This window comes from Mycoplasma sp. CSL10137 (assembly GCF_017116845.1).
Taxonomy (GTDB): Bacteria; Bacillota_I; Bacilli_A; order Mycoplasmatales; family Metamycoplasmataceae; genus Mycoplasmopsis.
Map to the genome: position 1 here is coordinate 57,672 of NZ_JAFIRE010000001.1, position 57,671 is coordinate 115,342.

Here is a 57,671-nt window from a genome sequence, read left to right on the forward strand (position 1 = left end):
ATCAGAATCTTATTTAAAAAATTATAAAAAAATTGAATTCCCACTTGCTACAAAAGGAAATTACGATTGAAGTAAATTAGATCAAATATTTGCGTTAGGTTATCCCAAATCAATTAGCAGCGGGTTTCAAGATTATTTCTTAAAGCCGTATATAGACGATGATCAACGCGCTAGAGCTGAGTGAAGTCATTCTCTTTGAACAAATGCGGACCATAAATTTTATGATTTACAAGCAACTGAAGATGGACCGCAAGGAAATCCTGAATTACTTAAAAGAGGTAATTTCTTATCTTACAATATTGGATTTAGGTCATTTGCGTATAAACCAGGATTGACCGATGCGTTTTTAGCCGCTCCTTTAGTTGGTGATAAACCTGATCCTAAGAAAAATATATATGTTTCTACCGATGACAATAAAAAATATATTAATTTCGGTTTAGAATATCTGCCACGTTGATTTACTCCTGGTGTTGGGGCTAGTGGTTCGAGTTTAAGAACCCAAAATAATGAAGTAGTTGCTATTTATCATGCCACAAACGCTAGTTCAAATACTGGTTTAGCAGCCGCATTTAGATCTGAAGGGTTCGATTACGGAGGAATGTTTGGAAAATATACATTACCTCAATATGATTTAATTTATGGCGGTGGTAAGGATCAAAAGAATTCTTATCGTGAAGCTATGAAAAAGTTATTTGAAAAAGGAGAGATCAAAAATACTCATTTATTTAAAAATGGTTTTGATAATATTCCTAAAGGGTTTGAATTTAAGGAAACTAATGGCTTTATTAAATCAACAGATTTAGAAAAAGAGGAAGGAAAAAATGAATAATACTACATTTGAAAATAAAAGAATTTATTCAGATTACAAATCTCACTTAACCTCTGATTCAAGAAGTAAATGAAGTTTATTTTACAAGAGTATTTTGATATTGTTTTTTGCAACAAGTATTCTTGTTATGCTATTCATGGCAAAATCTTCTATATTTCCTGAAGTTTACATAGGTAACGATGGTGATGGTTGAGTTAATTTGTTTAAGTTTGACGATCAGTATAGAGAAGGAAATGCGGTTATATTAATACGTTTTAGTACGTTATTCTTTGTATTTTTATTCTCGATATTTAAAAATTATAAGAACATTAGCAAGCAAAAAGAAAAAATTAAGCATTATATATTTTTCTATATATCTTATTTATTATTATCAATAGCATCTGTTGCGTTAATGTTTTTTTATACATATTGAAATAATCCAATTGAAACAGAAGAGGGGACTTATGTTCAAAAAGTACCTTATCACTGAAATGAAATTTTATCATTAACTTTTCTATTGATACCATTATTAGTTATCAATATTTCATTTGAAGTATATAACTATATTTATAAGAGAAAATCAGAACCATTACTTTATTCATCTGTTATTAGTTTTATAATACAAATAATTTCACAATTTTTATTAGTTGTGGCGATTATAGCAATTGCACAAGCGTGAATTAATCCTGCACCAGTTGATGCTGGAAGTATAGAATTAAAAAATAATGTTTCAGGTGAAACAGAAATAAGAAGCTTCACAAAACAGATATTAATGTTTAAAGATAATCAAACATGAGAAAGTATTGAATCATTATTTACAGTTAAAAAGGCAACAAATTTAATTATTATAATTGCATTATTTATAGCTTTTGGTTTTTTAATTGTAGGTTCAAATATTAGAAGTTTATCAAGATTATCTGAAAAAAATCTTTTAACTCATAATAACAAGGATAAATATATGTTATCAATAACATTATTTATTTCGGTATTACTTTATTTAATATATGTTGCAACAACTTCAGATATAAATAAAGTTTTTCGTATTATCGGAGATGATACAACATATAATTTTGCTTATTTAACAATAATTGGTATTGGTATATTTATATTTGCACTATACTTTATTGTTTTAGAATCAAGCAAAAGAAAATTTAAAAGTTATATAACAAATACAATTGTTTTAGCTTTGACACAAACATTACTATGAATATTGTTAGTTATTTCATCAATTTTATTAGATGATAAAACTGATTGAAATATATATAACATAATAGTTATTGCTGTTTTATCAATAATTATTTATATTCATTATTTAGTAAAAAATAAAACACTTTCAAAAACAACTTCAAACCTAATTTTTATAGCAATATTTGTTCAAACAATTTTAATGTTTATTTTTGGATTAAATGAATTATTACTTGCTGATAGAAACTTTACTTTAATTTCAGTACCAACAGTTTTACCATTATTTAAATTAGCGTCAATAATTAATTTTATTATTATTTTCTCATTCTTAATGTATATTGTTGGGTATTCATTATATACACTTGTAAAGATTGAAAAAGATAAGATCAAAGACAAACAAGAAGAGGTATTAAAACATGTGAAAAAATAAGAAAAAAATAACACCTGAACAGAAACAACTTTTTGATTTATATGCAAATTACAAAGAAAAAATTAAAAGTGATAAATATTTATCAAACAGTAAAATTATGGCTACAATTTTACTTAAAAATAGTTTAGGTTTTAATTCAAAAGAATATAAAGAATTTGTTGCTAATTTAGATTTAGCTATTAAAAACAGAAATGATATTATTTTTAGAAAATTTATTATTAATTTTAATGTTAATTTAAAATTTAGTGCTAATGTCTTAGTTCCAAATATTGTTGATAAAGAGTCTTCAAATGATTATTCACTTAACTTAACTAAAAGTGCTCAACCAAATTTACAGAAATTATATGATTCCTTAAATAGTGAAATAGAAACGCTTTTAAATAATGGATTTGTTTTAGAAATATTACCTAATACCGCTTTCTTCATAGATAGCACATCACAAAAATTAAAAGTTTTCTTTGATAAGAAATTTGTAGTAGAGATTTAAAATGCATTTAAAAGATATTGTACAAAAGAAAAATAACCTTGAACATATTAAATTAAAGGTTAATAATGATAAAAATATTCTTTTAATTAATATTATGAAATTAACTAAAACACTAAGTTTTTATGTTGAAAATTCGGTTTTAAATATTCAATTAATTGAAGCTTTAAAAAATAAATATAACATTAAAAATAGTTTTATCGAAAATGTGTCTTTAGTTAAGAATAACAATTTCTTAAAATCAATGAAATCAAAATTTATCAAAGAAAAAGAACTTTACATATATTTAACAGAAGAACAAAAATATGGTACAGATTCATATTCTAGATATGAAAGAAATATATTAGAAAATATCAAGAATAAAGAAACTGATTTTATTACTATTGGTAATCGTGCCTCGCAATTTGCGAAACAAAACAATTTAAGTGTTATTAAGTCATTTGAAAATTCTTCTGTAAACAAATTAGCTAAAACGCTCACTCAAATGACGAAAATTTTATTTATCGATAATAATTATTCTAGAGTACATTTTGTAATTAATTCTAATAAGAATTTTAAAAAGCCATTCACAATATTGCCTTTAGAAAATTTTGATATTGATAAAATTTTAGGTGTTAAAAATAAAAATAGATTTGATGAAACTATTAAAGATTATAAAATATTCCCTAATATCGAAACTTTTATCGAAAACCAAATAAATATATTTTTAGAAAACTCAATAAATTCATTAATCACTGAATCATCATTTTATAGTGCTAAAAATGCTTTAGTTGCTACAAACCAAAAAAGTAAGCAATTAGATGATGAATTACTTAAAATATCTAAGCGTATCAATCGTGTAAAACAAGAAAAACAAATTGAAGAAATAGTTTTATTAACAAAGAAAAAGAAAACTGTTTTTGAAGAAGGGGGTAGTGATGAATTTTAAAACTATCCACATATCTTTTATAGATAACAAACATTTAACACTTAAAGGATACTTTTTATCAATTAATCATAATGATGAAGACGATTGAATTAAATTAGAGAAAAATTCAATAAGTGCATATCCGCAAATATTAGTTAAATTTACATCCGAAAAAGAAAATGAATTTTATTTATTTTTAAAAAATGCAAATATAGTTATCGAAGAGGATGAAACTATTATTAAAACTTTTTCATCAATGAAATTTTATAAAAGATCGAAAAATAAACAAAACCACAAAGAAAAAATTAATACCTTAAACGAAAGAATCAATTATTTAAAATTTAAGCAAAATATTGGTTTAACAATTGATGAAACAATAAAATTAGATGAATTAAGAGAAGATTTATATGAATATAAATTGATGCAACAGTTAAAAATTAAAGAAAGGGATGATTATGAGTAAAAAACGTAAATTTTGAAAATTTGCTTCATTAGTTACTTCAACAGTTTTACCAATTTCTTTAATTTCTGCTGGTAATGAAACTACTACAACCACCCCATCTACTCCAACTTCAGGTTCAAACTCTAATTCAAATACAAATAATGCTAATCCCGAAAAAGAAAAGCCAAGATTAAGCAATGAATTTCCTGAGTACGACAAAATAGCAAAAGAAGAAATTAAAAAAATTCTTGAAAGTGCATTAGGAGCGGCAAATAGTTATATTGATAATGAAATTGCCAAATTAGAAGCTAGACCTAGTGAAGACCAAGGAACAGAAGGTTCTTCAAACGATAGTAAGTCTGATGAATTAGATTATAAACAAAGACTAAGTAGACTTACTTATTTACATATCTTAAAAAATTATTTAGAATCTAATAAAGCAAAAATGTTAGAAAAACCGGATGATTACGAATTTACTATTATTTTTCCTTATGTTTTATCTCAAAACGAAAAATTTGATAAAGGTAATGTTACTTATAACGGGAAAGAATATACAGGTGTAACTTTAGGGAAAAGCGCAACAACAAACTACGTCGAAGCTATTAAGAAAAAATATGAAGTAAAAGAAGATGGTGTTATATCAATTGAAACTAAAGACGAAGTTAACGGTCTTCAAAAAGGTAAATTTCAAGAAAGCATTAAACAGTATGGTGATAAATTATTAACATCAATAGGTTCAATAATTTATAATGAAAAAGATGCGCTCGAAATTGAAAAAGATATTAATTTAGAATTTAACACAATCGGAGATAAACAAGGTTATACAATTACTGTTCCTAAAAATTATGGATCTTGAGAAGAGTATTTCAAATCTAGAATCAGACCTCGTTTTATTGATTTTGACTTAACAGCAAATCAAGAAACAGAAATCGAAGAGGAAACAGAACAAGATCAAGAACAACCCACCGAAAATCCTACAAATCCAAATAGACCTCCAAAGGGACAACCAACCGAGCCATTACCTGCAGAACCAGTTGATCCTGAAGAACAAATTTTAGCTATTCCTGCTTTACTACCAAATGTTAAAGCTTCTTTAGGGTATATAACAAAAGAACAATTAAAAAACATTTTCCAACAATATAAAAATCAATATCAAAGTTCTTTAACATCAACTTCAAATACAACAAATAACAATTCTAACGGTGAAGTTGCAAATTCAGAACAACCAACATCTAAAGAACAAATTGATGCTAAAGAAGAGCAAGATTATAATTTAAGACGTGAAAATTCTCCTTTTTACTTTGATAATCCATATAATACAAGGTATAGTTATGATGTAATTGATATTGCAGAAAATAGTGGTAAAATGTTAGCTACCGTAATGATTAGCGATAGAAATGATAAAACTAAAAATATAAAAAGAGAATATAAAATTGAAATTCAATTAGATACATCCGAAGAAGCTCTATCAAAAAATTATTTACATGAGGCAGAAATTGACCAAATAAAAGATCAATTTGGTAGGTTATATCATGCTTTAGGCATTGATTCAAAAATTAATTATACAGATTTAAAAAGTGGTAGACTTTCAAGAGCTCTTTTCTCAATGATTGCAAAAGCTGTTGATTTAAATAATAGCAAAGATTTTGATGATAAAAGAAATGAAATTAACGAATCTTATAATAATGACTTTAATAGTTGAGAAGCAACCTCAAAAGATTTATGAATTTGAACATTAAATGAATTAAAAAATTCAAAAGTAAATAGTTTACCATACTATGAATTAATGTTGAATGCCTACGAAGAACAAATTATTGGATTTTGAGGTGTAGCAATTGAAGATCAAAGCGAACCTTATCGTGCCCAAATTATTAAAGATTGAGAATCTCAAAACTTTAATTTAAATGTTTTAAATGATTTATATAATTTAGTTCGTTTTGATTTATACAAACTTAATTCAATAGTCAAAACTAGTTCTTTTAGTTTAACAATTTGATACGATTCATTTATTGATTCGCTTACATCTCTTTCGAAACATGAAAGAATCTTAAATGAATTAACTAAATCAAAAGATTTAAATAACGAAACAACAAAACAAGATTTTCAAAAATATTATGAAGAAGCAATTGAAATATTAAATAGCCAGTCTGATGAAAAATCCAATTTCTTAAGAGATTTTGGTATATTCTTATTGGTAATTGGTGGTTTAAGTTCATTAATCAACTTAATGGTTGCTTTAATCAAATTTAATAAAAAAACAACACAAATTAAAAAACTTTATCTACTTATTGGTATAACAATGGCCATCGTTTTAATAGCTGGTATTGTATTATTAGCTGTAGGTTTAGGAGTGAAAGGAATTTAATATGATAAATAATCCAAAAATTACATCAATATTTGACTATATTGTTGAAGTAAGCGGTGAATTTCCTTATAAACAGAGACAATTTTATTCATTAAAAGAAAATTCAGAAGTTAAGCTTATGTTAATTAGCGCAACTAAAAATAAGGCGTTTTTAATTGCAAACACAAAAAATACACAATTAAGAATTAATGCCGAGATTGTTTTAGAAAATAACGAAGCAAGTGTATATACATATCACAGTTACTTTGGAAAAGTTATTGATATTGAAGGGAATATTATTTTACCTACAAAACAAAAAAATAATTTAGTTCCAAATGAAGGTCAATCAACTGCTAAAATATTTGAATTAGCACACGATTTGATGACTGTTAAAACCTTAAATGAACAATTATTCACTGGTATTATTCCAATCGATCTTTTGATACCAATTGGTAAAGGTCAAAGAGAATTAATTATTGGTGACCGCCAAACCGGTAAAACACATATAGCATTAAATACAATAATTAATCAAGCAAGAAATGGTGTTAAATGTATTTATGTTGCTATTGGTCAAAAACGTGAAGCTATTTCAAAAATATACAACACACTTAGTGAAAATCAAGCTTTATCAAATACAATTATTATTGATGCACCTTCTACAAGTGCATACGAACAATATTTAGCACCATATATTGGTATGGCTCATGCTGAAAATTTATCAAAAACACATGATGTTTTAATTGTGTTTGATGATTTAACTAAACATGCAAATATAATTCGTGAAATTGCTTTACTAACTGATAGACCAGTCGGAAAAGAAGCCATGCCAGGAGATACTTTCTTCTCACACTCTCAATTATTAGAGCGTTCAGGTTCGTTTGTTGGACGTAAAACAATTACTGCATTACCTATTTTACAAACAGTTGATGGAGATATAACTTCATTAATTGCATCAAATATTATTTCTATTACTGATGGTCAAGTTGTAACCAGCGCAGATTTATTCTCACAAGGTGTATTGCCGGCTATTAATATTAATTTATCTGTTTCTCGTACAGGTTCTAGCGTGCAAAGTCGTCAAGTTACAAAAATTGCTGCCGAAGTTGGTAAAATTTATAAACAATATAAACGTCATCTAAAATTGGCTATGTTAGATTACGATTTTAATAAAGAAACATCTATGTTGATTTACAAAGGTAAAACTATTGATAAAATGTTTCAACAAAGAGGATTTACATTATATAAGCAAGAATTAATTTTATTCACTTCTAAATTAGTTTCATGAACAATTCTTAAAGGTATTAGTAATGAAGATTTAGCTATGAAATTCTTAAATAAATTTATTGTTGAAAATCAACAAGCAAAAGAAAACTACAATAGAATTATTAATGGATTAAGTTATGATGATAATTTAGTTAAATCATTTTTCGCTAGTGCGTTAAAACAATTTTCGGATTACAATAGTTTGGAATGAGATATTGATAATGAATATGATTTCATTGGTTTAGATGAAGCATATTTAGAAAAAGTATCTAGAGAATTAAAAGTTAAAGAAACAAACGGAGGTAAATAATGTTAGGTAAAATCTTAAATTTATGATCAGATATTATTGAAATTAAGTTTGATAAAGAAAATTTACCAAAAGTTAATACATTATTAACTTTACACAATGGTAAAACATATTTATTAGTTAAAAGAGTTTTAAATGATACAACAGTTAGAGCTATAATTATTTATGCTTCTGACGAAATTTCCATTGATGATAGTGTTACAAACACAGGAAGAAGTTTTTATGTTCCAGTTGGTAAAGGATCAAGAAATAATATTTATTCATTCCGTGGAGAACCTCTTTTAGAAGGAAGAGGTACAAAACCTTTATACATTGAAATGAATTCTATTATTAATAATGATAGATATTTAACAAATGAAGTAACTCTTGTAGAAACAGGTATTAAGGCGATAGATTTCTTTATTCCAATTATTAAAGGATATAAATTAGGTATTTTTGGTGGTGCCGGAGTTGGTAAAACAGTTTTAATGAAAGAAATTATTTTTAATGTTAATCGTAAAAATCAAAAAACATCTAATGTTTTTATTGGTTCTGGAGAACGTTCAAGAGAAGCTATTGAACTATTCAATGAGTTAGAACAATCTAAATTAATGGATAAATCAGTAATGTATATTTCTAAAATGAACGAATCACCTGGAGCACGTATGTCAATTGTACCAATTGGTGTAACAGCTGCTGAATATTTAAGAGATAGAGAAAAAGAAGATGTTTTATTATTTATTGATAACATATACCGTTTTGTTCAAGCTGAAAATGAAACAAGTGCTACATTAGGTAAAAAACCTTCTGTTGGTGGTTATCAATCAACACTTGATAGTGACGTTGCTAATATTGAGGATCGTTTATATAGAAACCAAAACGGATCAATTACTTCATTCCAAACTATGTTTTTACCAATGGATGACTTATCGGACCCTTCTGCAGTTGCGGTGTTTAATCACCTTGATGGAAGTTTGGTCTTATCAAGAGCCCAATCTGCTAAAAATATTTTCCCTGCTTTTGATCCACTTGCATCAAATTCTAACTCAGTAGATGAAAAAATTATTGGAAAAAAACATTTTGAAGCAATAAGAAGAGCAAAAAGTATTTTAAAAGCTTATAAAGATTTAGAAGATGTTATTTTAATTCTTGGATTCGATGAACTTGATGAAGAAAGTAAAGTCATTGTTAAAAAAGCTTTACAACTAGAAAACTTCTTTACACAAAATTTCTTTATGACAGAGCATTTTACAAAGGCGCCTGGTCAATATGTTAAATTAGAAGACACGGTCGAAAGTGTTATTAGAATTTTAGATGGTAAATATATTAAGCAATCACCAGAAATTTTTCAATACGTTGGTGATAACTTAAGTATTCCAACTGACGAAGAATTAGGATTATAATTTTAAAAACTCCTCATTAAAAGAGTGAGTTTTTTTTACAAAAACTTATTTTTTGCTAAAAAAATGATTAAAATATTAACTTTTTAATAAAAAAATAAGTTTATAGTGATATAATATTATAAGAAAAATATAATGAATATTACACGGAGGAATTATGTCAAATCCAAAAGTAAAATTAGATCAATCATTTATTGAAGAACTTAAAAAAACAACTAAAGCTTATAGTAATTCACTATCTATAGCCATTAGGAATAATATTAAAAACGAAAATAAAAAATAATAAAAAAACATAAGAAATTAGAAATTTTCTTATGTTTTTTTATTAAATTCAGAATTATTTATTATGCTTAACATTTAAAAAATACATTTTTAATAATTGAATATTTAATTCTAAAAAAGGAGTAAATCGTTTTTTTTAAATTATTTAAAAATTAAAATAAAAATATTTTATGCATAAAAGTTGCCTCTATATATAGAAATGTACAATTTAATTTGTATAAAAGAATACTTATATACGAACGTTTTGAGGTAAATTATGAAAATAAATAAGAAATTTTTAAATAAAATTACTCTTTTAGGAGTGACTTCAAGTTTATTTGGTTTGGTTTCGCTTAATAGCAGTAACCAAACATTAAACGAAACTGAATTAAATGACTCTGAAAAAGAAGTTTCTAAAATAGAATATACAATTAATCCTAATCCACATAATTTAAAGTATTTTGATAATTTAAGTTTTATTTCATCAAAATATACACTAGTTCGTGGATCATCAATTTTGTCGGATAAATATTTAGATCATCATATTAAATCTGTTTTAAATCTTAAATCTACTCTAGAATCAGAGAACACTTTAGATTATTTATTAGACAAAAATAATTTAAATACTAGAGTATTAATCGGAATAAAAGGTTCTGATGATGAAGTGTCTAAATATATTGAGTCTAAATATGAATCAGAAATTGATAATGATTTCAATAAGTTTGATGCTTATTCTCTAGTTGTTAAAAATAATAATATCGTAATAATTGCTAAAGATAAAGAAGGTGTTTTCGCTGCTTTTAATACATTGAGTTGAATATTTGAAGAAATGAACGGTCAATTTATTAGAGATTTAGTAATTAATGATTATGCTGATACTAAAATTCGCGGTTTTATAGAAGGGTATTATGGAGTACCTTGGTCTTGAGATGATAGAAGTTCAATGATGACATTAGCTGGTAAATATAAAGCTAATTCATATATATTTGCTCCAAAAGATGATCCGTATCATAGTGTAAAATGAGATGAATTATATCCTTCTGAAGAAATTGAAAAAATGAAAAAAACAGTTGAAGCAGGGCATTATGCTGGTGTTGAATTTACATGAACCGTGCATCCATGAATTAACAAATCACATGCTATTGATTTGCAAAACAATTATGATTCTGAAGTTACAAAATTGAAAGCGAAATTTAAGCAAATGTATGATGAAGTCGGTATTAGGCAATTTGGTTTATTAGCAGATGATATTGATGGTCAACCATTTAATCTTGTAAAAAAATTAATCGAAGATTTAGTTGCATGAGGTTCTGAAGAGGGTAGAGAAGTAAAAGGTTTTGTGTTTGTTCCAACAAAATATGAAGGAATGTCAAATACATGATCAGGAACAGTGGCCCAATTGCAACAGTACCAAAGAGAACTACCTGATAATTCTAAAGTATGGATTGTTTATACAGGTGCTAATGTTTTTGGTAGTGTAGAAACAAGATCTATAAATTGATGAGTTAATACTTCTGGAACAAATAGGTCACCTTTATTTTGGTTAAATTGACCTGTAAATGATCCAGATTATACAGCCCTTAATTTAGGGCCCGGAACAATGTTAAATAACGATGTTGAACCAAGTAAATTATTAGGTGTTGTAACAAACCCAATGCAAGAAGGTGAATTATCTAAAATTGCAATTAGTGCAATAAGCTCGTATACATGAAATATTAAAGACTTTGACGCTTGAAAAGAATGAAAAGAATCATTTTATAAAATAGCCCCTGAAGCCCCTGAAGCCCTTATGAAATTAGCTAGTCACATGACTTCTACATCTAAAGATGGAACTAGATGAGGGGTTAATATTGATGATGAATCTAAGGATATAAGACCATTAATCAATTCGATTACAAATTCGTTGAATTCAAATAATAATTTAAATGAATCAGATAGAGAACAATTATTAAGTGAAATGGAATCCATAATTGATGCTTATGATGAATTTATGCATTATTCAACTAATGAAAAAATGAAGCAAGAAATGGAATTATTTGGATTATCATTATCTAAAATAGCCGAAACAATTAAGAATGGTTTAGTAGCAATGAAATTGTTTGATGAATTAAATTCATATGATTTTAACATTAGATTAAAACAAGCTAAATTATTTGAAGCATATCAATACGCTGATAAAGCTAGAGAGGCATTTAATTTTGCTAAACATTTAATTAGAGAAGATTTAAAAGAAGGCTCAAAACCAAGAGATAAAGAAAAAATTGTTAGACCAGGTAATCAATATTTAGAACCTCTTGCAAAACTCATTTTAAATAAAATTAATTTTATTAAATCAAAGTCAGGAAATATAAATTTAGATAATTTATATGTTTCAAAAGAAAATAAAAGTCAAATTGCAAATCCAGAATTGTATAAGCAAACTGTTGAAAATGAAAGTGCAAATTCTCAAATTATTTCAAATATAGATCCTAATAACCGTGAAAATGTGGGTGCAGCATATATTGGTGCATCAAAAATAGAATACTTAAGTCCTAAAGATGAAACAAAACAAACTTTAACTTTAAAAGGTGGTCAATATATTGCGTTTGATTTAAATGTTGTCTCACAAATAACATCATATAATTTAGTTCTAGATGGAAAAGATAAAGATAACAAGAAACTAAAGAGATATTATTCAACAACATTTGATAAAATTAACTCAGTACCTAAAGATGTATCAGATGAAAAACCTTTTATTGCTAGATATATTATTTTATTCAACGATTCAGAAGAAGAATTAGAGTTTAGTATTACTGATTTTAGCTTAGTAAGAAGTTCACATGTTGAACAAATAACCAATGGTGCCAATAAGCAAAATGTCGAAAAAGTAAATAATTATAGAGTTCATTCATCGGATTATAACGAAGAAATGAATATGTATAAATATTTATTCCAAGATTCTGATTTTATCTTTACTTCGCACTCTGATAACGGAGAATTAGTTATCGAAAGTGAATCAGATGAAAATGCTTTATTTAATGAATTTTACATTAAGCAAGACCCTCTTTATATTTCGCATGCTTTAGTTTATGCGACAGTTTACAATAAAACAACCGGAGTCACCCAAAACAAAAAAATGGGTAATCTAGACCAAGTGGAAAACTTTTTTAGAGCACCTCTCGATAAAGATGAAATTGTTCTTAAACTAAATATTCAATATAGAAATTCTAAATTGCATCTTGATAAAATTGATGTTTTAAGTAATTTTAATCGTTTAGATTATTCAGAAGTTAAAACTGCATTAGAAGATTTAAAAGAATCTCGAAAAAAACACGAAAATATTACATTTACATCAAACCAAAATATTGATACATTAATTTTTAAAGCAGAAGAATTGTTAAAAAACAAATTAGGATATTCACAAATTGCAATTAATAGATTGAGAAACGAACTTATAAAATCTAAGTATGTTTATGATGTTGTAGCAAATCAAGATAATATTAACAAACTTGATTCCTTAGTTGCGGAATTAGAAAAATATAGTTCAGAAGATTTAACTAAAAAAACATTTGTTATGCTTAATAATAATTTATTAACATTCAAATCATTTAAAAATACTAGAAATAATAGTTTAACTAACGATGAAGTTTTAAAATGAATTGACAAATTAACTAAAATCAAAAGTAAATTAGTATTTGATAAATCTAAATCTGATCGTTATTTAGAATTATATACTTTAAGAAAAGATTTATTGAGTTTATCTACAAGTAATGATTATCCAAATCATGTGTTTGAAAAAATGAATGATTTGATTAATAATTTAGATAAATATTACGATAATAATGAAAGTATTCATTCTAATAGTGAATTATCTTCCATCGGAGAAAAACTATCTGAACTAAAAGTAGTACCTTTAGAAAAAGCACAAATAAATGATGAATCCTTAAAGGAAATAAATATTCTAGAAAATTCTATTGATCTAATTACTAAAAATAATATTTTAAAATTAGATTTAACTTTAGAATATAAATTATTAGACGTGACACGTAAAAACTTAGATTTTTATTCTAAAGAAGCTTTAAATAAGAGAAACCAACAAATTAAAGAGATTAACGCAGCTTATTTTGAAAAAGTATCAAAAATAGTTAAATCGCAATTAACTAAATTTAAAGATAAGTTAGATTTATTAAAACCTTCAAATAAATATATAAATTCAAAATTATTCCAAAAATTTGTAAAAGATTTAGAAGTATCTATAGACGACTTAAATTTAAATAAAAATAATTTAAATCTCGATAAATATTTAGAAGAATATTTAAGAATAAAAGATAGTGTTAATGATAAATTAAATTCTTTATCTAATAATATTTCAACAACAATGTATTTACAAAACCTTTATGATATAGATGATAATTTAAATGATATTTTTGTTCAATGAAAAAGAAATATTAAATATCAAGCGGAAAAATTATTAAGTTTAGAGGAATATGATCCAAAAACCTATTCTGATAAAGTCGAAGAATTGTACCAAAAAGGTAGAGATTTAGAAACATTAGAGTTAAAAAAAGATACTTTAAATAAAATGTACCAAGATTTTTTAACTAAAAAACAGGTTTTAAGTGATTTATTAGAAAAATCTAGAGAAGCAAAAGACAATTCTAAACCTTTTGAAATTTATTCTTCAACAACAAAATTGGTTAATAATATCGAAACTTCTCTAAAAGAAAATCCACAAAACGAAATTGAATTTGCAAAATTATTAGATCAAACTGATGATTTAATTAATACTGCTCATAAGTATTCATTAATCGAATCAAATATAGGAACTAAACCTGAGAATAATGTTGTGGTAATTGAAAAAGAGTCGCCATCTAAAAATACAAAAAAAGAAAATAATGTTTCAAGTTCATTAGTTTTATTAATTGTATTAAATGCGATTGTTACATTTGGTATGGCCCTTTATCTTGCATTTAAAAAAATTAAAAAGAATAAAAATAATTAAGGAGAATTATGAAAAAATATAAATCATTAATTATATTAGGATCATTAGTCAGTTTTGCATCAATTGCAACCGTTGTTTCTTGTTTTGCACCAAACACTAAAAAAGAGAGTGAAAAAGAAAAAAATGATAATCAATCTACAGAAGAAAATAAAGCAAATAGCAAAATAAACATTGCACTAATTGATAAATTATTAGAAAATAAATATATTACAGATTTTAACCAATTGAATAATAAAACAGAATTATTGTCTCAATTTAATAGTCAAAATTTAAATGTTAATAATGTTGAAATTATAAATTATGATTATGTAAACAATAAAATGAGCGCCAAGTTTACTTTTGAAAATCTGTCAACTAAAGAAGTTTTTAGTGTAGATAGAGAAATTAGCGGTTATAAAGATATTAATTTCGAAAACGAAATTCAAGATGTAAAAGAAAAAAATGATACCGAAATTGGAACTGATAACCAAAGAGTTATTAATATAAATGATAATTGAAGATTTGCTAAAATAAATGATGTCAACTCAGTTGAAGTTAAAAAAACTAATTTTGATGATTCGCATATGCTAAACGTTAATTTACCTCATGATTGATCAATTTATAATGATTTTAGTTCAACTATTTCAAATGAATGAGGTTCTTTAGAGGGCGGAAGTGCTTGATATAGAAAAGAATTAGATGTAAAACCAGAATGAAAGGATAAAGAAATAGAGATTCATTTTGGTGGTGTTTACATGGAATCTGAAGTTTATGTAAACGGACAATATATATCTACTTATCCTTCAGGATATCAAGAATTTAATTATAACATTGGTAAATATTTAGATTACTCTAAAGGTGCTAAGAATGTTATAACAGTAAAAGTAACAAACAAATCCGAATCATCAAGATGATATTCAGGTTCAGGTATTTATAGGGATGTCTCATTAAAAGTTACTGATAAATTACATTTACAAACATATGGTACACAAATTATCAATAATGATTTCGATGTTAACGACTTATCAAATGTTACAAGTAAAGCTATTTATACAATTAAAAATGACGATTCAAAAACAAGAACATTTAAAATTAAAAAAACTGTTTATAAATTCGGTGATGAAAAAACTATATTATTCACAAATCAAACTGAAGATGTCAACATAGACCCTAGCAGTTCAATTAAGTTAGAGACAGAGTTTAACGTTAATAATGTTCAATTGTGAGATACTAAAAATCCAAATTTATATTTATTAAAAACAGAAATTATTGAAAATGTAGATGGAAACGATATTGTTGTAGATCAAGAAACACAAAGATATGGATATAGAAAAATAGATTGAACATCTAATGATGGATTTAGTTTAAACGGAAAATGATTAAAATTCCATGGTGTTTCTATGCACCATGATCAAGGTGCGTTGGGTGCTGTTGCTAGTTATGACGCCATTTATCGTCAAATGAAAATTATGAAAGAAATGGGTGTTAATGCAATTCGTTCAACACATAACCCTGCAGATCAAAAATTAGTTCAAATTGCCGAAGAGTTAGGGTTATTATTTATTGATGAAGCATTTGATACTTGATATGGTGGTAAAAAAACAAATGACTATCATAGATTCTTCGAGCAACAAGCATTACATCCTGATGCAATTGAAGGTGAAACATGAGCAGAATTCGATGTTAAACAAATGGTGCGTTCAAAAATTAATTCACCTGCAATAATAATGTGGTCAATTGGTAATGAAATTGCTGAAGGTACACAAGCAAAAGGTGTTACAGTTGCAACCAATTTAGTTAAATGAATTAAAGAAGTAGATCAAACAAGATATGTAACATGAGGTTCAGATAGATATCGTTATGGTAACGGGCAAGATGCTAATATTGCTGCAGCTTCTGAAAAACTTGATGTTGTCGGAATGAACTATTCTGAAGCAAATGCTCCGACATTGCATAATCTCCATCCAAATTGAAAAATATATGGTTCTGAAACATCTTCAGCCGTACGTTCACGTGGTGTTTGATATGCACCTAACAGTTATGATAACGGAACCAACGCAAACAATTATTATGGAAAACAACAATCAGATTACGGAAATAACCGTGTAGGTTGAGGAAAAACAGCTACACAATCATGAAAATTTGATAGAGATAACAAATGATATGCCGGTCAATTTATTTGAACTGGATTTGATTATATTGGTGAACCTACTCCATGATGAGGTCAAAAAGGAGATGATAAACCAAAATCATCATATTTTGGTATTGTAGATACAGCTGGATTTCCTAAAAATGATTACTATTTATATCAATCACAATGATTAGATGTTAAAGAACATCCTATGGTTAAAATAGCTCCCCATTTAAATTTTGATAAACCAGAAATGAGAAATTTAGTTGTTAACCAAGATGGAACTTTAGATTTAAGAGTTTATTCTAATGCTAAAAAAGTTATTTTAAAAGCAGATGGTCAAGAAATAGCTACCAAAGAATTTGCTACATTACAAACAAACTACACTGACGAAAAAGGAAATCCGATTACTTATCAACAAGGTGCAAACGAAAATGAGTTATATTTAAAATTCCCTATTAAATACGATGAATTTAAAAACAAAACAATTACAGCTGAAGCATACGACTCAGAAAATAATTTAGTAGCAACAGACACTATTAAAAGAGCTTCTGCTCCGGTTAGAGTACAATTAAAACCTGAGAAAAATATTATTTTATCAAACGGCTATTCTTTATCTTATGTTCATGTTTCTGTAGTTGATGAAAATGGAATTGAAGATCCGAATGCTGATAATTTAATTAATTTTACAGTTGAAGGTGATGGTGAAATAGTCGGAGTTGATAATGGTGACGCTCTTACACGCGAAAGATATAAAGCGTATGAAGACGGAACTTGAAAAAGACATTTATTCAATGGTAAAGCGCTTGTTATTGTTAGATCTACAAATAAATCTGGTGAAATTACTTTAAATGCAAATTCAGAAAATCTAGAATCAACCCAAACAACAATTTTAACAGTTGAGTCTTTACCTAATACTGATACCATTATTCCACTTGCTCTAGATAAGAGAAAAATAACAATTAATTTATTTGAACAACCAAATTTAAATGATATTAATCTAATCTTATCTAACGGTACAAAAGTTAATGATAATATTGAGTGAGATATAACAAAACTAGATAACTCAAATACTGGCGAATACACAGTAACAGCTAATTATCAAGAAAAAACTTTTGATCTTAATGTTGAAGTTGTTGATTTATCTACATTATATAGACCAACAAAAACATATTTATCATATGTAAAAGGCGAAAAATTAGTTTTATCTAATTCTGTTTTAGTATTAAATAACTCAAATGAATTAGAACATAAAGAAGTGGTGTGAAATACCGAAAATATAAATGTAAACGAATTTGAACCAGGTCAAGAAATTGAAATTAATGGATATTTAAAAGATAATCCTCAAATTTTAACAAAAGCTTATTTAAGTGTATTGCCTGCTTTAACCGATGAAGTAGATACAGTAAAATCAAATAATAACACTGTAGAAATGGTTTATATTGGTACAAAATTATTAGACAATTTTGACAATGATACTAAAGAGTATACACTTGAATCGGAATATAAAAATGGATATCCTTTGATTGAAGTTATTCCTACTGATAAAAATGCAAAAGTTGAGCAATTAATAGTTGATATTGATGAATTTAATAGAGAATATATTATTTTAGTAACTGCACAAGATGGTAGTGTAAATATATTTAAGTATAAATATCATTTAAACTTAAATGATTATACTGAAGCATATTTAGATGTTTTACCAGTCATTGAAGGTCGTGGTAGATATGCAAAAATAGAATTAAGACTATCAAACGGTTCAATTATTACACAGGATCAATTAAGTAATATTCAAATTAAAACATTGGATCCAGAAGATAATAAATACTTTAGTTCTAAATCAAATGAAATTTATGCTTCAATTGCAAAAAATAATATATCAGTTTATGCCGAATTTACATATAAAGGTCAAAAAGTTAGAACACAAACAACTAATTTAATGATTTTAAAATCAAAAGAATCATCAAATATTGATTCATATAGTTCATTCAACTTAACTGTACAACGTGGTCAAGAAATAAGTCTACCAAATTACATAGAGAAAATGTATCAAGGTGATAAATTCCCAAGAAGACAAATTGTTGAATGAGATAATATTCCAAATACAGATCAAATGGGTGTATATTTAATTACTGGAACTATTGTCGAAACACAAGAACCGGTTTATGCTACAGTATCTATTTATGATTACGTAAAAGTTGAAGAAATTACACTAAATACTATTAAAGGTTTTGAACCATATCAATTACCAGACATTGTGCTTGTAACAGATAATTTAGGCAATAAAGTAACTAAAACAGTTACATGAGATAAATTTACTCAATCTAATCTAGAATCTTCTGAAGATTACTCAATTTTTGGAACAATTGATGGTGTTGAAGATTTAAAAGCTAAATTAAACATAAATGTTGTTCCGGAAAAAGAAGGAGATTATTTAAATATTTCTAAACAAGTAACTGGATTTGATTATCCTGCCGCAATTGCAAGTTTTACCAATGATATTGATCCTACTTCACAAGATAGAATCGAAAAAATAAACGATGGAATAGTAGAACCTAGAAACAATACTTCAAATAAATGATCTGATTGACAAAGAAACTCAACTAGAACATCTGATTGAGTAGGTACTATATTTGCACGTGGTGGAATTATTGGACCTGAAATGTTTGATCAACTTCAAGTTTGATTCGGTGAAGATGGTGGAGCCAAAGCACCTACAAATTATAAAATTCAAGTATTTGATCAACCAATAACAAATTTACCAAATGCTAATGGATTATCACATATTAGCGGATCAAATAGTAATTTAGCAGACGATTCATTATGAAAAGATGTTGAACTAAAAGAAAGTTCAACTATTACACCAAATAATGCTGCAGGTACAATATTTAATTTTGCAAAACCAGTTAAAGGTTATGCTTTAAGAATTAAAATGGATATTGTAAGAGGAAAACAAGGGTTATTAGTGTACGAATTCCAAGTAAATCGTAAAATACCAAAAGATAATAAACAAGGAGTTATTTTAACCAGAAATCTTTCGGCAAGAGTTTCGGATCAAAAAACTCCTATTGCAATTGCCGGCTTTACAAACGATGGAGCCGGATCAAATGATAGAGTACAATATTTAAATGATAATATTATTGAAACTCAACCTACAAGCATAAATAAATGATCTAATTGACAAAGAAATAAGAGAAATGAAGATTGAGTTGGTATTCTTCTTTCTGAAAATCAAACTAAAAGCGTAGACTCTCTTAGAGTATTCTTTGGTGTTGATGGTGGTTCAGGATTACCAAAAGAATATCATATAGAATACTTTGATCAACCAATAACTAATTTACCAAACGGTAACCAAGTTGGTCACATCGACGAACATAGAGATTCGAATTTATCAGATAGTTCGCTTTGAAAAGAAGTAGTATTAAAAAATAAACCTGAAGTAGCTTCTCTACCTTCAAACGATACTGAAGGAGCCTTATTCGAATTTGCAACTCCTGTAAATGCAACCGCAATTAGAATAAGAATGAAAACACCTGACAATAAAAATGGAGTTGTTGTCAGGGAATTAAGAGCGTTTAGAACAAGTTCTTTAGAAAGCGAAGCACAATTGCTCGATGTAAAAATTAAAGGAAAATATGTGGATGGTATTAATCTTGAACAAAAAGATTACTACATCGATGATAATGTTGATTTAAATGATATTATCATTCAAGTTAGTGAAGGTGCTAAGGTTATTAAATATATGGATCAATATTCTGTTGAATTTACAATAATTTCCGAAGATCTTTCTAAAACAAATACATACAAATTCACTAAACGTTCATTTGAAGTAAGAAACGAATTAATAAGAAGATATGAAAAATTAGTTCAAACATTGGAATCTAGAATTACACCTAATTTAAGTGTGACTAAATATACAATGGCTAAGTCATTAGTAGCTAAATTTAGATATCTTTCTAAAATACTAGAAACACCAATAAATGATTTAAGACAAATAATTTTAGATTTAGATCAAAATACACAAAAATAATTGAAAGGACTTTAAATTATGAGTAAAAAATATAGAAAAATTTTTACAAACCTAATGGCAGGTTCGATGCTTTTAGGTTCAGTTGCAACTATGGCAATGAGTTGCGGTAGTTCAACTAGCAAAGAAAAAGAAAAACCTAGTCCGGTTGCTCCTGAACAACCTTCTAATCCTGCTAAACCGGATACAAAAAATGACACACCTTCAGATTCTACAAATAATGATTCTAAAAACGAACTAAAATTAAGTTTAGATAAAGTTACTGAATATTTAAAAACTTTATCAGATGTTAAATATGTAGAATTGAGACAAGAATTAGAACAAGAATACCAAAGAGCAAATTCTATTTACTCTTCAAATAGCGTAGAAAATGATGTGTATGTATCTGCTAAAATAAATTTAGATAAAGCATATGAAAAAACTGTTGAAAATAAAAAATTAATCGATGATAAACCTACCAATGTTCCACCTGTAGAAGAAGATACAAAACAAGGTAAAGATGAAGAAGAAAAACCTGGAGGTGAAACAACAACTGAATCTGAAGATAAAACAAAAAACGAAAGCGCCGAGTCTGGTGAACAAACACCTAACAACGAAGACGAAACTAGTGCAAAAACAGACGAGGAATCTTCAAAAGAAAATCAAAAAGATAAAACAGAAGATAAAGGTTCTGAAAATGGTAAAACAAACACTGGATCTGAAGGCGAAAGTACTACCGGTGAATCTGAAGATAAAACAAAAGACGATGGTGATAAAACTGGAAAAGAAGCGTCCGATAATCAAGATGAAGATACATCAAAATCAGAAGATGAAACTACCACAGACGCAAATGTAGATTCAAATAAAGAAGGAACTTCAAAAGAAAAACAAGACGATAAAACAGAGGGTTCTGAAACTGGTAAAGCAGATACTGAATCTGAGGGTGAAGGTACTACCGGCGAATCTGAAGATAAAACAAAAGACGATAAAGGTGGCGAACAAACATCTAACAATAAAGATGAAACCACTGCAAAAACAGACAATGAATCTTCAAAAGAAAATCAAGGTGATAAAACAGAAAGTTCTGAAACTGGTAACGATCAAACAGGACCAGAAGATGCTAACATAGAAAAAACAACAGAAGATTCAATGAAAGAGTTGAATTATGAATATGTTGAAGTTAAAAAACTTTTATCAAATTCTAATGTTAATGAATATTTAAAAACTGCATATCCAGATTATACATTCAAAAAGTATGATGGTACTGATTTAGAAGAAAACAGACTGATCCAACACGGTGAATTAATAAAATTATTCGGTACAAAAGTAGAAGATAATAATAAAAAATATGCTTTAGTATCAATTCAATCTTCAGGTTTTGTTCCTGTTGATTTAAATAGCAATGAAAACTCGAATGTTTTATCTGGCAATACAAATATTGAACTAAACGTTGAAAAGTCATATTACGACTATACCGACAGTGTTCATCCAAATCAAAAAAGATCAACAGAATTACCTAAAATCTTTGATGGTATTAAAGTAGAATCATCAAGATGAGATAACTGAATTGATTATGGTTTAGACCAAAGTCATAATGTTTTCTATTTTAATAGAAAAAACGGTTCAAATGAGTCAAAAATTTTTGGTTTAAGAGCTTGAACTAGAGTTAGTGGTTTTAACCCTAGAAGAGGATGGGATGATTTTGATAAATATAATCATAACCAAAAGGTTGAACTACAAAACGGAAAAAGTATGTCACCTGAATGAATTAAAATTTATTCATCAAGCACAGGCGAAGAAGGTAGTTATAAATTAGTAACCGGGCAAAATAAAGTTAACGATTCTGAACTTTTCAAAATTAAAGTTGTTGATGGCTTTAGGTTAATTGACGAAACCGTAAATGTAGGAAATCTTAAAGAAACTAATAATATATATGGTGTAATAATAAACTTCCAACCTACAACTGATAAATACTTTAAATTTGAATTTGAAGCACCGACAATACCTAATTTAAAAGATCCTGAAGACCAAGAAAATCGTGTTTTTACAACAGATAAAGGATTTATAGGATTCTCAGAAATTGAGTTTATTGAATTGAAAAATGATATTAAATCAATTAATGATAAAGTACAGGCTAGCGAAAATGCATCAACATCATTTACTGCATTAGAACATTTTGGTGATTCATTTAAATTAAATATAGATAATAAAGAAGTTGAATTAAATGGTAACGAACAAACACTTTCAATACAAGTTCCAGAAGGTAAAACTTTTGAAGAAGTTTTCAAAACATTATTTGATCAATCAACTATTAAAAATAGTGACAATTCAAATTTACAAGAAGGAATATATACATTTGGTTATATAAGTGAAGTTACAACAAATGCTAAAACACAAAACGAAACTGGCGCAAAAGCAAAAATAGTTGTAACAGATGGTACTACAGAACACAAAAAAGAATTTACAATTAATTTGACTAAAGCAGAAGTTTCTACTCCTACAGAAGAAACAAATCAATAATTAAAAAATAACACTCCCATTTAAGGTGTGTTATTTTTATACAATAAAAATATCAAGCTCAAATAATAGCTTGATATTTATTTTATTTAATTACTTGAAGACAATCAACCTTGCTTAATTGCTTTTCGTAATGTTTCTTTATTTTTATAACCTTGATTGTGTCTATCGTTGTCTTTATTTCAATAAATGTATGCAAGTAGTTGATCGTTTCAATAATTACCTAATGATGTTCTATCTGATCTATTACCTGTAATGAATTCACGATTATATGCAAATCCACCGCCACTTCATCAGCTTTTTTTGTAAGCACCACTTTTTATTTTTTGGTTATCACTGAATTTATTTCAAAGGGTTGCTTTTGCGTTTTTTGCGCTTTCTCAAGCTTTTTCTAAACCACCAACAAATGTACCTTCAACATCTAAACCTGTGAAGTTTCAAAATTTACCACCAGTTGCACCTTTTTCAAATATTGCTCATAACATAATTGATGTTAGTCTAAAAATAGCTTTGTATTCTGGGTTATTTTTACTTTGGGTTAAATTATAATTATTTTGTGAAATTTTAGTAAACATTGATTTGAAAATTGGTTCAAAAATAGCTTTAATTAATTCTTCGGTTCTACCAACTACATTAAATATGTTTTCATCAAATGAAAAACCATATGTTTTAGATTGATCATTATTTTGGTTATTGTTTGTGTTTGTGTTGCTTGATCCGTTGTTTTGTTTATCTTTAAATAAGAAACCAAGCATATTATAAATACCTGTAGTGTTTTCAAAGTCACTACTTTCAAATAATCTATTTATAAATTCAACATAAATTGATTCATTAAATGAGCTTGTTAATAATCTAATTTTACTTGCTTGGTTTAAAATCTTTTTAAATGATATTGAATTCATATCGTCTGTAAGAATAAATGATAAAGCGCCATCCATAATTTTTTGTTTTACTTGTTGTGGAGTTGCCTTTGTAAAATCTAAATTTCTTAAGTTATCATATATTTTATCTATTATTGTGTTAAATAAAGTATCATTTGATATTCATGCTAAAGTTTTTTGTATTATATGTTCTATTACAACTTCATCTCTATTTTGGTTTAAATTAAATCCTGATTCTTTAAATTTTATTATTGCCAATTTAGTTATACCTTTTATAAAGTCAACATTACCATTTTGTGAAACACTTGCTTTGAATCAATTTTTAAACTTTTGCTTCATTTGCTCAGCATTGTTAGAATGTAATAAAACATTAACCGCTTCTAATCATGTTGTTTTATTTTCGTATTTTTTTGCATTATCAATAATATTATCAAGAATTAAAGTCAATAAATCTCTTAAATCCGGATTTTTAATAAATGTTATTATAGTATTGTTTATTAATTTATTTAATTCTTCATCATTTCTACCGGTAATTAAAGCTGATAGATTTATATCATTTATTGTTTTTCTAATTTTTTCTTCATTATTTAAGAAGTTTGTTAGTAATTGTTTAACTAAACTTTTTAGACCTTCTTTGTTTTCTTGCATTAATGAATCGTTTAATATTTTAGAAACTAGACCAAACGAAGTTGGGTTAACCTTAGCTATCATTTTGTCTTTAATTTTTTGACTTAATTGGCCTAAATTTTCGGATTCTTCGAATGCTTCAGTTGTCGCATCAATTAATTTAGAATTAATTTCTATTCGTTTAAAGAAATCTCCTAAACCATTTGTGAAGTTTTCTATAAATGTGTTAATAGGTTCATCAGCTTTAACTTCTAAATAATTCATAGCTTTATTTATTATTTTTTTAATAGGTTCTCTTAAATTATTTGAACTTAAAGCGTTTTCGAATATCTTTTGTATTTTTTCTTTAAATTTAGTTTTTCTTTGCTCATCCTTTAAGTATTCTTTTGTTATATTTACAAATGAAGTATTATTGATATCATTATTACTTTCAAAAAAGAATTTAACTATATCATTTACAACTTCTTTTAGATTGTTAGTTTTAACTGTATTATTTATTAATCTTATAAAGTCTTCTTCAGAAATAAAGTTTTCCGAGATGAATGAAGCTTTATTAGTTCCTTCTAATGCACCTCAAATAATAGAACCTATATCGATTTTATCTACGGCCAAGTTAAATATGTTATTAATAATTTGTATTTTATTTTCTTTATTGCTTCCTATTTGTACTTTTAAAGTATTTAATACAGAAAGAATTTTAGCTTCGATATTTTTGTAATTTGTGAATTTTTTAATGTTTTCAATTGCATCAGATATAAATTCACTTACGTTAAATTGAATAGTTCCGTTAGTTCCTAGCTGTTTAATTCCTGATTCAATAAATGAATTAAATATATTGAAATTATTGTTTGATTCTTTAATTATTGTTAGTAATCACCCGATTGAATTTATTTTATCGTTATCTGTTGTTATGTTTTCAAATAATTTAGTTTTAATGTCATCAGGTAATTTTTTATCAAGAATATTTTTTACTATAGTTTTAAAATTTTCATTTTCTAATAGTTTTTTAGTTAATTTATCAAATAAATCTTTAATAGGTGTTTTTAAGTTTTCATTTGAGAAAATAGATTTTATTAAATCTTGATAATTGTCAGCGTTTTTAAATATAAATAAATTTGTTAAACTTCCCCTAATAATAGAAGTTAAACTAGTTTTTATGCTTTCTTCTTTTAAAACTTCTTTAATAATTGTTTTAAGTTTTTCTTCGTTATTTGTATTTACAAGAACTTGATCTTTGTTAACAAGAGAAATTATAGTACTTATTCAAGAATCATTTTCTTTAAATTTATCATATATTTTTTCGAATATCTCTACTACTATTTCTTTGTTATTTTCGATAGAACTAAAGTTATTAAATAATGCTTTAACAAACTTGTAATCAGCTAAATCGAACTTAGAAATAATATTTGTTTTAATTGATTCAACAAATTGTTTTAAAGTTGCGCTTGAAGACAATTGATTAATAATTGTCTCTATAATATTATTATATAAATCAACTTCTTTTAGATACGGAACAATATTGCTTGCAATATTGTAAACAAAACTATTTGATTCACTACCTTGTATAGTTATTTGATTATTCTTTAATACATTATTTAATAAAGAATTAATAAAGTTTGTTGTTGTACTATTTTTTGAAATTCTTTCTAAAGCACCAGGTAAGTTATTTTTAAAATGATTTTTAATTGTTTCTTTATTAAACAATTCTTGAATTAGTTTAAATGGATTATTTAAATTGTTTAGTCAGGAAGTATCATTTAATAATTCAGGAACTACCACGTTTAGTGTATCGTTTATAAAATCATCTTTTAATACTGTTCCTACCATTTTCTTAAACAAATTAAGGTCTAAGTATTTAGTAACGCTAGGATCATTTATTTTATCAATTTGAGAGTTTACTATTAATTCAATAACACCTTTTTTATTTAGGCCAATAAATAATTGCTTAACAATTTTAATTATAGCTTCTTTGTGTGGTTGAATATTTGAAGAATTTAAAATTCCATCAACAAACGATTTAGGTTGTTGTGTAATTTTTGATTTTATTAGTTCGACAATATCGTTTGGTAATTTAGTTAGTTTTTCTATTGTATTTTCACTATTTTGACTAAATACTTCTTTGATTTTATCGAATATTTCACTTGATAAATTATTAAGTATATCTGAAGATTTGAAGAAATCTTTTAGATTGTTTGAAACATAATCTATAAATGAATTAATACCTTCATCGGTTGTTTCAACTCCATTTTTATTCAATAAACTAATTAATAATTGTTTTAGTGCGTCTTTGAAACTTACTTCATTTGAAAGGTCACTAAACATTAGGTTTAGTTCTGATTTTATTTCATTGAAGTTCACTAATTCGAAAAGTTTTGAAATTAATCCTTGATATGATTTTACTGATTCAAATTGATTGATATTATTTACTAATTTTGTAATTGAATTATTAATTATGTTGTGTAAATGTTGATTTCTAAGTATCAATTTTAAAATGTTACTTAAATCATTAATGTTTACATAATTTTCTATTTTTTCTCTTGTTGAAGAAGATATATTATTGAATAAATCATCTATAAATGTTCCTTTTGAGAATTTAATTATTAGATTTTTAATTATTGTTTTTATATCTTCTTTATGATTTTTGAATAAAGAAGAAGAAACGAGCGCTTTAATTAAATCGACAGCTTTTGTTTCGCCGTTATTACCGCTAAAAATATTTTTAAGACTAGATACAAATGTATTTAAAAGTGAAGTTACATTAAAGTTAATTCCATTTGTTTGAAGTTGATTGTAAATCAATTCAAAACTTAAATCGCTTAATTTTATTTTTTCATCGATTATATCTAATATATCTACAACGCTCTTTGCTAATTCTGCTTTATTATTAACCCCGTTTAAATATGGAGCTATAAAATCTTTTTCAAATATTTTTTTCAGTGCTTCTGTTAATACTCGTTTAATAGAATCTTTTTGGATTATTGAAGATAATATAGCATTAGTTTCTTCTTTTATTTCATCTTTTAAACCGTTTATAGAAAATACTTTTTTAATTAAGTCATTTATATTTGTTGAATTTTTAATTGAATCAATATTGTCTAATATTTTTTCTATTACTTTTTTAATTACTTCTTTTGTGTTTGTGTTATTTACTATTTCTTTTATTGTGGAAACTATTAAATCTTTATCAATACCTATTGAACTAGATATTTTGTTTAGATTAATAGAATTTAAAAACGCAATACTTTTTTCATCTGTTAGATAGTTATTTAGGGCATTCTCTAATACTTTTTTAATTCATTCTTTTTGATTTTGTACAAATTTAGAATTTAAAATTGATTTTATTATTGTGAAATAGTTATTTTTAACTGCATTTGTTAAGTTATTTATTAATACTTCTTTTAATGAATTGAAATTATTAATTAAACTAGCTTGTTCTTGAGTTATATTTAGTAATTGATCTAATATCGAATTATTAACGTTAGAATTATTTATATCAAACAACAATTCTTTAAATTCATTTAATTTTTCTTCATTTAATTTCTGTGAATCATCAATTAATTTTGCATCTTTTAAAGCATCATTTATTATATCTTTGAAAATTTGTATGTTGTCTAGTAATGTGGTTGAAATAAATTTGAATACTTGGATTGAATAATTAAAATCAGAATTAATTGTATTTGATTTAAATAATCTTGATATTAATTCATCTAAATGGTTATTAACTAATGTATTTAAATTATTTTTTAAATTATTTGTTAATGTTTGGATTCTTTGTTCGAAATTAAATTCATTATTACCTTCTGATTTAGTGAATGTAATCAAACTATCTAAAACGTTTTCTACAAGACCTAAATCTTTAAATATTGTAAATCCATCAGTTATTAAATTGGAAATGAATATATTTGTTTTATTTTGATCATAAATTTTTGGATAATTAAGTTGAACATATTTTGAAATAGTATTTGCGATTATTGTTTTGATTTCATTTTGATTTGTAGCACTTGTTAAAAAATTGATTATATTTTGTTTGAGGTTACTATCTGTTGCTAAACTATTCAATGCAATAGAGATAATGTTATTAATATCATTTGCATTTTGTAACTGATCAGTACTATCAATCACTTTATTAAATGAATTAATAATAATTTCCTTGAAAGTATCATTATTAATTAATAAGTTAACAAACAATTTTAAGTCTTGGTCTGAAATATATTTATTTAGAGTATTTTTATATTCACTCGGAAGATTGTTTAATATAAAATCTACATATGTATTATTTTCTTTTAAATAGTTATATATATTATTAAAAATAATTTTTATATCTTCTTTATTTTTGCTTGCAAAATCTTTTGAAATATCTTTTATGAAATTAAATAATGTTGTACTTATATTTTCTTTATTGAACTTATCTTTAAGTTTATTAATTAATATTTCAATAATATCATTTATATTTTCTTTATTTTGATTTTTATATTCATTTAAAGAATCGAACAATAATGTTATTAGATTGAATTTATCAATTTGTGTAATTAAAGAAGAACTTAAATCTGTTAGTAATTGTTTTTTGTTTTTTACATTTTTAAATAATCAAGAAATTTCTTGGTTACTAATTTGAGAATCTATAATATTAGAAATTAATTTTTTAAATACATCATCTTTTTTTATAGTTTTGAAAAGATTTTCGAAACTATCTTTGATATTATTAACTTCTAATTTCTTAACTGCGATATTAAATATATCGTAAAAATTATGAATATTTGAAATTTCTTTTGAATTATTAAATATAAGATCTAATGATTTTTCGTATATATTTTTAAAGTTTTGATCTTTTGCTACTTTTAGTATAAATTGTTTTAACTCTGTTTTTTGAATCCCTAAAGCACTTTCTGGAAGTACAAATTCTAATGTTGAATCTAAATCATTTGTAATGAATGTCTTTATTAATGATTTAACAAGTTCCAAAGAAAGAGTTCCGTTTTCGTTTGAAAATAGATTGGTTTTTAATATTGTTTTATATAATTCCACATCACTAAAGTTAAAACTATTTTTAATTGTAGTTAAAATGCCATTTGTAACTTCATTTAAGTCGTTTGACTGTGTAAGTAATTTAATGAAATTATCTATTAAAGAGTCAAAAGTATTAGTTGCTTCGAGAGTGTCTAAAATACTTGGAACAATATTTTTTATTACTGGTTTGTATTTTTCATCAATGTTATATTTTGTATTTTTGCTTAATTCAATTATTACTTTTGTTATTGTTTTATTATAATCACCAGATTTAATAATTTCTTTAATTAAAGGTTTTGCATCTTGGTTGAGCAAAGTTTTAAATGTAGCATCCTTTAACAGAGCGTTGGCTAAGCTTGTGATTGAACTGAAGTTATTGATTTGATTACTATTAGAAATATAGATTTTAACTAAATCTTGAATTATTAAACTAAAGTTTGCTGAAGAAAATACTTTTGATATTATTTTACTTATCTCATCTTTTTCAACATATTTTGAAATTTCAGGTTTAACTAAATATGTTTCTAATAAATTATTTATAAGATTTTGTAATGTTCCGTTTTTTGTTAATTTATTAACAATAACGCTAACTATTAACGAAACACCTTCTTTATTATTTGTTACATAGTCTTTTTGAATTACTTCTTTAAATATTTCAAAACCTTTTTCATTTAGTATTTTATTAATCTCTATTGAAATTAAATTTGGCAACTCATTTAATTTTTCGATTGTGTTTGCGTTTTGTTCTTTAGCTTTTTTAATTTGATCAAAGATAACGTCTATTAAACTTTCGATGAGTTGTGTTTGTTTGAGGATGTTTCCGAAATCACTAGAAAATCCTTGAATGAAGTTTATTACACTAGGACTAGAATCTATGTTTTCGACGTGTGCAAAATCAGTTAATATTTGTTTAATTGTTTGTGCTAGTTCAGGATCATTTCATAAGTTAGTGAAAGTTGCTTTTAATTCTTTTTTAAACTTGTCTTCGTTAACGTTTTGTAATATTTGAACAACTAGTTCATTATAATTTTTTACGGTTTCAAAATTGTTAGAATTATCAATCAATGAATTTAATGTATCCTTAACTAAATTATTGAATGAATCTTGCTTGAAGAATAAGTTCACTATCTTACTAAATGATTGATCTGATATATATTCGCCTATCATTGTTTGAGATATTAACGGATACATTAAGTTAGAAGCATTCTTCAATTTAGACTTATCTAAAATATTGTTAATCAAGTTTTTAGATAAATCTTTATGGTTTTTCACTAAATTAGATTTAAATATTTGGTTAATTAGGGTTATTATTGATTTTTCTTGATTATTATCATCAGAAATTTTTGAAACGGCCCCTAAAAATGAATTAGATAATAATTCCTGAATTTTATCAAATCCATAGCTAGGGAATGAATTAAGAGATATTGATACAAAATTTTCAATTATTTTATGTTGAGTATCAATTTCGTTTATCAAATCAATTAAGTCTGTTGTAACTGAAATAATTTCACTTTTAGTTATATTTGTTGTTAATTCATTTTTTTCAAGAATGTTAAAAATTAAACTACTAAATAAAGAATTTAATGCAGGATTTTTTAATAATTCTTTAAAAATATTTGAAATTTTAGAAGCAATTTTAGTATTTGTATTTTCGTCAGAGATGAATGCTAGTATTAATTGGTTTATATTTTCAAGGTTACTAAATTTTTCGGGGTGATTTGCAAATAAATCTATAGCATCATTTAAAATTTCATTAAAATCATTCGATTTAAATATTGAATTAATTATTTGTGTGATTTGTTCTTTTGAAATATTATAAGTTGATAAAAATTTATCAAATGAACCAGTTAGAGCTGAAAAAATATCATTACCATATCTATTTAAAAGATTTTTTACGATATATTTTAAAGTTGCTCCGAATTCAGTTCTTTGTTCTTGGGTTAAATCTGTTTTTGCAATTATTGAAATAATTTTAGGAATATTATTAACATTTAATACCACTTCCATAAAAGTATGACCAAGATTTTCTAAATTTAATTCATTTTTGTCTCTTAGTATTGCTAGAGAATTTTCTAAATCTGTAACTATACTAGAAATTAATTGAGAATTAATAATATTATTAACAATATTATCTAAAATAGTTTGGTTGTTAGAATTTGTAGAATTTAAAAAGTTGCTTAATCTATGTTCAGGATCTAATTCGTTATATAAGGTATTATTGGAAATAAATTCTATAATTTCTTTAGCAATAAAACTAAATTCTTGTGTTAATACACCTATTTTTACTCCAAAGTTTCTTGGGTTTCTATTTAAATCATTTTCCAATTCTTCTTGATTTTTGTTATCTAAATAACTTTCAGAGGAATTTCCAAATACTTCTTGATCGGATTGAACCGCTTCAATTTGATAGTTTGTTGTCTTAGCATCTTTTTCTAAATAATCATTGTCAAAATTGTAATTTTGATAATCTTCTGTATTTAAAGTAGGATGAGTGATTTTTAAGTATAAATCCATTGCCATTTTTTTGTATCCATAATTATTTGGGTGGATATCTAAAAATAATGAATTTAATTTAGATTTATTTACTGTTCAATAATTGTTATTAAACACATCCACATAATTAACTCCATTAGAATCAGCGACACTCTTAATAGCGTCATTTATTAGTGAGGTTAATAAACTAATAGGTGATATGTCTAAATTTTGTCCGATTGATTTTGTTATGAAATCAGTAATTATTTGATCTAACTGTAAAAATGGTGAAGGGTATGAAACGATATTAATATTAGCCTTTGGTGCCATTACTTTTAAGTTGGCTAAGAAAGTTGTTAATCTTTTTTTAAGTTCAGGAATTGAATCTTTAAAGATGTTATTGAAAAATACTAATGAATCTCCGATAATTGGTTTTTTATCAATAAAACTTTTAATAATTTTTGTTATATCATATTTAGTTGCTGATTTAAATAATAAATAAAACAAATCATTAGCACCTAAGGTTAAAGTAATCAAGTTAGCATTCTCTAATTTATTTTTAATTTCTTCTTTATTACCTAATTTAATATTTGATTGATAAGTTGAATCAAATTCTATATCGAAAAATTTAATTCAATCAATTATTTGTGAACCTGAGTGTGCAAAATTATCAAAACTTTCAACACGACCATTAAAATTTAATAAACGAGCTAAATAAGCAGGGTATGATAATCCTTCTATATTTCCGTTTTGATAATTTCCTTTTAATATTTCTGGTGTAGAAGCATCAAACCCTTCTGTAACAGAGTCACCAATTGCAACATATTTAATTTTTTGGTTTTTATCAATAAAGTTTTTTGAAACTTTACGTAGTATTTTTGTGCTTTCTGAAATTGATTTATTACCATTTTGAGAATTACTTTCTTCATTTGGTTTTGGTAAGTATGGCTCTATAACCAAAGGTTCTTTTGAAGAAATATTGTTCTTTTCTTTAATTTTCTCATATAAGTCTTTACCACCACTTTGCAATTCTTTATCAGAACCAGGCGCTTTACATGCAACAACTACTCCTGCACTTAATACTAAAGCCATAGCTGTACCGAAAATTAATTTCTTATTTTTTTTCATAATTATCCTTTCAGATTGTTTATTATATTATATATAATAAAGCGAAATAATTAACTTCATAAATAATAACACATTTTTAAATATTTACAAATACGATAATTGTATACTAAACTAAGGTTAATTTTTTAGTAATTTTTTATAAAATTTTTCAGTTTTTTTTAAATAAAAATCAATTTTTTGGCACTAACCAAATGTGAAAACTTTCCCACAAAAAGCTTAAAAAATCAATTTTTTATAAAACGAATATAAAAAATGAGTAAAATAATATGAGATATATAGTAAATATATCTTTATTTACAAAAAATACAATACAAAATAAATAAAAACATTAATAAGAGGTTAAATATTATGAGGTTTAAAACAATATGATTTAAAGGATTAGCAATATCTTTACCATTAGTTGCAATAGCAACTACAGTTATAAGTTGTGGCGCTAATACTAATGGTACAAATAAAAATAAGGAAAATGTAGATAACAGTTTAAATACCGAAGATAAATTAGATAGCAAAGATACTCCTGCAGAAGGTGGTGCGACAACTGATACTGAAAATCCAAAACAAGAATCGGGAGAAGAAACTCCACCAACAACCGGTAACGACAATCCAAAACAAGATTCTGAAGGAACAGAAACTTCTGGCGGGAAAAATACTAAAACTCCATCAACAATTGATACTGAAAATCCAAAACAAGATTCTAAAGAAACAAAACAAGAATCGGGAGAAGAAACTCCACCAACAACCGGTACCGACAATCCAAAACAAGGTTCTGAAGGAACAAAACAAGAATCGGGAGAAGTAACTCCACCAACAACCGGTACCGACAATCCAAAACAAGATTCTGAAGAAACAGAAACTTCTGGTGGGAAAAATACTAAAACTCCACCAACAACCGGTACCGACAATCCAAAACAAGGTTCTGAAGGGGAACAAAACAAGAATCGGGAGAAGAAACTCCACCAACAACCGGTACCGACAATCCAAAACAAGATTCTGAAGGAACAAAACAAGAATCGGGAGAAGAAACTCCACCAACAACCGGTACCGACAATCCAAAACAAGATTCTGAAGGAACAGAAACTTCTGGCGGGAAAAATACTAAAACTCCATTAACAACTGATACTGAAAATCCAAAACAAGATTCTGAAGAAACAAAACATGAACCAGAAACAGATGATAAAAAAGATGAAACTAATGTGGAACAACCTGAAGAAGATCTTAAAAATGAAATTAATGAAATTAAAAATTACATAAATAGCGAAAATCAAAAATTAGACGAAATATTTCAAACTCAAAAAGAGAGGGTAACTTCTAAATTAAATGATTTTAATTTAGAAGGTGATAAAACAAGAGAAGAATTGACAACTATGAGAGACGAAATTTCAACATTTAAAACAAATTTTGTCGAATTCATTAAAAAAACAACTTCTATAAAAGAAATTATCGCATCTAGTGATGAATATCAAACATTAAGTCTTGATGAGTTATCAAATAAATTTAAAGATGAATCTAGTGCAATTACTATTAAAATTGATGAATTAGATAAAAAAACAGATTATATTAATGATAAAAAAGATACATTTTTTAATTGAGAATTAAATGAAGGTACATATAGTAAAAATTCAAATAAGGAAAGATATACAAATAATCCTGAAATTCAAGAAAAATTAAATGAAACAACAGGACTTAAAAATATGTTTGCTGCATTATTAGGTTATGATGGAAATTACTCTGATCTATATAACAAAGATGGTTGAATAATTAAAAAAGAAAATTTAAGTTCGGCTTATGATAATTGAGATTGAAAATATAAAGATGGTTATGAATTTAATGAAGGATTACATCCAAGACTTTTAGAAAATTGACTAATATTTAATTGAGATTTTAACGACCGTAATCCAAAATTTGGTGATGATAATAATCAAATTAATATTAAAATAAATGAATTATACAATGAACTTGTAAATACAAATGATTTAGAAAAATTTAAGAAAGCACAATTTGATGGGTTAGCAAGTAGAGTTAGTCATTTTAACAAATTAATAAAAAATCCAGAACAAATGACTGAAGAAAAGACAAAAATGGCGAAAGAATATTCAGAAGCTTACTTGTCATCATATTTAAACTTAGCTATTGAAAAATATGAATCTAAAAAAATATTAACTGAAAAGTTAGAAAAACTTACAACAAATATAGAAACTTTAAAACAAGTTAATGATTTCTTAAACGAAACTAGTGTTAAAGATCAAGCAACAGAAACTCAACAATAATTAAATGACATTCACAACAAATGTTGTGAATTTTTTATATTAATAATTTATAATTATTTTACTAAAGGTTAAATTAAGGAGAAATACATATGGATAAAAGAACAGAATCATTTAAACAACGTTTAATTAAATATCTTGAAATTGATGCGATGTCAAGATATGAAGAACCGGTTGCAGAAGAATTAAGAAATAATATAATAAAAGAACAATTTGAAGTCATAAGAGATAAATTTGGTTCAATTATTTTTCATAAAAAATCAAATAATCCGAATGCACCTAAAGTTATGATAGCTGCACACATGGATGAAATCGGATATATAGTAAGAAGTATAGATAAAAAAGGTCAGTTATTATTAAGTCCTATCGGCGGAATATGAGCTTCTACAATAATAGGAACAAAAGCTAAATTAGTTACAAGTGAAGGTGAAAGTATGATTGGCGTATTTGGGCACACAAGTATACACATCATGGAATCTTCAAAAGTGTCAAAAGCTATAACAAATGATGAAATATATGCTGACTTCGGTTTTAAAAATAAAGAAGAAGCTATTGAAAATGGTGTTGAAATTGGTGATAGAGTATATATTTCAGGTGAAACAATTTTATTCAAAAACCAAGATTTAGTTGGCGGAAAAGCTATGGATAACCGTGCCGGTGTTACTATTTTGGAATTTTTAGCTAATCAAGTTGCTTATTTATATTTAGACATAGATTTATATTTAGTAGGAACAGTACAAGAAGAGGTTGGAACGCGTGGAGCCAAAACTTCAGTTTCAATGATTAATCCAGATATCGCCATCGCTTTGGATACAACTTCTTCGCATGATACAATTGGAACAATTGAAGGTACAACAGCTTTATTTAAAGGTGCTGCTCTTAGGGTTAAAGATGGCGGAACATTAATGGATACTAAATTAGTGCAATTTATATTTAATTTAGCAAAAAAACATAATATTAATGCTTATAAATTTGTAGCCGCAGGCGGAGGAACAGACGCTAAAGAATTACAATACGCTCAAGGCGGAGCTGCAACAATTACTTTATCTTTACCACAAAGATATTTACATAGCCCAATTGGTGTTATAGCAATTTCTGATTTACTAGCAACACTTGATTTATTGGATAATTTTGTAAAAGAAATGAATCAAAATATTTACCAAAAAGAAATTAAATATTCATAAAAAACTCATTTTATGTCTAAAAATACTTAATTTTTTCATATAATTTAAAATATATTAATATATGATAAAATAATATTAATAAACACAATAAAGGAGAAAATATGATCGAACTTAGTGGAGGAGCATTAGCCGGAATAATAATCGGTTTAATAATTGGGATAGGTTTTGCGGTAGGTTTAACAACATTCTTTTTAACTAAAAAAATGTTCGAAAAACAATTAAAAGAAAATCCACCAATTAATGAAAAAATGATTCGTATTATGTTCTCACAAATGGGACGTAAAGCGAGTGAAACACAAATTAGACAAATAATGCGTTCAATGCAACAACAAAAATAAAATTCATTATTTAGTTAATGAGTTTTTTAATTTAAAAGGAAATATGAATTTAGTTATAAAATTAAAAAGATTTTTTAGAAGAAGTTTTATTAACAACTTCTTTAGTAATATAATTAGGTGAAGAAATAAAATACCACAATTAAAATATATTTTATTATCTTATATATTAATTATTTTTATTTTTAGTTTATTGTTGTGAAGCCCGGTTACGCAAACAAATCCAAGTGAGAATTGAACAAATGCCACTTCGTATGTTAATGCATTATTTACAACAGCTAGCGCTTTTAGTGATACAGGATTAGCTGTTTATGATACCTTTAGTCATTGAAATATGCTCGGACAATCTATAATAGCAATTTTAATTTTAATGGGTGGTGTTGGTATATTTGCACTAAAATTCTTTGTTTTAGGTTATCTTTTTCAACGAAATAATAGTTCTGTTATATCGGTTAAGATGCTCCAAAGTGAACGTGGTAGCGCAAAGTTTAATCAAACTACAAAATTAGTTATTTACTCTGTTAAATTTTTATTAATAACCATATTAATATCTGGTTTTCTAATGAGTTTTTACTTTTATTTTGTTAGTCCTATACAAACTAAAGGTATTGAATTGTTGTTAACTGATGCTAGTGGTCAAAAAAAATATATCGATCCAACAGGAGATTGATCTCTTGCATTTAGATTTGGTTTTTTTCACACCATTTCAGCAATTAATAATGCAGGATTTGACATTATTTCTGGTAATTCTTTATTACCATATTATCAAAATTATTTTTTACAAATTTGATTTATTATTTTACTAATAATAGGAGGTATAGGTTACCCCGCATTATACGATATAAAACGTTATATTAGACATAAATTGAATAAAAATAAAGAAAAATATCGTTTTACTTTATTTACAAAAATATCTATAATTTCTTATTTTTTAATTTTTGTAGTTGGTTTAATTATGATTTTATCTTTTGAATTAACTAGTTACGGGCTAAATGATTTATGAAATAAATATTATATACCTAGTGAAAATTTTAAAGATTATTTAGAGTGATTAAAATATAGTAAAAGTAATTCAGTTATGGCAAAAGAGATGTTGAGTGATAATTTTGATTCTTCAAATTTAGAAGGAATTCATAAACAGATATGAGATCTAATCAATAAAGTAGATTCAAAAGGAAATTCTTTAAAAACCTTTTTAGATTATGGTCATTTATATGGTTCAAAATTTGATCGTATATTTGCATTGGTATTTTCTGCATTCTCAACAAGAAGCGCCGGATTTGCAACTATTAATATGAGACATTTAACACACGGAAGCAGTATTACAATAATTATTATGATGTTTATAGGTGCTGCACCTTCCTCAACTGGTGGTGGAATTAGAACAACAACATTTGCAATTTTAATATTAACTATCTATTCAGTTTTAGTTGGTAATAGTAGAGTAAGGATTTTCAAACGCTCGATTGAAACTAAAACAGTGTTTATGTCTACACAAGTTTTTGTTATTGCTTTATTATTATTAATTGTTGCTACAATGTTTTTAATAACATCTCTCGATACATATGGAGGTTTAATACCAACATCAGAGTTGTTAACGGAAAAAGATGAATTAAACATATATAGAGAAAACTATCAAATTGAACATTTACTATTTGAAGTTGCTAGTGCTTTCGGTACAACAGGATTAAGCTCAGGAATTACTAAAAATTTAAATAATTTTTCAAAAATTATGATTATACTTATAATGTTCATTGGACAATTCGGAATTTCATCAACTTTATTAGTTTGAAAGAGAAAAAAATCTAAAGATAGAAATTATGAATATATTGATTCTGATGTAGCGATAGGTTAGGAGAAAAATGAAATTAAAATATTTAGATGACATAGCCGTAATCGGATTAGGTCGTTTTGGTCAATCCGTTGTAGATCAGCTTTTAAAATTAGGTAAAAACATCACAATAATTGATAAAAGTGAAGAACGACTAAAATTATACGAAGAAGATGCTGATAATATCTTAATTGGTGATGCAGCAGAAACTAAATTTTTAAAAAGTATTGATATTGATAAAATCGGTACTGTTGTTGTTGCTGTACCTAATAATATAGAAATAGTTGCAGCTCTAATCGAGATGAAAGTTCCTAACTTAATAGTTAGAGCTACAAGTAGAAGGCATGCGAAAGTATTAAAATTAATTGGAGCGCACGTTATTATTAGGCCCGAATATGAAGCCGGAAAGCGTGCTGCACTTATTTCTGCCAATACAAATTTTCTTAGATATAGCGAAAATTTACAAGAGTTAGGCGATGATTTTGTGCTTGGTACTACACAAGTAAAAAATCCGGATTTATTTGATAAAAAAATTAAAGATTTATCTTTAAATCAACGTGGTATAACAATTGTTTTAATTAAAAATAAATCTAAAAACGCTAGACCTACAGGAGATTCTTTATTAAAAAAAGATGATCTTATTACTGTAATCGGAGAAATCCAAGATGTAACGCAAGCGTTCCAATGATTTAATAAAGAATAATGAAACTTAAAAAGACGTAATTTAGGCGTCTTTTTTTATTTTAATTTGTGAAAATTAACCATAAAATCTTAAAAAAACAAAAAAATACTATAAAAAAAATTATTTGTGTGTATAAGTGGTAAAATATTATTGGATAGTGGGAGGAAGTGGTAAAAATGTTAGGACAACAACTAAGAAACATTGATTCCAAAAATCGAGTGGTATTGCCCCCTGTTTTTAAAGAAAAATTGGGTGATGAATTTATACTTACGATTGGTTTTGATGGTAATGCAGAATTAAGAACAAAAGAAGCTTTTAATGAATATTTAAAATTATTTGAAAATAAAAGTTTTTTTGATAAAAGTGTCCGTAATTTAACTAGATTAATTATGGGGAATGCATTTGAAATTAAATTAGATTCAATGAGTAGAATTAGTTTACCTAAAAAAATTATCGAAAAACTAACTATCCAAAAAGAAGTAATTTTTGTCGGTGTAGGTTCAATGGTTGAACTATGATCTAAAGAAATGTTTGAAGAATTTGAAAACCAATATAATCCAGATGATTTATCAAAATTAGCACAGGAAATTTCAACTTTAAATGAACGATAGTAAAGAACATTACCCCGTATTATTAAAAGAAACAATTAGTTCGTTAAATATAAAACCTAATGGTATATATGTGGACTTAACTCTTGGTATGGGTGGACATTCTTCTGAAATTTTAAAACATTTAACAACTGGACATTTATATTCGTTCGATAAAGATTCATTTGCTATTGAAAAGTCTTACGAAAGATTAAGTAAAATATCAAATAACTTTACCCTAATTAAAAGTGATTTCAAAGATATAAAATCAAAGTTAGAAGAATTGAATATATATAAAGTGGATGGTATAATAGCTGATTTAGGTATTTCGTCTCCTCAAATCGATAACAAAGAAAGAGGTTTTAGTTACAACAAAGACGCACAACTAGATATGAGAATGGATCAAGAACAAGAACTTGATGCTAAATATATAGTTAATCAATATTCACAAAGTGATTTGGAAAATATACTATGAAAATATGCTGATGTTAAACTCTCAAAAAGAGTTGCGAAGGCTATTGTAGATAATAGACCAATTAATGGCACTTTAGAACTTGTTGAAGTAATAAAAAGTGCTTATCCAGCGGCATTATTAAGGCAAAAAAATCCTGCAAAAGCTGTTTTTCAAGCTATCAGAATTGAAGTTAATAATGAACTAAGTTCATTAGAAACGATGCTGAGTGATGCTATAAAATTACTTAAGCCTAATTCAACACTATCAATAATTACTTTTCATTCGATCGAAGATAGAATTGTTAAAAACTTTTTTAAGTCACTGACAATATCGAAAATACCTTCAAAACTACCAATTATGGAAGTTAAGAAGTATCAAACTAGACAAATTTCGCCATCAAAAAGTGAAATTGAAGAAAATAGGCGCTCAAAAAGTGCTAAATTAAGAATCATAACAAAAAATGAATAACATCGTGTGGGAGGGTATTATATGTATTACAAAACTTTTATAAGTTTTAAGATAAATAAGGATAATATCATCCTTTCAGTTATTCAACAAATTGATAAAAATTATATTCAAGTCGAATCAGAAAAGAAAATAGAATATAATAATTTCTTAAATGATTCGTTATCTATAATTGAACAAAATTTGATTAATCTATTAAAAAAATATCATAAAAATGACAAAAAAATTAATTTAATATTCTCCGATCAAATTTTTGATTACAAATACAAGCATCAAATAAATATTATTAATGATAATAATGTATCAATAAATGATAAATTAGTAATTTGTGAAAATGAAGTTTTATTAAATGAAAATGTATACAAATATAAATTATATTTTGATGATGGTTGAACAAAAGAGTACAAAATTTTACCAATTGATAAAAAACATTCTTCAGCAGAGGAATATAAATCAAGATTATATATAAACACAAATCAAAATACAAAAAATTATTTTATTAAGCTTAAAAATATATTAAATGCATTTAAACAAACTAAATGACAAAATTATTATTTCTATTTGGAAAACCAATTGTTAGCTAATAAACTTTTACCTTATAAAGGTAACCAAATAATGGTTCATGTATTAAGAGATAAAATATTACTAAATATAGTCAAAAATGGAATTATATATGCTGAAAAAATAATAAATAATGGAACTGATTTATTATTTGAAAATAGCAAACTACAAAATATTGATAAAAATATTTTAGATTCAAGATTAAATTCAATTCTTGATAAAAAATTCCATCAACAATTTATAAACTTTGATGAAATAAATAGTATTTTAGAAAATAATATTAGCAAACTTTACATAGCTTTAGATTCTTATATAAAAGCATTCATCCTTAAATTAATTAAAAATGCAAAAAAAGCTAAAATTTGATTGCATTCTGATAACAATAATTTATTACCTTATTGAGTTGTGTCGCTTAAAAATAAAAATGACGATTTTTATTCAAATTGTGATTTCAATTCTTTATTTCCATATATTAGAAACGAACAATTTAGTTTAATTAGTGATTTAGACTTTTCATTTCAACAAGCTGTTTTAGCTTCAAATAACAATGAAATAGATGATTATTCGCATTTGCAAACCATAACAAGTGAGTTTAATATAGAAAAAGTAAAAAATAAACCCTTCCTTACAGTATTTAAATCTTGATTTTCTATTAATAAATAGACTTATATGAAACAACATAAAACTTTAGTTATAAATTTTGGTAAAGAAAGCATTCAAATAGTAGATCATTTAATCAAAATAAATTCATTAATAAAAGAATTTGAATATATTGCAATTGATAGCGATTTCGAAACATTAAATAATACTAAACTAGAAAATAAAATATTGGTTAATAATTGAAAATCTGATCAATTCATCAATTATTTGCACCTAGAACCATTTATTATTGGTTCAGATACAATATTTTTATTAGTTAATTTAAATGCTGCAAATTTATTAGCAGTAAAAGAATTTGTTTCGCTCCTTTCATCTTTAAATAAAAAAGTTAATTTAATTTCATTTTATAATCACTCCGATTTCGATCAAATAAAAAAACATTTTTTTAACGAAATGTGTTCTATATATTTGATAAATAATGAAAACTATCAAGAACAATTAGAATTTTTTAATGAAGAAGATATTTTAAAATTAAAATCTATTATAGTAAATGATTATTTAAAATTTTATTATCATATGCATAATAATAACTATATAGAAGATAAAGAAAACATTTTTAATAAGTTTAATAATTCGAATAAAATAAACATTATTACCGCTTGAGCTTTTGGTTCGAGAAGAGTTACTAAAATTTTAGATAAATTATTGAAATATAAGGATAGTTTTTTTGATAATTTAAATCAAGCAATAGTAGTTATTGAACATAGTTCTGATTTTACGCTTGATGAATTATATATATTAAAAGAAAATTTAAAATCTAAATTTAATTTAGAACCTAAATTAATTCTTGTAAAAAATAATGACACTAAAATCAAACTTACGATTTTTATGAACGCAGAATATAAAAATATTAATGAACAAAAAGATATTTTGGATGAGCCTATGCAATTTATTGAAGAAATTTCGTATAATTTAACTGATGCAAATGGCTTTGAAGAAGATGATTTTATCATAAATTATGATGATAACGAAGGAAAAGAACAAATAATAATTGATTATAACGATACTTCAGATATTGAATTTTAATAAGAATATTTAGATTTAATGAGAGTTAGATTAGTAATAATTACTTGATGTTTCGAAGAGTAATTAAAAATAATTTAATTGTTAAAAACTCACAGCCTTTATAGCTGCGAGTTTTTAATATTATTGCCACGTTATATTTTTATTTTTTCTATTTTAAAAATAAATAATATATTTAAATTTTATAAAAAATACTTTTTCCCCTATATAATATTAGTTTTTGCTTATAAATTATTTTATTTAAATAGTTAAATTTCATTATAATATAGTTAATCAAATAAAGAATAAACAAAAATTAAGGGAGAAAATTATGAAAAAATTACTAGCTATTATAGCTTCAACGTTTCCTATAATAGCGCTCAGTTCATGCGTTGGTCAATCTCCGCAGGTAAACGCAGATGAGCCTAATAATGAAGATAAATTAGGAATTGAAAAATTAAATGTATATGAAGATTTAGATTTTAATAATATTAAAGATTCTATTCAAAATACTTTTGAATTAGATCCAGAAACATTAGAATACAAGAAAACTCAATTTAATTCATTTCTTGATGATATAAAACAAACAGCAGAAGATGAAAGTCCTACCTTTTATTTTAACAGAAATGCTGGTCAAGTTTGAAACACAAGTATGCAACATGCTATTGCTACTTTAAATTATTCTAATAAAATCAAAAACGATAAAACAAAGATTGTTTATGTAGGTGATCAGGATGTTTTAGAAGAAAACAAAAGATTTAATTTAAATTATTTACAAGAAAAATATAAAAATAGTATTAAATTAGAAAATCACCAATTAAATGTCGCAGATGGTAAATTTTCATATGTATATAAAACAGAAATTTTGGACTACTATGATACTTTAGAAAATTATAGAGTTATACCAACTAAAACATTTTTAGAATATGTTTTTAAACCGTTTTTAAAAGCGAATAAAGAAAACAAGTTTAACGTAGTTATTCCAGATATTTCATTTACGGGTTTACGTCCAGATGCTAGAGAGTATTTGTTAAAACATGCTAAAAAAATAGTTATTATCTCAGATGGTAATGCACAACTAGCTAAATTTATTCCGGAATATTTTTATTATGTATCAAATAAAAAAGAACCCGAAGATATAAAAAATATAGAACAAGCTTTTGATACAAAAAATGGAATTAATAAATTTAACGCAAGGGAATATTATAGATTAAAAGAAAAAGTTAAAATTTTTAATTTTCAAGGTAATTATAGTGTTAGTCTTAACAAAATATTTGATAAGTTAGGTAAATCATGGGCTAAGATTAATGTTAATTCATATCCTACAAGTTTAAATAAATTAGAAAAAGAAGGATGGTTAAAAGGAACTGATTATCTTAAAGATATTTTAATAGTCAATAATTTAATGAAAAATAGTACTGATAGTACTCCGAAATCATTAAAGGATTTGATGGTTTTAAATAGTGATAAATATGATGCTAATAAAAAGAATATGGTTTTTATGGGTTCATCTCTTTTTAGAAATGGTGCTTATTCAGAAAATAAAAAATTGAGAGATAAAGCAATAGCGTATTTTGCAAAAATCGAAGAACTTTATCCTCGTAGTGAATATAATTATCTTTTTAAATTACATCCATATTATAAACCAAACCAATCATTAAATTATGTTAAAATGCTTCTTGGTAAAGATGATGTTTCTGATTATATTATTTTAGACCCTTCTGTTTCGTGAGAAAACATGTTATCTCTTGACTATTCTAATTTAGAAAATAATAGTGGTGAATCTGTTTTATTTAAAAGACAAAATGATAAAATAATTCCTAATATGAAATTATTTACACTTCAAGCAACAACAACTGTCTTAATGTCTACAATGCAATTTATCGAACAAACACTTGATGGTTACGATTCGCTTGATTCAAAGCGTGAAGTTGTTGATCCAAGTATTATTCCTTTAAATGAAGAGATAAATATAATCAATCGAGAAAATGAAGATAAAAAAGACTATTATAAAATAAATTACAATAATTTATATGGTATTTATAAGTGAAATTTAACAAGTAATGATTTTTATCCTATTACCGAATTTAAACCACTAAGTGAGTTTTTAGAACAAAAGAAAAAGAACTAATTATTAAAAACCTATATCAAGTTAATGGTATAGGTTTTTAATATATTTTTATCTTAATTTTAGTTTAAAGTTATTTGCACATATTTATTTCATTTTTTATATTTGTAATACATTTTTTTAAAATTTAATGACGAAAAACTGTAAATATAAATTATTATATGTCAATTTAGCAAAACACTTATTTGCAATCCTAACCATTTTGCTTGTGACAATAATAGTTTTTATGTTTTAAAAGATAGCGAAAAATACAAAATAACGTAAATACTTCACAAGATGATTTTAAGTTTAAAAAGAAACCTCTATTAGAAAATAAGAGATGTAAATATAATGAAAAAATATACTTAAAGTTGATAATAATAAAATACGTTCTGATTATTTAAATGTATAAATTGATAATAGAGTTAATAAATAACCGGACGATTCAAACTAAAGCCAAAAATATTCATAGTTAGTTAGCTAAAAACCACAAATTTTGTAAATAGACATTTAAAGAAAAAATCGGTTTATTTATAAAACTAATAAGTAGTATTATAAAGAATATAAAAAATAAGCTTTAATAAGCTTAAAAAGCAAAAATAATAAACAAGCATTTTTACTTTTTATTTTTATACATAAAATAATTAGTATTAAATAATTTTATTTTTTAAAAATTGTTATAATAATATTACTTATGAAAATAATAGCTAGCAATAAACAAGCTTTTAGAGACTACGAAATATTAGATCGTTTAGAAGTAGGAATATCTTTATTAGGGTGAGAAATAAAATCTGCACGTGCTTCTCAAGTATCTTTAGATAACGCTTTTTGTTCTATTTATAAAAATGAACTTTATTTAAAAGAATCTTTTTTTAAACAGTATATGTTATTTAAAGCCGAACCAACACGTGATAGAAAATTGTTAGCTCATAAAAACGAAATTCGTAAGTTAAAACATAAAATGGAGACTCAAAAATTAACTATAGTACCACTTAAATTTTATTTTAACAAGCAATCTAAATTAAAATTAGAGATTGCATTAGCGCGTGGTCTTAAAAAATACGATAAGAGAGAAAAAATACGTAAAGAAGAAGCTCAAAACAAAATTAAATCAACAATTAAATTTTATTAATTGGGGGTATAATGGTTTCGACATATATAGGTTTTATTATATTGCAGTAGTGTTGAGGACTATAATCTCTACTAGGCTTTTTAAACGGAAACGATAAAAAAGAAAACGAAGAATTTAACTTTTCTTCACCAGCGTTTTACGCTAACTCAAATCTTGCATTCGCTTAATATTTAGCGTCAAGTTGTGTTTATGCAACTCCTTTAGTATAAACATAGGTTTTAAAGGATAAAATAAAAGGGTGGTGTCTTTTATTTGAAATTCACTATTTATTTTAAGAATGAGGAATTTTGTTAGTTTAATTACTTAAAATGAATTATTTGCCTCTTTAAAAAATATTCAAAACTAAATAAACTGTAGAAGTATGATAATAATTTATGTGTGGACACGGGTTCGACTCCCGTTACCTCCACCATTTTTTTACATCTTTTTAATGTGGTATTAATTTCACATTTTAACCTAAAAATCGAATAAATTAATAAATTGATATATAATATATTTGCCTTTAGTGAATAAAGGCAAAATTGTTTTATAAATTAAAATCATATTATTATTCTTTCTGTATTGTGTATTATCCTTTTTATTAATATAATGTGTTATATTATTTTGTCCTACTTTGCGGTACTAATGCTTACTGACTACATATTACATAGAATATTCAAATTATAATATAAGTACATAGTTGACTTCACTATGTACTTTTTTATTTAATTTTTAATTAAAAAACACAATAATGTTATTTATTGTGTTTTGCATAATTATTTTTTATTTTTCTTTTTGAAGAATATTACTGCAATTCCTGCTAATATTAATGCACCTAGTGAACCTAGAATTCCACCAACTATCGCACCTGAACTGCTTTTTGGAGTATTTTTGTTTTTGATTTCTTTTGTATTTGGCTTTTCAACATTAGGTTGATTTGTTGAAGTATCGGAAGAATTTGCTGTTTCGTTATTTTCGTTGTTTGTTTCAGGTTCTCTTGTATCGTTACCATGTGAAATATCCGGAACTAATGATTCGTCAATATCATCGATAATATCTTCTGTTGTATCAGCGTTGTTTGGATCAATTTCAATAATTTTTGAACGTAATTCACTATATTTTGTATCTATTTTATCAATTAATAATTGAATACTTTCTTTTGTAGCATCATCTTTATTAACTTCTTGCTCAGTTTCGTCGATTAATTCTTGCATTTGTTGAGTTAATTCTGGGAAACGTAAGTAGTATTTATCAATAAATTTATACCCTCTTTGGTCTTTATGTATTTCGTATTTTCTTGTCAATTGACCTTTTTCGGATGCAACTAATTTTGAAAATAAGTCATTAAATTCTTTATCTAAATTATTAAACTCTTCTACACTAGTGTTTGAATCACTTAATTTTTGTTTCATTTGATCAACTTTTTCTTTTAAAACATTATATGTTTCAGAAGTATAATTATCAGATTTTAGTGAATTAAATTTACTAATATCTAAAGTTACTGATTGTTTTTTATATGGTAAAGTAACTAATTTAGATTTTTTATCATTGTATTCTGCTTCAAGAGAATTTACTATTTCTTCAGTTAAATTATCTTTATCTTTTAAAGCTTCAACGATTTGATTTACTACAAATTGATATGCGTTAAACGATTCTGTTGTGTATAATTCATCTTCATTTGAAAGCAGATTTGTCATTATTTGATCTAATCTATCTGAATCAAATTTAGTTCTTGCACTTGAAGAAATTTTTTCTAAAGAGTTTTTAATAGAATCTATAGTTGATTGTCTAATTTGTTGAGATTTTAGTGTTTCTTTAGCGATTACTTCTAATAAATCATAACTATCTTTATCTGCTTTAATTCATGTTTGGTAGTTTTCTGGTTTTGCATTTACCAAGTTTTGTAATTGTTCTTTATTAGTTTCTTCTGTTTGTTTTTTAGAGATTGGTATTATTTCAACTATAGAAGGTGTTTTATCTTGTCATGAAATATCGAATGATACAACTTTTTCATTTACTAATAAAGGAATTTTAAATTCTACAATGTTATTTGTTAATTTACCTAACTCTTTTTCTGAGTATTGTTTTGTCGAAGTGTTATATACTCTAACTTTAACGGTTGAACCAGAATTGTCACCTTGTGTAATAATTCTTACATCGGCAGCATCATATCTTCCTTTATTAACAATATATGTTAGGTTTCCATTTTTGTTTGCTGGTGTATAGTAACTACTTAAGTTACCATCGATTGTCTTGTCTATTACGTGAGCCGCATCTGTTTCAACGTAATTTGTACCAGTGAATTTAGGGTTTGAGTTTAAGCTAATGTATTCAAAGTCATTTACAACTATCTCATTAAATAATAAAGCACGAGTTGGATAATTTGCTTTAACTAAAAGTTTAATATATCTAGCTTTTGCGTTTTCGATATTTGTATTACCTCATCATCTTACATTTGGGTAGTTCGAATCATTTTCACCTGAATTTATTTTAGATAAATTTGATTCTCTATCTGCATCAGTAACATCGTCACCTATTGTAAATGCTAATTTTCAATCTTTAGGATTATCACTATATGTTGTTGAATATAATACATCTAAATCTCTTGGATAATCAGCTGTACCGTCTGTTGCGTATAATTTAAGTGATCTTAAATCGATTTCTTTACCTAAATCATATACTGCAACATTTCCTTTGGCAGGATTACCACCAAATTTAGTTGTAGTATTAACGTTTCGATCAAATTCTTTATGAGAATGTCTTTGATCTCCTCACCCTTGGTTAATTGCAATATCTGATTTAATTAATTTTCCAAATACTTTTTCTCCTTGTAAAACAAGGTTTAATAGTTTAAAATTAAAGGTTTTAGATTCTGTTTCAGATGTATTTTTGAATCTAATAAATCTAAATCCCAATGAACCTTTTAATGTGCTAAGGTCATCTATTTTTGTTCATGTGTATCCGTCTTTAGAATATTGCAATTCAACTCCTGGTATTTTGTCGTATTCTCCTGTAACGCTGCTAAATTCTAATATATCTTGAACGTCGATACCTATTTCTTTACCTGCTTCAAGTGTTAGTTCGTGTGATTGGCTAGGTTCAGATTCGTGTAATAATTGGAAACCTGTACTTGATTTAGTTGTTCCAAATCCTTCTGTATTACCATTTTTAAGAAGATATTTATTGTCTAATGCGGCTGAATCGTTTCCGACTTTAAATGTACCAATTCTTCATCAAACATTTCTATTTGTATTATTTTTAACTCTAATTCTTTTTGCTTTTACATTGCCTGTAAATGTTTGTGATTTATCGCTGTTACCGCTTTTTTCTCCAAATTTTTGTCATTGTCCATTCTCCACTTCGTATTGAATATCAAAATTTGTTAATATATCACCGCCTGCAGAATTTCCTTGTTGTAATAAAACTTTTGTAATTGTTCTGGGTTCAGGTAATGTAAAAGTTAATGTTGCATCAACTGAAATAGCGTCATTAGACGGAGCTCCTTGGTAGTTTTTTGTTCAAAATTCAGTGGCTTGATTATTGTCAAAAAGAACGTTTGGATTTGTATTTTGATTAGTTGTTCTTACTTCTCTATTTCCGCCGTGTTGTCCATCGTATTTTAGATCTGTATATCAACCGTTTTCTAAGTTAGTTTCTTTAGGTTGGTTAATTACTAAATTAGTAACACGTAGTCATGCACCAAAATTTTCACTTTGGTTATTAACAACTCTAACACCAACAACATTTTCTATGTTTATGTTTTCTATATATACTGGTTCGAAAGGACCGTTTACGTCATTTCTTGTTATATTTGTTTGTCCGTTAAGATCGGTTCATTGACCATCTTTTGTTTTATATTGAACTTTAAAGTTTTTAAAGTGATCGTTTCTATCTCCCATTTTAATAAATAATGTTTTTAAAGTAAATGGTGTTGAAGCATTTGCTCCAAAATAATCACCTTGAACAAATTTTGAATCAGTTCCATCGTGTGCAACTTTTCAAATTTGTTGTTTTTGATTTGAATAATCAAAAATATCACCCGCAGGGCTGTCTACTTGAACAGTTCTGTTTGTTTCAAATTCAAATGTTAGTTTATCCGGAATCAATAATTCTGAGTATTTTTTAGATAAAGCAGCTTGAAGCGATCTAATAAATGGTTGAATATGTTGAACACCTACTTCTGCAATTTCAAAGTGATCTAAATATCAGAATTTATGTGTTTTAGATTCTGAAATTTTATTTAAAGCTTGATTGTAATGGTCTATAAAATTAAATGTGTCTTTAGCTTTATAATCTTTTAAGGCGTCAATATATAATGAAACACCTTTTGATAATTCTTCGAATGATTTAAGTCAATAAATAATTTGCTCTTTCATTTTTTCGTTAGATTTACCGTTTAACATAATATTTGAGTATTTGTTTAAATCATTAAAAATTGTTTGAATTTCGTTTAATTCTTCATCAGTATATGAGTCATTATTTAATTTAGATTTAAATTCATTTAGTTTATCTTTAATATCTACTGATTCTTGCAATGCTACAACACGACCATCCATATTTTGATTAATCATGTGTTTTGATAATTCTCTAAATGCGTTTGACTCTTCATCATCATGTTGTTTGTTAGCTAAAACATATTTAAATGATGCTTCGTAAGATTTCTCTGCTTCATCATCTGTTTGTCAAATATTTCAAGTGTAATCGGCTCCACCAAAAATTGCAACTCTAGAAGGTTGTGATTGTTGCATAGGGTTAAAGATAACACCTTCGATTTTTGAAGCATCAACATTTCTGTGTAAGAATTCTTTATATCCACCTAAAATTAAATGGCTCTTTGAGTTATCAGAACAAGGCCAGTTAATTCATAACATAGGTCCTCTACCAACATTTTGAGTAAATCTATTAGTAAAATCTTGTGATATTTCACCTCAAATTCTACCACCAGTCATTACTATTTGAACTTCTTTAGGGAATGTTCTAAAGTAATCTTGACCATACCCTCCATATTCTTGAACAACATATGGAAGAGTAGTTTTTAATCCTGGATATTCAGGTTGTAACATTTTAAGTCACTCAACAACATCGTCAAGTAATCTTTTTTGCATTTTTTGATTATTATTTCCTGGGAATGGTGTTCCGGCATCATCTGCTAAAATTCCGATTTGACGAACCCCAGCTTTAATAACTTGCAAGAATTTTGCTTTAAGTTGAACTAATGATTGTTCATAATTAGATTCGTTCATTCTTTGTCCAAAAAATGGATGTAAAGTATAAATATAGCGAACCTTTGTTTTATTCCCTGTTTCGGCTAGAGGTTTAATTAAATTTTCAATTTCTTCATCGGTATAAAGTTCTCTTCATTTTGTAGAGTGTTTAGGATCGTTTTTAGGTGCATAGAAATATCCGTTAAGTTTATAGTATGTACCTCATTTCATATAATCAAGTCTATCTTCTAAACTTCATGGATTACCATAGTATCCTTCAATAACTCCACGAGTTGTTACATCTGCATAATCCTCAATTTTAAAGTTTTCAATTTCTCTACCATTTAATTGGTTAAAAATGTGTCAAAGTGTTGTTGCACCATAGAAAGCTGCATCTGTATCTTTTGCTAAAACAGATAAAACATTGTTATTGTTATTAATTTGGTAACTATCTGTTTTTTCGTAAAGTTCTTCGTTTACTTCTGTATTTTGAGATTTAATTAAATTATCTACTAGGTTATCTGCATCACCTTTAATACCTACTAAAATATTTGTTTGACCTTTAACTATATGTTTAGTTATTGTGTATTGTAAGTTCTTGATATCTAATACTTCTTTGAATCTATCAACTGTTGCTTCGTCAATTCCGTTTTCGAAAACTATATTAACATTTTGTGTTAAAAGGTAATTTCCGTCAAGATAATCAATTTTTTGAACTTTAGGATAAATTTCATATGTTTTTCTGTTTGCTACTTGTGTAGGAGAAGTTGTATTTTCTGTTTCTCCAGTTTCAGCCGCACTAATTGAAGCAATTAATCCTGCTGATCCTGCAGCGCTTAAAACATATTTAACTATTTTTTTAATATTCATTTTTATTACCTCATTTGTAAATTTAAATTACATGTTTGCATTAATTATATTAATACATATTAATTAAATCAAATTAATATCTAGCATAATGTTAATGCATTTTATATGCATAAAGATATTTTCATTCTCATATTTATGAATTGTATATGCATCTAATTTGCTAAAAAACATTTTAAAAAAGCCTATTTTTAAACTTTTTTATTAATAAAAATAGAATCTTTTGGTTTTTAATAATAAAAAAGAGCATATTTTATTCATTCACTAAAATAAAAATAGACATTTTTACAAGCCTATTTTTATTAATTTTTTAAAATCTTCTTCAGTTAATAACTTAACATTTAATTTCAAAGCCTTTTCATATTTAGAACCCGGATTTTCACCGTAAAGTAAATATGTAGTTTTCGAAGAAACTGACGAGCTAATTTTGCCGCCATTTTTTTCAATCATTTCTTTAAAATATTCTCTACTTTTACTTAATGTTCCTGTTATTACAAAGTTTAAATTGTCTAGTATATTTGAATCTTGAACTTCTTGTTCATAAATTAAAATACTATCTAAAAATTCTAAAAGATTTCTGTTATCATCTATTTTTATATATTCTCTAATACTTTGAGTAATAATTTCACCTATTGTGTTTATTTGTGTTAATTTTTCTAAATTTATATTGAATAAATCCGTTAATTTTGATATGTCATTAGTTATTAGTTGTGCTACTTGAATTCCTATATTTGGTATACCGATAGAAAATAGTGCTTTAAAAAGTTTAGTAGTTTTTGATACTTCGATTGAATTTAAAATATTATTAAGTTTTTTATTTGTTTTCGATTTAAAACCTGGTATTTGATTTATTTCTTTAGCATATTTTTTTAAATTATATATATCTTTAATGTTTTTTACGTAGCCTAAATCGTAAAATAAACGTATATTTTTTTCGCCTAATGTTTCAATATTCATAGATTTTTTAGATACAAAATGAATTAATTTTTTTATTATTTGTTCCTCACAATTTTGATTTACACAAAATTGATCAACAAAACCTTCTTTTTCTACTAAAATATTGCCACAAGAAGGACAATTTAATATTTTACTAAAAACACCGTTTGTATTTTTTTTATTTAAACCAATTACTTTTGGAATAATTTCTCCTGACTTAATAATTGTGATTTGATCCCCGATATTTACATTTAAATTTCTTATGTATTCATAATTGTGCATAGTAGCATTATTAACGTTTGTTTGATTTAAATTAACTTCATCAAAATTAGCTATATAAGTTATTTTTCCGGTTCTCCCAACAGAGGCGGTTATATTTTTAATGATACTTGTAGCTTCCTGTGTTTCATATTTAAAAGCTATAGCATATTTAGGAAATTTAGAAGTTTTTCCAAGTTGTTCTCAATATTTAATTTGATTTAATTTAATAACATAACCATCACAATCGAACTCAAATTCATTTTTTAGTTCTCTAAAGTTTTCTACAAGTTCAATTAATTGTTCAAAAGAGTCAGCTACCATGATATTCTTATTAGTAGGAAAACCTAAATTGTCTAAAAATTTTTTTACAGAAGACTGTAAATCTATATTATAATCTTGAGCATTTACTAAGTCATATAAAATAATAGATAAATTACGTTCTTTAACAACATTTTTATCTAGTTGTCTAAGTGTACCTGAGGCTGCATTTCTAGGGTTTGCAAAAATCTTTTTATTATTTTTAATGAATTCTTCGTTCAACTTATTATATGTTGATTTAGACATGTAAATTTCTCCGCGAACCTCTAAATCAATGTCCTGATTCAATGAAAGCGGAACACCTTCTATTTGTATAACATTTTCAGTAACATCTTCACCTTCAGTTCCATCACCACGTGTTATAGCTCTAATTAATTTACCTCTAGAGTAGTGCAAAGAAATAGATAATCCGTCAATTTTCGGTTCTAAACAAAAATTGATTTTTGGATTACTTAATGATTTGTTTAAATTATTATAATATCTCAACAAATCATTTTCAGAATAAGCTTTTTCTAAAGATAACATAGGGTTTTTGTGAACAAATTTACTAAATTTATTACTTGCATAGGAACCTAAATTGAGTGTAGGAGAATTTTCTAAAATATACTGAGGATATTGTTTTTCTAATAAAATTAATTCTTGTAAATTTTTATCATAAACTAAATCTTCTACACTTGGTTCGTTGAGTTGGAAATATTCATAATTTCATTTATTAATTTTTTTAACTAATTGCTCAATTTTTAATTGAATTTTTTTATTCTCTTTCATTAGGTTACCTCTAATATTGTTTAATATTTAAATTATATATTAAATATAATTTTTATTATTTTTTGAAAATAAAAATATAAAGTGCAGCCTACATACACTTTATATTAGTGTGTTATAAATATAAGAAATATTTTTTTAAACATAATCACATAAAATATTTAATTTTAAAATTTTCATGATTTTAATTTACTAAAATAAATAACAAACAATAGAATAATACATTAAAGGAGTGTGTGAAGAAAGATAACCTTATTAATAATTTTATGGAATATTTACAACACATAAATAATTTTAACTAGTTGGTTTTATTTTTGGTTAATATAATTATTTTATGCAAACAAAATTTATTATTTTTTTTAAGTAAAAAACTATATATTATATAATTAATAAAAATATTTATATTTAAGGAGTAATATGAAAAAAGTAGTATTAATCGTTATTGATGGTTTAGGTTTAAGAAAAGAAACACAAGGAAATGGTTTCGCATTAGCAAATACACCTACTTTTGATAACTTATTTAAAAATTATCCAAATTCATTGATACAAGCATCAGGTCAATATGTTGGGTTACCTGAAGGACAAATGGGTAATTCAGAAGTTGGACATTTAAATATTGGTGCCGGTACAATTGTTTATACTGGATTATCACTTATCAAGAAAGCTTTAAATGAAGGTACATATAAAACAAACAAACAGTTTGTTAAAGTATTTAATGATGTTAAGGAGAACGATTCAACATTACATTTAATGGGCCTTTTATCACCTGGAGGTGTCCACTCATTAGAAGATCATTTATTCAAATTGTTAGAAGCCGCACATGAATTTGGATTAAAAAAAGTTTCTGTTCACGTTTTTGGAGATGGTAGAGATGTTGCACCTCGTTCAATTAAAGAATCTTTAACAAAATTATTGGAATTAACTGACAAATTTGGTTATAATATAGCTTCTATTTCAGGAAGATTTTATGCAATGGATCGTGATTCTATGTTTGATAGAGTTGAAAAAGCGTACGACGCGCTTTTAGGAAATACAGATTCAAAATTTGATAATATTTTAGAATTTGTCGATAAACAATATGCTTCAGAAATCAGTGATGAATTTTTTGTTCCATCAATAAATTCTAACTTAAGCAAAGAATCTTTTGTTAAAGATGGTGATTCAATTATTTTCTTTAACTTCCGTCCTGACCGTGCAAGACAACTTACACATTTATTCGTTAATTCATCTTTATATGATTTTAAAGCAACTCACCAAGTTAAAATTAATAAATTTGCTTCAATGATGAAATATGAAGGAATTAACACAATTATAGCTTTTGATGAAATGGAAGTAAGTATGCCTATTGGTAGAGCTTTAGAATTAGCCGGAAAAAGTCAATTAAGATTAGCTGAAACTCAAAAATATGCTCATGTTACATATTTTATGGATGGTGGAAATGATATTGAATTTAAAAATTCAAAACGTATAATGGTTGATTCTCTTAAAGTTGAATCATATGCAGATGCTCCACATATGTCTGCTGAAAAAATTACAGATGAATTGTTGGCTAACGCATTAAATTATGATGTTACAATTATGAATTACGCAAACCCTGATATGGTAGGTCACACAGGTAATTTAAAATCTACAATAGAAGCAGTTTCATTTTTAGATTCACAAATTAAGAGAGTTGTGGATTGAGCAGAGGCAAATAATGTGACTGTATTTATTACAGCGGATCATGGTAATGCTGAAATTACAGAAGATCAAAATAATAAACCAGCAACAAAACACACAAGTAGTCCGGTTATGTTGATTACAACAGATAAATCACTTAAATTAAAAGATGGTATTTTAGCAAATGTAGCACCGACAGTTTTAGATTATATTGGCGTAGATAAACCTGTCGAAATGGATCAAGAATCTTTATTAATTAAATAAATAAAAATAGACTAATTTAATTTTGTTAGTCTATTTTTTATTATTTAATAATACTTGCTTATAGTCTTAATTTTCATAAATTATTTCTTTAATATTTTTTTACGTTTTTGTTTTTTGCATATATAATTTTACAAAAATAAAATGTAAAAAACTAAGGAGACATTAAAATATGAAATTTAATAAAAAATATTTTTGAATATTAAGTGGAACAACTTTAGCTTTAACAAGCATCATAATTGGTTCCGCTTTAGGAACAAGGAGTTCTAAACCTAAACAAGAAGAAAAAAATATAGAACAAGAGAGAAAAAAACAATCTAATAATAATTTAAAAAAGAATAGTTCAAATCAAAAAAATATAGAGTCTAAAAAAGAAAAACCAAATATTACAAATAAAACCAAAAACGAAAGAGTCATTGAAAATAAAATAGAGAATAAGAATAATCAAGAAGAGAGTCAAAACACATCAACACAAGCTAAATTTGAAATGAGTAATCTCGAACAAAAACAACCAAATAGAAAAGATGATTTATTTGATGTAGAATTTAAGTCATATAAAATTGCAAATAAACTTGGTTACCCTGCTTCTATTGCAAGTTTCACAAATAAGTCGACAGG

General features: G+C 25.7%; 29 protein-coding genes and 1 other RNA gene (2 of these 30 cut by a window edge). 27 read left to right on the forward strand and 3 right to left on the reverse strand.

Going from position 1 to position 57,671, the window contains the following annotated elements:
- The 12 genes from mip to JXZ92_RS00265 all read left to right on the forward strand — a co-directional run.
- Nucleotides 1-829, forward strand: partial view of an Ig-specific serine endopeptidase MIP gene (gene mip / locus JXZ92_RS04015; protein WP_205851735.1) — the 3' end only. Its footprint begins 2,168 nt before the window's first position; the window shows 829 of its 2,997 coding nt (coding positions 2,169-2,997); the start codon falls outside the window, past its left edge; it ends in the stop codon at nucleotides 827-829.
- Entirely contained in the window at nucleotides 822-2,423 is a 1,602-nt protein-coding gene (locus JXZ92_RS00220; protein WP_205851737.1) for an MSC_0624 family F1-like ATPase-associated membrane protein, read from the forward strand. Before mip ends, JXZ92_RS00220 begins: the two co-directional genes overlap by 8 nt.
- Nucleotides 2,410-2,910: an MSC_0623 family F1-like ATPase-associated protein gene (locus tag JXZ92_RS00225; protein ID WP_205851739.1), complete on the forward strand. Its 501-nt coding sequence runs from the start codon at nucleotides 2,410-2,412 to the stop codon at nucleotides 2,908-2,910. The genes JXZ92_RS00220 and JXZ92_RS00225 overlap by 14 nt, the downstream gene beginning before the upstream one ends.
- Before the next feature lies 1 nt (nucleotide 2,911).
- Nucleotides 2,912-3,835 (forward strand): MSC_0622 family F1-like ATPase gamma subunit, encoded by a 924-nt coding sequence (locus JXZ92_RS00230; RefSeq protein WP_205851741.1) that lies wholly within the window; start codon nucleotides 2,912-2,914, stop codon nucleotides 3,833-3,835.
- Nucleotides 3,825-4,277: an MSC_0621 family F1-like ATPase epsilon subunit gene (locus JXZ92_RS00235; RefSeq protein ID WP_205851743.1), complete on the forward strand. Its 453-nt coding sequence runs from the start codon at nucleotides 3,825-3,827 to the stop codon at nucleotides 4,275-4,277. Before JXZ92_RS00230 ends, JXZ92_RS00235 begins: the two co-directional genes overlap by 11 nt.
- Nucleotides 4,270-6,621 carry an MSC_0620 family F1-like ATPase-associated subunit gene (locus JXZ92_RS00240; protein WP_205851745.1) on the forward strand — a complete coding sequence of 784 codons (2,352 nt, stop codon included), beginning with the start codon at nucleotides 4,270-4,272 and terminating at the stop codon, nucleotides 6,619-6,621. The genes JXZ92_RS00235 and JXZ92_RS00240 overlap by 8 nt, the downstream gene beginning before the upstream one ends.
- Before the next feature lies 1 nt (nucleotide 6,622).
- The gene (locus JXZ92_RS00245; RefSeq protein WP_205851747.1) at nucleotides 6,623-8,173 is read left to right on the forward strand and encodes an MSC_0619 family F1-like ATPase alpha subunit; all 1,551 of its coding nucleotides are present in this window, start codon (nucleotides 6,623-6,625) and stop codon (nucleotides 8,171-8,173) included.
- The gene (locus JXZ92_RS00250; protein ID WP_205851749.1) at nucleotides 8,173-9,552 is read left to right on the forward strand and encodes an MSC_0618 family F1-like ATPase beta subunit; all 1,380 of its coding nucleotides are present in this window, start codon (nucleotides 8,173-8,175) and stop codon (nucleotides 9,550-9,552) included. The genes JXZ92_RS00245 and JXZ92_RS00250 overlap by 1 nt, the downstream gene beginning before the upstream one ends.
- Before the next feature lie 154 nt (nucleotides 9,553-9,706).
- Nucleotides 9,707-9,832 carry a hypothetical protein gene (locus JXZ92_RS03960; protein WP_255533578.1) on the forward strand — a complete coding sequence of 42 codons (126 nt, stop codon included), beginning with the start codon at nucleotides 9,707-9,709 and terminating at the stop codon, nucleotides 9,830-9,832.
- 255 nt (nucleotides 9,833-10,087) lie between these two features.
- The gene (locus JXZ92_RS04020; RefSeq protein WP_205851751.1) at nucleotides 10,088-14,791 is read left to right on the forward strand and encodes a beta-N-acetylglucosaminidase domain-containing protein; all 4,704 of its coding nucleotides are present in this window, start codon (nucleotides 10,088-10,090) and stop codon (nucleotides 14,789-14,791) included.
- Nucleotides 14,792-14,799: 8 nt separating this feature from the next.
- Nucleotides 14,800-20,931, forward strand: a complete 6,132-nt coding sequence (locus tag JXZ92_RS04025) for a glycoside hydrolase family 2 TIM barrel-domain containing protein (RefSeq protein ID WP_205851753.1) — start codon at nucleotides 14,800-14,802, stop codon at nucleotides 20,929-20,931.
- An 18-nt stretch (nucleotides 20,932-20,949) separates the two neighbouring features.
- A complete protein-coding gene (locus JXZ92_RS00265; RefSeq protein WP_205851755.1) occupies nucleotides 20,950-23,427 on the forward strand; it encodes a hypothetical protein in 2,478 nt (825 codons plus the stop codon).
- An 86-nt stretch (nucleotides 23,428-23,513) separates the two neighbouring features.
- Here the strand turns inward: JXZ92_RS00265 and JXZ92_RS00270 are convergent, their stop codons facing one another.
- The gene (locus tag JXZ92_RS00270; protein ID WP_205851757.1) at nucleotides 23,514-33,539 is read right to left on the reverse strand and encodes a GDSL-type esterase/lipase family protein; all 10,026 of its coding nucleotides are present in this window, start codon (nucleotides 33,537-33,539) and stop codon (nucleotides 23,514-23,516) included.
- A gap of 348 nt (nucleotides 33,540-33,887) precedes the next feature.
- Between JXZ92_RS00270 and JXZ92_RS00275 the strand changes: the two genes are divergently transcribed.
- The 13 genes from JXZ92_RS00275 (at nucleotide 33,888) to ssrA (ending at nucleotide 47,215) form a co-directional block, all read left to right on the forward strand.
- Nucleotides 33,888-34,649, forward strand: a complete 762-nt coding sequence (locus tag JXZ92_RS00275; protein WP_205851759.1) for a hypothetical protein — start codon at nucleotides 33,888-33,890, stop codon at nucleotides 34,647-34,649.
- Nucleotides 34,650-34,732: 83 nt separating this feature from the next.
- Entirely contained in the window at nucleotides 34,733-35,806 is a 1,074-nt protein-coding gene (locus JXZ92_RS00280) for a hypothetical protein (protein ID WP_205851761.1), read from the forward strand.
- An 89-nt stretch (nucleotides 35,807-35,895) separates the two neighbouring features.
- Nucleotides 35,896-36,987, forward strand: a complete 1,092-nt coding sequence (locus JXZ92_RS00285) for a M42 family peptidase (protein ID WP_205851763.1) — start codon at nucleotides 35,896-35,898, stop codon at nucleotides 36,985-36,987.
- A gap of 101 nt (nucleotides 36,988-37,088) precedes the next feature.
- The gene (locus JXZ92_RS00290; protein ID WP_205851765.1) at nucleotides 37,089-37,325 is read left to right on the forward strand and encodes a YneF family protein; all 237 of its coding nucleotides are present in this window, start codon (nucleotides 37,089-37,091) and stop codon (nucleotides 37,323-37,325) included.
- A gap of 43 nt (nucleotides 37,326-37,368) precedes the next feature.
- Complete coding sequence (locus JXZ92_RS04030) at nucleotides 37,369-39,177, forward strand: potassium transporter TrkG (protein WP_205851767.1); 1,809 nt, start codon at nucleotides 37,369-37,371, stop codon at nucleotides 39,175-39,177.
- A 7-nt stretch (nucleotides 39,178-39,184) separates the two neighbouring features.
- Nucleotides 39,185-39,856, forward strand: a complete 672-nt coding sequence (locus JXZ92_RS00300) for a TrkA family potassium uptake protein (protein ID WP_205851769.1) — start codon at nucleotides 39,185-39,187, stop codon at nucleotides 39,854-39,856.
- Nucleotides 39,857-40,011: 155 nt separating this feature from the next.
- Nucleotides 40,012-40,446 carry a cell division/cell wall cluster transcriptional repressor MraZ gene (locus JXZ92_RS00305; RefSeq protein ID WP_308699348.1) on the forward strand — a complete coding sequence of 145 codons (435 nt, stop codon included), beginning with the start codon at nucleotides 40,012-40,014 and terminating at the stop codon, nucleotides 40,444-40,446.
- On the forward strand, nucleotides 40,436-41,344 hold the full coding sequence (rsmH, locus tag JXZ92_RS00310) for a 16S rRNA (cytosine(1402)-N(4))-methyltransferase RsmH (protein WP_205851772.1): 909 nt from the start codon (nucleotides 40,436-40,438) through the stop codon (nucleotides 41,342-41,344). Before JXZ92_RS00305 ends, rsmH begins: the two co-directional genes overlap by 11 nt.
- Before the next feature lie 21 nt (nucleotides 41,345-41,365).
- Entirely contained in the window at nucleotides 41,366-42,565 is a 1,200-nt protein-coding gene (locus JXZ92_RS00315; protein ID WP_205851773.1) for an MAG3720 family protein, read from the forward strand.
- Between the two features lie 6 nt (nucleotides 42,566-42,571).
- Nucleotides 42,572-43,588, forward strand: a complete 1,017-nt coding sequence (locus JXZ92_RS00320) for a hypothetical protein (RefSeq protein WP_205851774.1) — start codon at nucleotides 42,572-42,574, stop codon at nucleotides 43,586-43,588.
- Nucleotides 43,589-43,895: 307 nt separating this feature from the next.
- Nucleotides 43,896-45,695, forward strand: a complete 1,800-nt coding sequence (locus JXZ92_RS00325; RefSeq protein WP_205851775.1) for a hypothetical protein — start codon at nucleotides 43,896-43,898, stop codon at nucleotides 45,693-45,695.
- A 670-nt stretch (nucleotides 45,696-46,365) separates the two neighbouring features.
- On the forward strand, nucleotides 46,366-46,803 hold the full coding sequence (smpB, locus tag JXZ92_RS00330; RefSeq protein WP_205851776.1) for an SsrA-binding protein: 438 nt from the start codon (nucleotides 46,366-46,368) through the stop codon (nucleotides 46,801-46,803).
- Between the two features lie 2 nt (nucleotides 46,804-46,805).
- Nucleotides 46,806-47,215: a transfer-messenger RNA gene (ssrA, locus tag JXZ92_RS00335) on the forward strand.
- A 343-nt stretch (nucleotides 47,216-47,558) separates the two neighbouring features.
- On the opposite strand, the gene JXZ92_RS04035 is transcribed toward ssrA, so the two are convergent.
- Together JXZ92_RS04035 and ligA are read right to left on the reverse strand one after the other, a co-directional pair.
- The gene (locus tag JXZ92_RS04035) at nucleotides 47,559-52,856 is read right to left on the reverse strand and encodes a beta-N-acetylglucosaminidase domain-containing protein (protein ID WP_205851777.1); all 5,298 of its coding nucleotides are present in this window, start codon (nucleotides 52,854-52,856) and stop codon (nucleotides 47,559-47,561) included.
- Between the two features lie 282 nt (nucleotides 52,857-53,138).
- Nucleotides 53,139-55,136 carry an NAD-dependent DNA ligase LigA gene (ligA, locus tag JXZ92_RS00345; RefSeq protein WP_205851778.1) on the reverse strand — a complete coding sequence of 666 codons (1,998 nt, stop codon included), beginning with the start codon at nucleotides 55,134-55,136 and terminating at the stop codon, nucleotides 53,139-53,141.
- A gap of 414 nt (nucleotides 55,137-55,550) precedes the next feature.
- On the opposite strand from ligA, the gene gpmI reads away from it, so the two are divergent.
- Both gpmI and JXZ92_RS00355 read left to right on the forward strand, forming a co-directional pair.
- Nucleotides 55,551-57,056, forward strand: coding sequence for a 2,3-bisphosphoglycerate-independent phosphoglycerate mutase (gpmI, locus tag JXZ92_RS00350; RefSeq protein ID WP_205851779.1), 1,506 nt, complete (start codon nucleotides 55,551-55,553; stop codon nucleotides 57,054-57,056).
- A 169-nt stretch (nucleotides 57,057-57,225) separates the two neighbouring features.
- Nucleotides 57,226-57,671, forward strand: the beginning of a protein-coding gene (locus tag JXZ92_RS00355) for a hypothetical protein (protein WP_205851780.1). The gene runs 484 nt beyond the window's last position; 446 of the gene's 930 nt are visible here — the first part of the coding sequence; the start codon lies at nucleotides 57,226-57,228; its stop codon lies beyond the right edge, outside the window.